This window comes from Collinsella sp. CLA-ER-H6, assembly GCF_040092305.1.
GTDB lineage: Bacteria > Actinomycetota > Coriobacteriia > Coriobacteriales > Coriobacteriaceae > Collinsella.
The window spans coordinates 1-57,671 of the sequence record NZ_JBBNLS010000016.1 but is presented as its reverse complement, the minus strand read 5'-3'; the positions used below and the strand labels follow the sequence as shown (position 1 = coordinate 57,671).

At 60.9% G+C, this 57,671-nt stretch carries 47 protein-coding genes and 1 tRNA gene (1 of these 48 running past the window's edge); 21 read left to right on the top strand and 27 right to left on the bottom strand.

Annotation, left to right across the window (positions count from 1 at the left end):
• Positions 1-118: the end of a CarD family transcriptional regulator gene (locus AAAX77_RS07905; protein WP_006235480.1), read on the top strand. The gene continues 368 nt to the left of window position 1, outside the view; the window shows 118 of its 486 coding nt (coding positions 369-486); its start codon lies off the left edge, out of view; the stop codon is at positions 116-118.
• Positions 119-226: 108 nt separating this feature from the next.
• The gene (locus tag AAAX77_RS07900; protein ID WP_161145052.1) at positions 227-826 is read left to right on the top strand and encodes an HD domain-containing protein; all 600 of its coding nucleotides are present in this window, start codon (positions 227-229) and stop codon (positions 824-826) included.
• A 70-nt stretch (positions 827-896) separates the two neighbouring features.
• On the opposite strand, the gene AAAX77_RS07895 is transcribed toward AAAX77_RS07900, so the two are convergent.
• Positions 897-2,183: a glutamate-5-semialdehyde dehydrogenase gene (locus AAAX77_RS07895; protein WP_349105692.1), complete on the bottom strand. Its 1,287-nt coding sequence runs from the start codon at positions 2,181-2,183 to the stop codon at positions 897-899.
• A 112-nt stretch (positions 2,184-2,295) separates the two neighbouring features.
• Between AAAX77_RS07895 and AAAX77_RS07890 the strand changes: the two genes are divergently transcribed.
• A complete protein-coding gene (locus AAAX77_RS07890; protein ID WP_349105690.1) occupies positions 2,296-3,714 on the top strand; it encodes an alpha/beta fold hydrolase in 1,419 nt (472 codons plus the stop codon).
• A 99-nt stretch (positions 3,715-3,813) separates the two neighbouring features.
• On the opposite strand, the gene proB is transcribed toward AAAX77_RS07890, so the two are convergent.
• The 5 genes from proB to AAAX77_RS07865 form a co-directional block, all read right to left on the bottom strand.
• Complete coding sequence (gene proB / locus AAAX77_RS07885) at positions 3,814-4,941, bottom strand: glutamate 5-kinase (protein WP_349105688.1); 1,128 nt, start codon at positions 4,939-4,941, stop codon at positions 3,814-3,816.
• 80 nt (positions 4,942-5,021) lie between these two features.
• Positions 5,022-6,527 (bottom strand): nicotinate phosphoribosyltransferase, encoded by a 1,506-nt coding sequence (locus AAAX77_RS07880; RefSeq protein ID WP_349105686.1) that lies wholly within the window; start codon positions 6,525-6,527, stop codon positions 5,022-5,024.
• Between the two features lie 84 nt (positions 6,528-6,611).
• Entirely contained in the window at positions 6,612-7,070 is a 459-nt protein-coding gene (locus tag AAAX77_RS07875; RefSeq protein WP_349075171.1) for a hypothetical protein, read from the bottom strand.
• Positions 7,071-7,134: 64 nt separating this feature from the next.
• Positions 7,135-7,207, bottom strand: a tRNA-Ala gene (locus tag AAAX77_RS07870).
• A gap of 150 nt (positions 7,208-7,357) precedes the next feature.
• Entirely contained in the window at positions 7,358-8,296 is a 939-nt protein-coding gene (locus AAAX77_RS07865) for a radical SAM protein (protein WP_349105683.1), read from the bottom strand.
• A gap of 525 nt (positions 8,297-8,821) precedes the next feature.
• Here AAAX77_RS07865 and AAAX77_RS07860 point away from each other — a divergent pair.
• Both AAAX77_RS07860 and trpS read left to right on the top strand, forming a co-directional pair.
• Complete coding sequence (locus tag AAAX77_RS07860; protein ID WP_195363218.1) at positions 8,822-10,021, top strand: MraY family glycosyltransferase; 1,200 nt, start codon at positions 8,822-8,824, stop codon at positions 10,019-10,021.
• A gap of 159 nt (positions 10,022-10,180) precedes the next feature.
• Entirely contained in the window at positions 10,181-11,230 is a 1,050-nt protein-coding gene (gene trpS, locus AAAX77_RS07855) for a tryptophan--tRNA ligase (RefSeq protein ID WP_055286519.1), read from the top strand.
• A gap of 393 nt (positions 11,231-11,623) precedes the next feature.
• Here trpS and AAAX77_RS07850 read toward each other — a convergent pair whose 3' ends face one another.
• The 5 genes from AAAX77_RS07850 to pckA all read right to left on the bottom strand — a co-directional run bounded on the left by AAAX77_RS07850 (position 11,624) and on the right by pckA (position 16,231).
• Entirely contained in the window at positions 11,624-11,944 is a 321-nt protein-coding gene (locus tag AAAX77_RS07850; protein WP_349105680.1) for an MGMT family protein, read from the bottom strand.
• A gap of 80 nt (positions 11,945-12,024) precedes the next feature.
• A complete protein-coding gene (locus AAAX77_RS07845; protein ID WP_349105677.1) occupies positions 12,025-12,879 on the bottom strand; it encodes a DegV family protein in 855 nt (284 codons plus the stop codon).
• 119 nt (positions 12,880-12,998) lie between these two features.
• Positions 12,999-13,448, bottom strand: coding sequence for a MarR family transcriptional regulator (locus AAAX77_RS07840; RefSeq protein WP_349105674.1), 450 nt, complete (start codon positions 13,446-13,448; stop codon positions 12,999-13,001).
• A gap of 169 nt (positions 13,449-13,617) precedes the next feature.
• Positions 13,618-14,337, bottom strand: a complete 720-nt coding sequence (locus AAAX77_RS07835) for a B3/4 domain-containing protein (RefSeq protein WP_195192223.1) — start codon at positions 14,335-14,337, stop codon at positions 13,618-13,620.
• 223 nt (positions 14,338-14,560) lie between these two features.
• Positions 14,561-16,231, bottom strand: a complete 1,671-nt coding sequence (gene pckA, locus AAAX77_RS07830) for a phosphoenolpyruvate carboxykinase (ATP) (RefSeq protein WP_349105673.1) — start codon at positions 16,229-16,231, stop codon at positions 14,561-14,563.
• Positions 16,232-16,610: 379 nt separating this feature from the next.
• Here pckA and AAAX77_RS07825 point away from each other — a divergent pair, with 379 nt between their 5' ends.
• Complete coding sequence (locus tag AAAX77_RS07825; protein ID WP_349105671.1) at positions 16,611-18,191, top strand: lipopolysaccharide biosynthesis protein; 1,581 nt, start codon at positions 16,611-16,613, stop codon at positions 18,189-18,191.
• A 195-nt stretch (positions 18,192-18,386) separates the two neighbouring features.
• Here the strand turns inward: AAAX77_RS07825 and AAAX77_RS07820 are convergent, their stop codons facing one another.
• Positions 18,387-19,226, bottom strand: a complete 840-nt coding sequence (locus tag AAAX77_RS07820) for a metallophosphoesterase family protein (protein ID WP_349105669.1) — start codon at positions 19,224-19,226, stop codon at positions 18,387-18,389.
• A 253-nt stretch (positions 19,227-19,479) separates the two neighbouring features.
• On the opposite strand from AAAX77_RS07820, the gene AAAX77_RS07815 reads away from it, so the two are divergent.
• Positions 19,480-21,081: a potassium/proton antiporter gene (locus AAAX77_RS07815; protein WP_349105667.1), complete on the top strand. Its 1,602-nt coding sequence runs from the start codon at positions 19,480-19,482 to the stop codon at positions 21,079-21,081.
• A gap of 115 nt (positions 21,082-21,196) precedes the next feature.
• Here the strand turns inward: AAAX77_RS07815 and AAAX77_RS07810 are convergent, their stop codons facing one another.
• The 10 genes from AAAX77_RS07810 to AAAX77_RS07765 all read right to left on the bottom strand — a co-directional run bounded on the left by AAAX77_RS07810 (position 21,197) and on the right by AAAX77_RS07765 (position 37,447).
• On the bottom strand, positions 21,197-21,418 hold the full coding sequence (locus tag AAAX77_RS07810; RefSeq protein WP_349105665.1) for a hypothetical protein: 222 nt from the start codon (positions 21,416-21,418) through the stop codon (positions 21,197-21,199).
• A gap of 27 nt (positions 21,419-21,445) precedes the next feature.
• Positions 21,446-22,798 (bottom strand): hypothetical protein, encoded by a 1,353-nt coding sequence (locus AAAX77_RS07805; protein ID WP_349105664.1) that lies wholly within the window; start codon positions 22,796-22,798, stop codon positions 21,446-21,448.
• Between the two features lie 77 nt (positions 22,799-22,875).
• Positions 22,876-25,245 carry a protease Lon-related BREX system protein BrxL gene (brxL, locus tag AAAX77_RS07800; RefSeq protein ID WP_349105662.1) on the bottom strand — a complete coding sequence of 790 codons (2,370 nt, stop codon included), beginning with the start codon at positions 25,243-25,245 and terminating at the stop codon, positions 22,876-22,878.
• Between the two features lie 11 nt (positions 25,246-25,256).
• Complete coding sequence (gene pglZ, locus AAAX77_RS07795) at positions 25,257-27,965, bottom strand: BREX-1 system phosphatase PglZ type A (protein ID WP_349105660.1); 2,709 nt, start codon at positions 27,963-27,965, stop codon at positions 25,257-25,259.
• 23 nt (positions 27,966-27,988) lie between these two features.
• Complete coding sequence (locus tag AAAX77_RS07790; RefSeq protein WP_349105658.1) at positions 27,989-28,957, bottom strand: hypothetical protein; 969 nt, start codon at positions 28,955-28,957, stop codon at positions 27,989-27,991.
• Between the two features lie 142 nt (positions 28,958-29,099).
• The gene (locus AAAX77_RS07785) at positions 29,100-29,792 is read right to left on the bottom strand and encodes a hypothetical protein (protein WP_156327668.1); all 693 of its coding nucleotides are present in this window, start codon (positions 29,790-29,792) and stop codon (positions 29,100-29,102) included.
• Between the two features lie 8 nt (positions 29,793-29,800).
• A complete protein-coding gene (pglX, locus tag AAAX77_RS07780) occupies positions 29,801-32,296 on the bottom strand; it encodes a BREX-1 system adenine-specific DNA-methyltransferase PglX (RefSeq protein ID WP_349105655.1) in 2,496 nt (831 codons plus the stop codon).
• 66 nt (positions 32,297-32,362) lie between these two features.
• Positions 32,363-36,025 carry a BREX system P-loop protein BrxC gene (gene brxC, locus AAAX77_RS07775; RefSeq protein WP_349105653.1) on the bottom strand — a complete coding sequence of 1,221 codons (3,663 nt, stop codon included), beginning with the start codon at positions 36,023-36,025 and terminating at the stop codon, positions 32,363-32,365.
• 77 nt (positions 36,026-36,102) lie between these two features.
• A complete protein-coding gene (locus tag AAAX77_RS07770) occupies positions 36,103-36,795 on the bottom strand; it encodes a DUF1788 domain-containing protein (protein ID WP_349105652.1) in 693 nt (230 codons plus the stop codon).
• Between the two features lies 1 nt (position 36,796).
• Positions 36,797-37,447: a DUF1819 family protein gene (locus tag AAAX77_RS07765; RefSeq protein ID WP_349105651.1), complete on the bottom strand. Its 651-nt coding sequence runs from the start codon at positions 37,445-37,447 to the stop codon at positions 36,797-36,799.
• Positions 37,448-37,788: 341 nt separating this feature from the next.
• Here AAAX77_RS07765 and AAAX77_RS07760 point away from each other — a divergent pair, with 341 nt between their 5' ends.
• From AAAX77_RS07760 to AAAX77_RS07745, 4 genes are all read left to right on the top strand, one after another.
• Positions 37,789-37,962: a hypothetical protein gene (locus AAAX77_RS07760; RefSeq protein ID WP_158554612.1), complete on the top strand. Its 174-nt coding sequence runs from the start codon at positions 37,789-37,791 to the stop codon at positions 37,960-37,962.
• Between the two features lie 131 nt (positions 37,963-38,093).
• Positions 38,094-39,218 carry a 3-phosphoserine/phosphohydroxythreonine transaminase gene (gene serC / locus AAAX77_RS07755; RefSeq protein WP_349105650.1) on the top strand — a complete coding sequence of 375 codons (1,125 nt, stop codon included), beginning with the start codon at positions 38,094-38,096 and terminating at the stop codon, positions 39,216-39,218.
• Between the two features lie 71 nt (positions 39,219-39,289).
• Complete coding sequence (locus AAAX77_RS07750) at positions 39,290-40,453, top strand: phosphoglycerate dehydrogenase (protein WP_055310737.1); 1,164 nt, start codon at positions 39,290-39,292, stop codon at positions 40,451-40,453.
• A gap of 381 nt (positions 40,454-40,834) precedes the next feature.
• Positions 40,835-42,154, top strand: coding sequence for an IS256 family transposase (locus tag AAAX77_RS07745; RefSeq protein ID WP_349105636.1), 1,320 nt, complete (start codon positions 40,835-40,837; stop codon positions 42,152-42,154).
• Between the two features lie 163 nt (positions 42,155-42,317).
• Here AAAX77_RS07745 and AAAX77_RS07740 read toward each other — a convergent pair whose 3' ends face one another.
• Positions 42,318-43,124 (bottom strand): hypothetical protein, encoded by an 807-nt coding sequence (locus tag AAAX77_RS07740; protein WP_349105648.1) that lies wholly within the window; start codon positions 43,122-43,124, stop codon positions 42,318-42,320.
• A 397-nt stretch (positions 43,125-43,521) separates the two neighbouring features.
• On the opposite strand from AAAX77_RS07740, the gene AAAX77_RS07735 reads away from it, so the two are divergent.
• Both AAAX77_RS07735 and AAAX77_RS07730 read left to right on the top strand, forming a co-directional pair.
• A complete protein-coding gene (locus AAAX77_RS07735) occupies positions 43,522-44,742 on the top strand; it encodes a M20 family metallopeptidase (protein ID WP_349105646.1) in 1,221 nt (406 codons plus the stop codon).
• A gap of 39 nt (positions 44,743-44,781) precedes the next feature.
• Positions 44,782-45,462: a DUF1015 family protein gene (locus AAAX77_RS07730; protein WP_349105645.1), complete on the top strand. Its 681-nt coding sequence runs from the start codon at positions 44,782-44,784 to the stop codon at positions 45,460-45,462.
• A 130-nt stretch (positions 45,463-45,592) separates the two neighbouring features.
• On the opposite strand, the gene AAAX77_RS07725 is transcribed toward AAAX77_RS07730, so the two are convergent.
• From AAAX77_RS07725 to AAAX77_RS07715, 3 genes are all read right to left on the bottom strand, one after another.
• Complete coding sequence (locus AAAX77_RS07725; protein ID WP_349105643.1) at positions 45,593-46,228, bottom strand: histidine phosphatase family protein; 636 nt, start codon at positions 46,226-46,228, stop codon at positions 45,593-45,595.
• A gap of 17 nt (positions 46,229-46,245) precedes the next feature.
• Positions 46,246-46,788 carry a histidine phosphatase family protein gene (locus AAAX77_RS07720; RefSeq protein WP_035137274.1) on the bottom strand — a complete coding sequence of 181 codons (543 nt, stop codon included), beginning with the start codon at positions 46,786-46,788 and terminating at the stop codon, positions 46,246-46,248.
• A gap of 82 nt (positions 46,789-46,870) precedes the next feature.
• Positions 46,871-47,542, bottom strand: coding sequence for a nitroreductase family protein (locus AAAX77_RS07715; RefSeq protein WP_349105641.1), 672 nt, complete (start codon positions 47,540-47,542; stop codon positions 46,871-46,873).
• Between the two features lie 235 nt (positions 47,543-47,777).
• Between AAAX77_RS07715 and AAAX77_RS07710 the strand changes: the two genes are divergently transcribed.
• The gene (locus tag AAAX77_RS07710; protein WP_349105639.1) at positions 47,778-48,380 is read left to right on the top strand and encodes a DUF308 domain-containing protein; all 603 of its coding nucleotides are present in this window, start codon (positions 47,778-47,780) and stop codon (positions 48,378-48,380) included.
• Positions 48,381-48,863, top strand: a complete 483-nt coding sequence (locus AAAX77_RS07705; RefSeq protein WP_006235439.1) for a DUF188 domain-containing protein — start codon at positions 48,381-48,383, stop codon at positions 48,861-48,863.
• Between the two features lie 167 nt (positions 48,864-49,030).
• On the opposite strand, the gene AAAX77_RS07700 is transcribed toward AAAX77_RS07705, so the two are convergent.
• Positions 49,031-50,119: a putative manganese transporter gene (locus tag AAAX77_RS07700; protein ID WP_148332812.1), complete on the bottom strand. Its 1,089-nt coding sequence runs from the start codon at positions 50,117-50,119 to the stop codon at positions 49,031-49,033.
• Between the two features lie 172 nt (positions 50,120-50,291).
• On the opposite strand from AAAX77_RS07700, the gene AAAX77_RS07695 reads away from it, so the two are divergent.
• The 6 genes from AAAX77_RS07695 (at position 50,292) to AAAX77_RS07670 (ending at position 57,436) form a co-directional block, all read left to right on the top strand.
• Positions 50,292-51,260 (top strand): 3'-5' exonuclease, encoded by a 969-nt coding sequence (locus AAAX77_RS07695; RefSeq protein ID WP_148332813.1) that lies wholly within the window; start codon positions 50,292-50,294, stop codon positions 51,258-51,260.
• A gap of 351 nt (positions 51,261-51,611) precedes the next feature.
• A complete protein-coding gene (locus tag AAAX77_RS07690) occupies positions 51,612-52,802 on the top strand; it encodes a hypothetical protein (RefSeq protein ID WP_349105638.1) in 1,191 nt (396 codons plus the stop codon).
• Positions 52,803-53,052: 250 nt separating this feature from the next.
• Positions 53,053-54,372 (top strand): IS256 family transposase, encoded by a 1,320-nt coding sequence (locus AAAX77_RS07685; protein ID WP_349105636.1) that lies wholly within the window; start codon positions 53,053-53,055, stop codon positions 54,370-54,372.
• 363 nt (positions 54,373-54,735) lie between these two features.
• The gene (locus tag AAAX77_RS07680) at positions 54,736-55,101 is read left to right on the top strand and encodes a metalloregulator ArsR/SmtB family transcription factor (protein ID WP_035137284.1); all 366 of its coding nucleotides are present in this window, start codon (positions 54,736-54,738) and stop codon (positions 55,099-55,101) included.
• A 63-nt stretch (positions 55,102-55,164) separates the two neighbouring features.
• Positions 55,165-55,383, top strand: a complete 219-nt coding sequence (locus tag AAAX77_RS07675; protein ID WP_035137286.1) for a heavy metal-associated domain-containing protein — start codon at positions 55,165-55,167, stop codon at positions 55,381-55,383.
• Between the two features lie 100 nt (positions 55,384-55,483).
• On the top strand, positions 55,484-57,436 hold the full coding sequence (locus AAAX77_RS07670; protein WP_349105634.1) for a heavy metal translocating P-type ATPase: 1,953 nt from the start codon (positions 55,484-55,486) through the stop codon (positions 57,434-57,436).
• Positions 57,437-57,671: the final 235 nt, after the last annotated feature.

Below are 57,671 nucleotides of genomic sequence, written 5' to 3'. Positions count from 1 at the left end.
CTACTACATGCGCGTACTCAAGGAGGCCAAACGCCGCTCCATCGAGGAGTTCGCCGTGGCCCTTGGCGTCACCGAGGAGGCCGCCGAAGCCCGCCTAGCCCAAGCCGCCCTCAACTAACCCATCCGCGCCAAAAACCACCACAAAGGGAACAGGCACCTTTGTGGTGGTTTTCTTGTTCTAGTAGTATTCATTCTTATCGATACCCACGAGCACAAGGAGTCTCTTATGGCAGAGCCGCTTACCGCCGGAATCACCCGCGACCGCGCGTTCGAACTGCTCAATGAGCACAACAAGGACCCGTTCCATATCACCCATGGCGAGACGGTCGAGGGCACTATGCGCTACTTTGCGCGCGAGTTCGACCCCGAGAACGAGGAGTTTTGGGGCATCGTCGGTCTGCTGCACGACCTGGATTGGGAGGAGCACGAGGACGACCCCATTAACCACACCATCTATGCTGCCGAGATTCTTGAGGGCGAAGGTGCGTCTCCCGAGCTCATTCGCGCCATCCAGACGCACACGTCGGACTTCAACACCTCACTACCCAAGCCCGAGCTGCAGATGGAAAAGATCCTGTTTGCCTGCGATGAGCTCACCGGCCTGATCGGCGCTGCCGTCATCATGCGCCCGAGCAAGAGCGTTATGGACTTTACGACTAAGTCGCTCAAGAAGAAGTTCAAGGACAAACGCTTTGCCGCCGGCTGCTCGCGCGACGTGATTTCGCAGGGCGCCGAGATGTTGGGCTGGGAGCTCCCCGAGCTCTTTGACCGCACCATCGCGGCCATGCAGTCCTTCGCCCCCGACCGAGATACCTTCCAGGCCTAACCGTCAACGCCACCTAAAACCACCACAAAGGGGACAGGCACCTTTGTGGTGGTTTTTGTTTGCGCGGGCGTTAGGGACGGACCTGGCCGGTGCCGCGGAGCTTGTATTTGTAGGTGGTGAGGGCCTCGGCGGCAAAGGGGCCACGGGCGTGGAGTTTTTGGGTCGAGATGCCGATCTCGGCACCCAGGCCAAACTCGCCGCCGTCAGTGAAGCGAGTGCTGGCGTTGGAGTACACGGCCGAGGCATCGACAGCATCGAGGAAGCGCTCGCAAGCATCCGTATCCTCGGCAACGATGGCCTCGGAGTGCATCGTGCCGTAGCGGTTGATGTGTGCGATGGCCTCGTCCTCGTTTGCCACGACCTTCACGCTCATCTCGAGCGCCAGGTACTCGCGACCCCAGTCCTCCTCAGTCGCGGCGACGTAGTCATCGCCCTCCACAAGCCCGGCATCGGCGCATGCGGCGCAGGTTGCCTCGTCGCCGTGAATCAGCACGCCGTGGTCATGCAGCACGGTCACGACCGCGGGCAAAAACGCATCGGCCACAGCACGGTCGACCAGCAGCGACTCGGCGGCATTGCACACGCCTACGCGCTGGGTCTTGGCATTAACGATAATGTTGAGCGCCTTATCAAAGTCGGCGGATTCATGCACGTAGATGTGGCAGTTGCCCGTGCCCGTCTCGATCACCGGCACAAGCGACTCGCGCACGCAGCGCTGGATCAGGCCTGCACCGCCGCGCGGAATGAGTACGTCGACAATACCGCGGAGCTTCATGAGCTCGCCGGTGGCCTCGCGGTCGGTGGACTCGATCATCGACACGGCCTCGCGCGGGAAGCCCTTGGCCTCGAGCGCATCGGCCAGCAGCTCGGCGATCATGGCACACGAGTGATAGGCCAGCGAGCCGCCGCGCAGAATGCAGGCGTTGCCGGTACGGATGCAGATGCCTGCGGCGTCGGCCGTCACGTTGGGGCGCGCCTCGTAGACCATAGCGACCAGGCCCAGCGGCACACTCACGCGGGTCAGGTCCACGCCGCTTGCAAGCACGCGGTGGTCGAGCACGCGGCCCACGGGATCGGGCAGCTCGGCGAGCTTTTCCAGGCCGGCGGCCATGCCCTCGACGCGCTCGGGCGTCAGCAGCAGGCGATCGAGCAGTCCGGCCGAGGTACCCGCATCGCGCGCGGCGGACATATCGAGATCGTTGGCGGCAACGATGGAATCGACGCCATCGCGCAGCGCCGCGGCCATGGCGCGCACGGCCTCCTGACGCTGCTCATCGCTCGCCGTGGCAAGCGAGGCCGACGCTGCCTTGGCGGCAACGGCAAGATCGTGGACGTACGTGGCTATATCGACCGACATGGGCGGCCCTTTCTCCTAGAAGTTTGCAACCATGGTAGCCGATTTGCGCATGGCCTCGCCCGCGGCGGTAGAATTGGTCAACCCGAAACACCGCAACGAACGGAAGACTCACATGGCCCTCATCACTTCGTACCACGTCCCCGGCCTTTACGTCGAGGACCACAGCATCGACGTCCCCCTTGACTGGCGCGGCCTGGAGCCGATGCTCCTGGCCGTCGGCAGCACCATGCGCCGCGGCGCCATGCCGGCACCAATCGCCGGCGCGCCCGAGAGCATCAAGCTCTTCTACCGCGTGGTTTGCGCGCCCGACCGCATCAACGACGATCTGCCGCTGCTCCTGTTTTTGCAGGGCGGCCCCGGCGGCGAGAGCCCGCGTCCGCTGTCGCCCACAAGCGACGGCTGGATCGAGGAGGCCGTCAAGCACTTCCGCGTGGTCCTGCCCGACCAGCGCGGCACCGGGCGCAGCAGCTGTGTAGACGGGCGCACGATTGCCGCACTGGGCGAGCGCGCGACGGCGGCCGGCTCCGATGCCGCACGCTCGCAGGCGGATTTCCTCAAGCGCCACCTCGCCAGCTCCATCGTGCGCGATTTTGAGTACCTGCGCCTGGTGGGCTTTGGCGGCAAGCCCTGGGTCACACTCGGGCAGAGCTACGGCGGCTTTTTGACGTTGAGCTATCTGTCGCTCTTCCCCGAGGGCATAGCGGCAAGCTTTACCTGCGGCGGCATCCCCCACGTGCCGGCGAGCGCAAGCGAGGTCTACGCGCACACCTTCCCGCGCATGGCCGCCAAGACGCAGCAGTATTATGACCGCTACCCCGCTGACGTCGACCGCGTGGCAGCCCTGGCCGATGCGCTCGAGGCTCAGAAGCCCGTGCTGCCCGACGGCTCGCCGATGACGGTCGAGCGCCTACAGCTCATGGGCAGCGACTTTGGCATGAAGCCGAGCTTTGAGCGCATGCATTGGATTATCGATCACGCGTTTGTTACTGGCGACGGTACGCTGAGCTGCGGCTCCTCGGTATCCGACAGCTTTTTGATGCGCGCCTTCGAGCGCACCAACACGCGCACGAATCCGCTGTACTGGACGCTGCAGGAGTTCATATACGCCGACGGCGACACCATGCCCATTCGCTGGGCCGCGGCTGAAGAGAAGGCACACCGCGCCGAGTTCGACACGCTCGCGCGCCCGCTCATGTTTACCGGCGAGGCCATGTTCCCGTGGATGTTTGAGCAGATGCCCGAGCTTAAGCCGTTTAAGCCCGCCATGGACCTGCTGATGGAAGACACCAGCTGGGACAAGATCTACGACCCGCAGCGCCTGGCCTGCAACGAGGTGCCGCTCCAGGCCGCGGTGTATTTCGACGACATGTACGTGGATTCGGGCCTGCAGCTCGATACGCTCAGCCGCGTGGGCAACTCGCATGCCTGGGTGACCAACGAGTTCGAGCACGACGGCCTGCACGGCAGCGTGGTGTTCAAGCACCTCTTCGACGAAGCCCTCAACCGCGCAGACCTGCGCCGGATCTTCTAGCAAAGGAGTGTCCCCACCTGCCGGCACAATAGGAACGTCCCCAAGTGCCGGCACGAAAAAGACAGCGCTGCGGGAAACGATTCGCAGCGCTGTCTTTCTTTATGCAAATACGATCAAGTTATCCCTGTGTATCGCCGGCTTCTCGGCCAAGTTAGCGAGCAGGCGGTTGCTGGCGATCTGGTCCTGGCGGCGACCGGCAGCAAGTTCCAGCACGTCCGAATCGGCCTCGGCGATACCGCGGGCGACAACCATACCGCTCGGGTCGCACACGTCGAGCACATCGCCCTCGGCAAACTGGCCATCGACCTCGCGAATACCCACCGCAAGCAGGGAAGAGCCACGGCTAACCAGCGCCTTCGCGGCACCATCATCGACCGTCACCGAGCCGTGCGCCTTGTCGCCCAGCGCGATCCACAGTTTGCGGGGTGCGATGTCCAGGCGCTCCGCCGGCGGATCGAACAGGGTTCCCACGCTCTCGCCGCGGGCGAGACGCACGAGGGCATCGGGCTCCTCGCCCGAGCAAATCACGCTCTGAATGCCCGCCGTCATCAGGATGCGGCTCGCGCGAATCTTGGTGATCATGCCGCCCGTACCCACCGAGGTCGAAGAATCACCCGCCGAGGCAATGATCTTGGCATCGATCTTATGCACGACCGGGACAAACTCGGCCGTCGGATCCTCGTGCGGATTGGCGGTGTAGAGGCCGTCGATGTCGGACAGCGTCACGCACAGGTCGGCGGAAACCAGGCAGCTCACGAGCGCCGCCAGCGTGTCGTTGTCGCCAAACTTGATCTCGTCGACGGTAACGGTGTCGTTCTCGTTGACGACCGGCACCACGCCCAGCTCCACCAGACGCAGCAGGGCGTCGCGCGCGTGCAGGTAGGACGTGCGACGCGCCGTGTCGTGACGCGTGAGCAGCACGAGCGAGGTGAGCAGGTCGCGCGCATGGAACTCCTCGTCGTAGGCCGACGAGATGATGCACTGACCAGCCGAGGCGCAGGCCTGCAGGCTCGGAAGGTCGCCGACCGGCTTGCGGTCGAAGCCCAACACGGGATAGCCACAGGCGATAGCGCCCGAGCTCACCACGACCAGACGCCAGCCGAGCTTGCGCAGCGCTGCGGCTTGATCGGCAAGTCCGCCGATAAAGGCGCGGTTGACCTTGCCATCGGCGCCCACCACCGTGGACGAACCGATCTTTACCACCATCGTTTTATAACAAGTTGTCATACGTCAAACCAATCGAATGATGAGCGGGCGGGCGAACAGGCGAGCGAGTAAATGGTCCGTTTTCCTCCGTCGCATGCGGATCATTTTGCCCAGGGGAAGGCCGATGCCGCGGCCATGTTCTTGCGCACGAGCTCGTCGCGCACCTGGGCCAGGCCCTGTTCCATACCCACCACGTAGGTCTGCGGATACAGGAAACGCTTGAAAGCCGCGTCCAGATGATCGATTGCCCAAGCACAGCGCTCGCGCGCGTCCTGGATGCTCTCACGCGGAGCCACTGCGCTGCCATCGCGCACGATCGGCACCAGCAGCTCGCGATACTCAAGCTCCGACACGTCGGTCACCAGGGCGGCATCATTCACGGCCACGAGGGTATTGCCGCGCGCGGCGCCCTCCCCCACCAGATGGTCCTCGTCGTAGATCATGTCGCAGACCGGGCCGCCAAAGCCGTCGTAATAACGGCGCACGCGCTGCACGCCCGGGATCGTGCGCTTGTAGGGCTGCTCGGAGAGCTTGACCACCGGCGTCCACGGGTCGGCCTCGCTCGCACGGCGGGCGGAAAGCTTGTACACGCCGCCCAGCGCCGGCTGGTCGTAGCAGGTCGCGAGCTTGGTGCCCACGCCAAAGCTATCGATGGGCGCGCCCTGGTCGAGCAGCGACTGAATCGTGTACTCATCCAGATCGTTAGAAACCGAGATCCCCACATAGGGCAGGCCCTCGGCATCGAAACGACCGCGGACATACTTGGAGAGCTTGGCGAGGTCGCCCGAGTCAATGCGAATAGCCGACAGGCGCTCGCCCGCCGCCTCCATCTCCTTGGCAACCGTAATGGCATGCTCGCAGCCCTCGCGCACATCGTAGGTGTCGATGAGCAGCGTGCAGTTCTTGGGGCTCGACTTGGCAAAGGCGCGGAAGGCCTCGAGCTCGGAATCGAAGCTCATCACCCAGCTGTGCGCATGCGTGCCAAAGACGGGAATACCGTAGCGGCGGCCGGCGAGCACATTGGACGTAGAGGAGCAGCCGGCGACGTAGCTCGCGCGCGCAACGGCCAGGCCGCCATCGGGACCCTGGGCTCGGCGCAGGCCAAACTCGGCCACGGGACGGCCGTCCGCCGCCAGCACCACTCGCGCCGTCTTGGTGGCGACAAGTGTCTGGAACCCGACGATATTGAGCAGCGCCGTCTCAAGCAGCTGGCACTCGAGCGCAGGACCGGTGACGCGCACCATGGGCTCGCGTGGAAAGACGAGCTCGCCCTCGGGCACGGCGTCGATGTTTACATGCGCACGAAAATCGCGCAGGTAGTCGAGGAATGCGGACTTGAACATCGCGCCGCCGGCCGGGGCCTGGAGCAAGGCGAGGTAGTCGATATCCTCGGGCGTAAAGCGCAGATTCTCGACTAGCTCGGGCAGCTCGGCGGTGCCGCACATGACGGCATAGGCGCTGCCAAAGGGATGGTCGCGGTAAAACGCGGTAAAACAACCCTGCTCATTGGCCTTGCCGCTCTCCCACAGGCCCTGGGCCATAGTGAGTTCGTACAGATCGGTGAGCATTGCGATGTCGGTGGGATGAGAGATATCGGTCAAAGCCATGGGGCGACCTTTCGGATGTGTGGTGCAGAATTTGAGGGTTGGACGAGAGCAGAGCATGCGGACATGACGCCCGATGCAAATCGGTTAGAGCAGGCCCATGCTGGTCAGGATCGTGTAGCCCATAAAGATGACAAACGCGATGAGGGCAAGGACAATGATGATTTTTTGAGCCGGCGCCATGCCAGGGATCTCGTTCTCGCCCGTAGGTTCCTTGGAGGTAACCATGCGCTGGGCAAAGGTCATCTCGTCACGGCTCGGCTTGGGCTCGACGGACTTAAGACGAGCGGCCTTTTTAGGCTGAGGTTTGGGCGCGGCAGGTGCAGGCTTCGCAGCAGCGGGCTTGGGTGCGGGCGCGGGCTTGCGCTCGGATGCGGCGTTCAAGGCGACCTCCTCGGCCTTCGCACGCTCGGCGCGCAGGGCAGCCAGCTCCTCACGCTCGCGACGGGCCTCTTCCCGAGCCTCGCGGCGGGCCTTCTCAGCGCGGAGCTCTTCCAACTCAGCGCGCTCCTCGTCGGACAATGGTTGGGACTCAAGCTCGGCCATGGTATAGCCCTTTCTTTTAAAAAAAGCCGCCGACACAATGTCAGCGGCTTATCAAATCCAAGGGTGGAGACGAAGGGAGTCGAACCCTCGGCCTCTGCCATGCGACGGCAGCGCTCTCCCAACTGAGCTACGTCCCCAGGACAAGTCGATATTTTACCTACGGCTCGCCAACTGTCAACGCCCAATAACCAGTCTTTTTGGGGCGCGGCTATTTTGACAACTTTTCGAACAGGCGATCCTCTCGATGATTTTTTATCCCCGTCCCAGAAAAATCATCGACGAACGCACTACTTTGCGCTGGTAAGAACACCGGTGGTGTCGAAGGCCGGGGTGAAGCTCTCGTCTACCGCGCCGCCCTCTTGCCAGAACATCGTCGTAAAACCCAGGTCGTCGGCATGGTCGAGCACCTGCTCGTACTCCTCACGCGTCACGGCGCGTGCCAGGTCGCCGCCCTGCTCGCGCATGAGCGCATTGGGCGTGTACTGGTTCATAACCGAGATCGGCACGTCGCCCACCGTCTGCCACACCAGGTCCAGCACGCGACACGAATCGTCTGCATGCCCCGGAAGCACCAGGTGACGCACGATCATGCCACGCTTCATAAGCCCGTCCTCGTCCACCAACTCTCCCCCGCGGCGCTCGATCTCGCGCGCCATCTGGGCCAGACCCGACACGGCCACACGCGGGTAATCCTTTATATGGGAGAGCGACTGCGCAAGCCCGGCATCGGCATATTTAAAGTCGGTGAGCCACACATCGACCAGGTCGCCCAGCGCCGCCACGGCACTCGCGCGCTCGTAACCACTCGTGTTGTAGACGATTGGGATAACCAGTCCGCGCGCCCGTGCCGCGGCAATCGCGGCAGGCAACAGGTGCGCATAGTGCGTCGCCGTCACCAAATTGATGTTGTTGGCACCCTGGTCCTGCAGTTCCAGCATAATCTCGACCAGGCGCTCAGGCGAAATCTCAAGGCCAAAATTGCCGGTCGAGATCTCGTGGTTCTGGCAGTAGATACATTTGAGCGAGCAGCCGCTAAAGAAGATCGTGCCCGAACCGGCCTCGCCCGAGATAGGCGGCTCCTCCCACATATGAAGCGAGGCGCGGGCCACCTTGAGCGTGTCGTTAGCACCGCAGACGCCGTGCGCGCCCTCATCGCGCGCCGCACCGCAACGGCGCGGACACAAATGGCAGGCGGGCGAAAAAAGTTCGGTCAACGACGTCGGCATAAAACCATGCTCCAAAACAACGATTCAGCAGCTCAAACGTAAAGGGATCAACCCCACAGACGGCTCGAGCCCAAGGCGCCGTAATCGTCCGACACGATTTTTGTAATGTCAAGACTGGAATCGATAAAGTGCCGCTTTATGATGTAGGTATTCCGCCCCCCGCGGAGCAACTGGGTGAACCGTCGCGTTTATTTAGGGAGCCCACACAGTCGTACCTAGTACAGGTATCCTTCGTTGTTAAGGACGCTGGAACAGTCGATGAGGGCACCCACCTGTTTTAGGTGGGTTCATTTTCGTAACGTGGGGGGTGGTTTTCTTTTGCCGAAAATCACCATTACAGTCCATATGGATCCCCGCCGGCATCCCGACAAGCCATCGACAACATCCCAATATCTGGTAAGCGCGTGATTATCGCTGCGTGCAATTCCATGCACCCCCCTTGGTCGAGTATTATGGTTCGGCTATGCCCTTTGCGCATGGCGTTCTTCTGACCTTTTCCTTCGACGCTTGGCGGTTTTTAGATTCATGGCTTCATCCCCGAGCTACATACCGTACCTATGCGTGGCAGCGGCGGCCTTTATCACGACCTTCCTCACGGTACCCCTGGTCAAGCGCCTGGCAATCAAGCTCGACGCCGTCGACTATCCTTCTAAGCGCCGCATCAACACCAAGCCCATCCCGCGTTTGGGCGGAACGGCGGTGTTTTTGGGCCTGGTCGTCGCCTGCACTGTGCAAATCCTAGGCACCTGGTACCTGGGTTGGCCGCCCGTTTTGGTGCCCCACCCCCGTCTGCACATCAGCTACCCCATACTTGCGCTTTCTTTTACCGTTATCTTTGCGACCGGCGCTATCGACGACGTCTTCCAGCTCACGCCCAAGCAAAAGCTGGCCGGACAGGTCCTCGCCGCGCTTATCGCCTGCATGGGCGGCCTGCGGATCGGCGTCATCGTCAACCCGTTTGCTCCCGGCGAGATCATGCTCGGATGGCTCGCCTACCCCATTACCGTGATCTATCTGGTGGCATTCACCAACATCATTAACCTCATCGACGGCCTCGACGGCTTGGCCACGGGCATCTGCGGCATCGCATCGTTCACCATGTTTTCGATGGCTGTTCTCTCGGGCCGCATCGACGCCGCCGCGCTCTCCATTGCGCTCTTTGGCGCCTGTCTGGCCTTTTTGCGCTACAACTTCAACCCCGCAAGCATCTTCTTGGGCGACTCGGGGTCGTTGCTTCTGGGCTTTGCGCTGGGCTCCATCTCGCTGCTCAACGTGAGCCGCACCGCCGCACTCACCTCGCTTATCATCCCGCTCATCGTTGCCGGCGTGCCCATCATCGACACGTTTAGCGCCATTGTGCGCCGCAAGCGCGCCCACATTAGCATTGGGCAGGCCGACAAGGGCCACATCCACCACCGCCTGATCCAAGAAGGCTACAACCAAAAACAGGCCGTGCTGCTCATCTATGCCTGGTGCATCATGCTTTCGGCCGGCGCCGCCGCGATTAACCAGGTCGAGGTGCCCATGCGCGTGCTCATCTTTACCGTGCTCGCCATTGGCTCGGCGGCCTTCGCCAAGCATCTACATCTATTTGAGCCCGTACTGCTCCACCATTACAACAAGCGCACGCACGAAGATGAGCTGGTCACCCCCGACGACCCCGCTTTTAAGCAGGAGGAGCAGGCAGCCGAGGAGCGCAAAGAAGAGCGCCACCACAAGCTCTAGGGCAAGCTGCCGAGGATGTGCCAAGGCACCGTTGGCCAAGCGCGGCCGCGCCGCGCCCATCGCACAAGCCACCCCTCTCCCGCCCCTCGCCTACTTACGCCCCGCCCCTCCAATAAACGCGTTATCATCTTGACCCATGAACATACGTTAGGAGCAATTATGCCAAACGAGAACAGCTACGAAGTCGCGCTGCAAAAGAGCAACGCCATTCGCGAGGGCCTGGCCAAGACGCCCGAGAAGTTCACCATGCTTACCGGCGACCGCCCCACCGGCCGTCTGCACCTGGGTCACTACTTTGGCACCCTCAAGGGCCGCGTGGAGCTGCAGAACATGGGCGCCAGGACCAACGTACTCATCGCCGACTACCAGGTCATCACCGACCGCGACACCACCGAGCACATCCAGGACAACGTGTACAACATGGTCATGGACTACCTTGCCTGCGGCATCGACCCCGACAAGACCATGATCTACGCGCACTCCGCCGTGCCCGCCGCCAACCAGCTCATGCTGCCGTTCCTGTCGCTGGTGTCCGAGGCCGAGCTGGCGCGCAACCCCACGGTCAAGGCCGAGATGGAGGCCTCGGGGCACGAGCTCACCGGCCTTCTGCTCACCTACCCGGTGCACCAGGCCTGCGACATCCTGTTCTGCAAGGGCAATGTGGTGCCCGTCGGCCGCGACCAGCTGCCGCACATCGAGCTCACCCGCACCATCGCCCGCCGCTTTAACAACCGCTACGGCAAGGTGTTCCCCGAGGTCGACGCGCTGCTGTCCGAAACCCCGCTGCTGCCCGGCCTGGACGGTCGCAAGATGAGCAAGAGCTACGGCAACGCCATCAACATCTCGATGACCGCCGAGGAGACGGCCAAGCGCATCAAGAAGAGCCAGACCGACTCCGAGCGCATGATCACGTTCGATCCCGAGAACCGCCCCGGCGTGTCCGGCCTGCTTTCGACGGCCGCCATCTGCACCGGCCGTTCCGAGGTCGAGATTGCCGAGGAGATTGGCATGGGCGGCTCCGGCCAGCTCAAGAAGTACGTGACCGAGGCCGTCAACGAGTACTTCGCACCGATCCGCGAGCGTCGCCAGCGCTACGAGAACGATCTGGACTATGTGAAGGACGTCCTGCACGAGGGCAACCGTCGCGCCAACGAGATCGCCGATCAGACCCTGGCAGAGGTTCAGGACGCCATGGGCATGGTGTACTAGACCGATTTGCTGGCTTGAGCTTTCGATTGCTTTAGGGCGGGCGCTACGACGTCCGCCTTTTTCGGAGCCGGACTGCTTCGGCTCCGCCCATTGCACTCCCCCGATAAACAGGAACGGGCCCGCCGGCAGTCAGTTGCCGGCGGGCCCGTTCCCGAAGTACACCGTTGAATCGCACAGAGGGGAGGAATGCGAATCAAACTCAACAGGGCAGGCTTTTTCATCGCCTATTGCCTGCTCCGTTGCTGAATACAATATAGTTCACCGTGGTTTACTTTGCAGCATCAATATTTGCCGCCATAGCTTCTCCATAAGTTAGCCCCGGTAAACCTGCAACAGAAAACCACCACAAAGGGGACAGGCACCTTTGTGGTGGTTCTGGCCACGGCAGAGCTGTTAGAGTCCGGCAGGCCAACGACAGACGGCCAGGTCGACGTGCATGTCGTCCTTAAACGCCACACCCTCCCCTAGCAAAAGCTCACGTTGAGCATCGGGACCGCCAAAAGCAAAACCCTCGCATATGCGCCCGTCGGCAAACACCACGCGGTGACAGGGAATCTCGCCGGGGTGCGGATTGCTATGCAGGGCATACCCCACATACCGCGCACTTCGTGGTCGACCGGCAAGCAGCGCCACCTGACCATACGTGGCGACCATCCCCTCGGGGATCTGCTCGACCACCTCGTACACCCGTTCAAAAAAGCCCTCAGACGCCATTGCTCGCTCCCTTCCACCCGGAAAAGCATAAACCACCGCAAAGGGGACAGGCACCTTTGTGGTGGTTTATGGCAGGTCAGTTAGTTGGCGGGCTGGAAGAAGGCTACGGCTACGGCGCCAGGGCCTACGTGGGTACCGATGGTGGCGCCGATGGTGTGAACGGGCAACTCGCCCTCGGTGTGGCCAGCCCAAAGTACCGCGCTGTCCTCGATATACTTCTTGAGCACCGCATCCGAAAGGCCCGTATAGCCGAGCGCCAGCGGCATGGAAAAGTCGATGCCGCCCGCCTTTTCGACCTTTTGGTTCAGCAGGTTGCGGCCGTTCTTGGAACCGCGCGCCTTGCCCAGCTGCACGATCAGACCGTCCTCGACAGCCACCACAGGCTTTACGTTGAGCAGCGTGCCCACGGCGCCGGCCGCAGCAGACAGACGACCGCCACGAACCAGGTACTCCAGCGTCTCGAGCAGGCCGATGACGACCACGCGGTCACGGACGGCCTCGACGGCCGCCGCGATCTGGGCCGCACTACGGCCCTCGTCCACCAGGCGCAGGGCATACTCGACCAGGACACGCTCACCCAGAGTGACGTTGTTGCTATCCACCACGTACACGTCGCCGCCCGGCGCCTCGGCAAGTGCGGTACGGGCACTCTGATTGGTGCCCGAAAGCTTAGCGCCCACGGTAATAATCACAGCCTCATCGCCGGCTTCACGAACCTTGGCAATCGCCTGCGAAAACGCGTACGGGTTGACCTGGCCGGTCTTGGGCAGCTCATCGCGCTCCACGAGCATCTCGTAAAAGCGCTGGTGATCGATGTCGATGCCATCCATGTACACATCGGTGCCAAAGGTGACGGACAGCGGCAAAACGGCCAGTGCTGGGTGCTCGACCGGCGACATATCGCTTGCGGAATCGGTAATAATGCGGACGGACATAGCGAATCCTTTCTTGCGCAGGTCTCGCGCAGGGAATTTTGGCAGCAATGTCCCGGCACGGTATACGTGCTCAAACGGGACTATGCAATTGCTGGCTGAAAGCTAGCGCCAGCGCGGCTCTAGATCTCGCGCAGAGTGTTAAGAATCGTACGCAGCGACGTGTACATCTGCTCGCGCTGCTCCACGCCCATGGCCTTGCCGGTGGTGTCGAGCACTTCGCGAATGATGCGATCGGCCTCGCTCATGCTCTCGCCGCCCAGGGCAGTCAGGCGAACCGGAGCGCGGTACTTGACGGCAGCATCGCCCGAGTCGTCGACCTCGACGTAGCCACCCTCCTCCAGATGTGCCAGTGTGCGCGAAACGGCGGCACGGGTAACGCCGGCCATGCGGGCGAGGTCGGCGCCAGTCAGGCCGTCCTTGCTGCGCTCAAGATAGTACAGGCACATGACGTCGGAACCCTTAAGGCCCAGCCTTGCACCTTCGGACGTCTTGATACGCTGAATCTCCTTGTAGAGGCCGCTGATCAGTCCGACAAAGTCCTCAAAACGTGTCTCGTCGTTCCGCTGCATGGTGACGACCGCCTTTCGCTTGCATGATGCTAACGGGTAAACATCTTAGCCGCATGTGCGAACCCCCATACCCAAACATCCCATTTGTTAACCCATCAACATAAAAACCACCACAAAGGGGACAGGCACCTTTGTGGTGGTTTGGGGCATCAATAGGTTCTAGGCGCCGCTACAGCTCCACGCAGGGATTGTCGCGGGTCACTAGGGTCTTAACGACAACCGTCGCTCCCAGATAGCGCTCGAGCAGCTCGGCTAAGCGATCGATCGCGGCCTGGCAATCCCCCATCCGCTCGGGCTCCACGCACTCAATCGCCAGGAACGCATCGGCCGAATCATCGGACAGCGCCGTGCGAACGCCGTCGCGCCAGTTCCAGCAGCGGCACACAGCGCCCGCATCGTCGATGTAGGCGAGCTCGCCGGGCAGCGTCGGATCGTCCGCCTCCTCGCCAAGCGGCAAGAACGCATCGCCACCGTCGGTCACCTTCAAGCGAAGGTCTCCCTCGATCGCATGCAGATCCTCGCCTCCCACGGGCAGCGCGTAGGTCAGCGACACCGTATTGTAAATATCCACCGCGGGCGTAATGTGGCCCACCGGCTTGCCTTTGAGCACGCGTTTGAGCAAGTTCTCGATCGAGCAGCGCGCGCCTTTCTTGGTCTTGAACAGACGATAGGCCTCGCGCCATGCCTTGACCGGTGCGTTCTCGCTGATAGTGTCGCTGGTCAGATGACGCTCCGCATCGATATTGGCGCGGTCGAGCAACGCCGCAATCGCATCCACGTCCTCTTGAGGAATCTGAGCCGTGGGCTTCATGCCCTCCACGACCACAACACCGACCGCTGCCTGCGGAAACAGCTCCCAGAATGAATCCTCGGCAATAAAGCTCTTCATACGCTCTCCCTTCATTATGCGCGCCCGAGTGAGGGCGCCTAAACAAAAAGCGCCCTCACGACGGCCACCTTCAAAGTCCTACGGTGCCGTCACAAGAACGCTTGCGCTGTCCCCATCCGGAGAAGGGGACGATATGTCAGGCGTATTGTAACCCGAGTCATCCACGCGAGCAAAACCACCATAAAGGTGCCCCCTTTATGGTGGTTTTGAGTCTGAGGCGACGCTAGTGGCGGAGCCCCAGCAGGCCGCGGCCGCGATGACGGGCCTCGGCGGACACCTGGGCGTGCGGGCCGGCGGCTTTGACGGACTCGGGCAGGTGCGAGTACTTCTTCTCGAAGTTCTCCTCGAACATCACCGCCAGGTTGTGCGCGGCCTCGTCGTAGCGCGCGGTGCTCTGCCAGTATTGGCGCGGCACCAGGATGCCATCGGGCACGCCGTGGCACGTCGTGGGAATGTCAACGTTAAAGATGTCGTCGTGCACGAACTCGCTGTCCTCGATGGTGCCGTCGAGGGCGCGCGCGACCAGCGAGCGCGTGTAGGCCAGCTCGATGCGATGACCCACGCCGTAGCCGCCGCCAATCCAGCCGGTGTTGACCAGGTACACGCGTGTGCGGCCGTTGGCAATGCGCTCGCCAAGCATCTTGGCGTAAACCATGGGGTCGAGCGGCATAAACGGCTCGCCGAACAGCGAAGAGAACGTGGGCGTGGGCTCGGTGACGCCGACCTCGGTGCCGGGAATCTTAGCCGTAAAGCCCGTCACAAAGTGGTACATAGCGGCATCGGCCGTCAGGCGTGAGATGGGCGGCAGCACGCCAAAAGCGTCGCAAGTCAGGAACAGCACGACACTCGGAGTGGTGCCCATGCCCTTAGTCCACGCGTTAGGAATGTGCTCCACGGGATAGGCCACGCGCGTGTTGTGCGTGATCGAGATGTCGTCGTAGTTGGGTTTGCGGTTCTCATCGAGCACCACGTTTTCGCAGATCGCGCCAAAGCGGACAGCGTTGAAGATCTCGGGCTCGTGGAAGGCGTCCAGGCCCTCGCATTTTGCGTAGCAGCCACCCTCGATGTTGAAGATACCCATGTCGGACCAACCGTGCTCGTCGTCGCCGATCAGCAGGCGCGTGGGATTGGCCGAAAGCGTGGTCTTGCCCGTGCCGGACAGGCCAAAGAACACGGCAGTCTCGTGCGTGACGGGATCCATGCTGGCCGAGCAATGCATGGGCAGCACGTCGTCCTCGACAGGCAGCAGGTAGTTCATGACACTGAAGATGGACTTTTTGATTTCGCCGGAGTAGCCGGTACCCGCGACCAAAATCACGCGCTCCTGGAAGTTGATGACCACGGCGGCGCTGGAGTTGAGGCCCTTGATGGCAGGATCGCACTGGTAACCGGGCGCTGCGAGCACGCAGAAGTCGGGCTCGCCGGTGCGCGCGATTTCGCGGGCGAGCGGACGGGCGAGCATTTGCTTAATGAAGAGTGCCTGGCTGGCACGCTCGCAGGCAACAAGCAGGCGACGCGTGTGGTTGCGGTCAGCGCCCGCCATGCCGCGCGTGACGAACACGTCGCGCTCGTTGAGATAGTCGACGATGCCGGCCTTGATGGCCTCATAGCTCTCGACGGACAGTGGGCGGTTGACCGCACCCCAGGCGATCTTGTCGTGAACATCGGGGGTGTCAACGATAAAGCGGTCATTGGGGGAACGGCCGGTATGCTCCCCCGTCTCGATCACCAGCGCGCCGTTGGATGCCATGCGGCCTTCTTCGCGGCGGATAGCGTGCTCGACGAGCTCCGCGGCGGGCAGATCGACCAGCAGACGGGGTTGATTCTCGGCGGGATCTTCGACCAGCGTAATACCAAAGTTGGACAGAACTTCTGCAGGGGTAACACCAGGCATGGGGCCTCCTTTAAAAACGCAACACGCGGACGCAGCGCGCACTTTACTCACGTAAAGCCCGTTGTACCCTATGTGCAAAAACGTTTTTGCGGCAACGGCAAAGCGCCCGCCCAACGGTCAAAAATCGCAGGCAAGCGGCCTAGTCATTGGGGACGTTCTTAAACGACTAGTCGTTGGGGACACTCTTGAACAGGCAACAACCAAGGAGTGTCCCCGGATGCCGGCACTTAGGGACGTTCCCAAAGTGCCGGCACATAAGGAACGTCCCTAAGTGCCGACTACTGAATGGCGCCGCCGAAATTATTGAACAACCTGTTCAAAAACACGAATGGATACCACCGCGACTATACTAGAGCGCAGCAATAGAAAGGACCCCGCTTTGAGCATCACGCCCCTCGATAGCATTCGCCGCGCCATCGCCCGCCGCAATGGCGTCGCCGACCCCGCCGTAGCGGGCAGCGACACCGCAAGGGCCCAGGGCGGACGCATCGAGAACGGCCTGTTCCCCGCCTCGCACACCGCCGAGGAGCTCGCACGCATCCAGGAGCTGAGTCAGCGCAACGCCGGCGGGCCCGATAGCTACCAAGCCACACGTCGCCGGCGCGAACGCGATCGGAAGCCCGGCCCCGTCCGCCGCATGGTCAACGCTTGGTGGAACCGCCTGCTCGGCGCCGTCTACGGCGGCGGCTTCTCCATGCAGGAAGCGGAATACGAAGAGCACGCCACCCGCCGCGACTATCTCTGGAATACCCTGGGCACCGCCGCGTGGGGCATGGCGTTTCCTCTGCTCACCATCGTGTCGACACAGCTCGCGGGTGCCGAGGAGGCCGGTAAGTTCTCCATCGCCTTCGTCACCGGCACGCTCATCATGATCGCATGCAACTACGGCGTGCGCAATTTCCAGGTCTCAGACATCGACGAAAAGACGTCCTTTGCCTCCTACCAGCTCAACCGCTGGCTTTGTGGAGCGCTCGCCCTAGGCTGCGGCCTCATGTACAGCAGCGCCCGCGGCTATGATGCGCAGATGGCGACGATCGGCCTGGGCGTCTACCTGTATAAGGTCATCGACGGCGTCGCCGACGTGTACGAAGGCCGCCTGCAGCAGGCCGACAAACTCTACTTGGCTGGAATGAGCCAAACGCTACGCTCCGTCGGCGTCATCGCGGTCTTTAGCGTGGCGCTGTTCCTCACGCGCAGCATGCCCATCGCGGCCTTGGCCATGGGTGTCACCGCGATCGCCTCGCTCGTGCTGGTCACCGCGCCGCTCGCCCTGCTCGAGACCGAAAAATCGCGCCGCGTGAGCCTGCGCGAGGTCGGCCACCTGTTTGTCCAGTGCGCCCCGCTCTTTGGTGCACTGTTCCTGTTCAACCTAATTGAGAGCATGCCCAAGTTTGTGATGGAAGGCACGCTGGCATACAAATATCAGCTGTACTTTAATGCCCTGTTCTTTCCGGCGCAGGCTATTTTGCTGAGCATTGGATTTATCTATAAACCGCAGCTCCTGCGCTTGTCGAGCATTTGGGCTAATCCTCGCAAGCGTCGTCGCTTTGACCTGATTATTGTTGCCGTTATGGCGCTGATCGTGGTCATCACCGGCGCGTGCGCCGCATTTATGGCAGGTCCCGGTATTCCCCTCATGAGCTTTATGTACGGCCTCAGCTTTGAGCGCTACCGTACGCTGGCGCTGCTGATGGTCGTCGCCGGCGGCGTCACCGCGGCCATCGACTTTATCTACGCCATCATCACGGTGCTGCGCCACGCTGGAGACGTCACCAAGATCTACCTGATCTGCTTCGCCGTAAGCGTGGTGCTGCCGGTGATCTTGATTAAGCTGCTGGGTCTGATGGGCGCCGTGGTGAGCTACCTAGCCATCATGGCCCTACTGCTGGTGCTGTTGATTGTCGAATACGCCCACATTCGCCAACGCATAGAACGAGCCCGCAACCCGTACGGCGCCTAATTCGAATCAATTTGAAGAAAAGAAACGTCGATGTTTTGGCACCAACAGCGAGCAGTCTCGAAGTGCCCCAGGTTGGCGCGAAAGAGGAGCAACGCGTACTTCTGTACGCGAGCGACGGTTCGAGCGACAAGATGGGGTGCTTCGGGGCTGCGTAGCGTCAACGTGACCGCCGTTCGGTAGAACGGCGGAACAAGGTTATTCGCCCGGATTGATGTTCGCGTAGAACTCCGCCCCATCATCGAGCCGCAGGATGCCCACGCGACCGAACTCGGAGCCGGTGGCGGCGGCGCAGTCGATGTCGATGCGATCGGGAACACCAGCAGTGTCCTCGCCGCCCAAGCGCACGATCTGCCCGCGTCCCGATTCCTCATCGAGCCCCGCCAGACCACCGACCTCGCAATAACGCCCGAGCGACACCGTTGGCGTGTGACCGCTCACCACGACCGGACCCTTGCCCTCGGCAGAAAGCAGCCCGGTCGGCACATCCCAATAGCCGTGACGAATCCACAGCAGGTCATCGGACGACTGCACCGCGAGCATCTGCTGCAGCAGCTCGCGATCGGCACCCACCGCTCCAACGCCATCGGCACAATCGACGCCATGCTCAAGCAAAAACGCCCGCGCCGCCTCGGTCTCAATACCGGCATGTACCAGCAGATACGGGCGCTCCTCGGTCTCGACCACCGCGTAGAGCGGCAGCGCGGCCATCCATCGCACGAGCTCCTCGTATGCCTCAAATTCCATGTCGTTGAGCTGCTCGCGCGTCGTCCAGCCACCGTTGATATCCCAGGTCTCGGCATCGAGCGGATCCTGACCAATGATGGCATCGAGCATGATCTGCTCGTGATTACCCTTGAGCACGCGGGCGTTGGGCAGCGAGCGTACGAGCTTAATAACGCCGACCGGATCGGGCCCACGATCGATCATGTCGCCCAGCACGTACAGCGTGTCGTCGGACGTCAACGAGATCTTAGACAGGGCCTCGTCAAGCGCACGCACGTGCCCGTGAGCATCAGATGTCACATAGATCGCCATGGTACGCCTCTCCTTGCATTGCGGCCGAAGCCCGGTGCCGCAACTAAAACTTCAAGTTGAACTTAAACGTTACCCATTGTACTCCGTTGCAATAAAGCTGGAAAGGGTTTCCGAGCAGAGGCAAAGACGGCAGCCGTCTATGACGATATCGCGCACGCCCGCAATCCAACCCCATAAACCCACCATCTTTGGGTACAAATAACCGCAGACAACTGACCGTGCCACGCCAACCACCCAGGAGCGGACACTATCCATGAACCAGATCCTTCTCTTTATCGGCCTCGTCATCATTTTGTGCCTGACCATCAAACCCGTCGGCAAAAAACTCCCCTTCCCCACCCTGCTCATCTTTATCGCGCTGGGCATGCTGTTGGGCGTCAACGGCCCGACGCATATCGACTTTAGCGACTACGCGCTCACCGAAACCGTCTGCAGCACGGCGCTGCTGTTCATCATGTTCTACGGCGGCTTTAACACCAATATCGACCGCGCCAAGCCCGTCGCCGCGCCGGCGGTGCTGCTGAGCACGCTCGGCGTCGTCATCACCGCAGGCATCACCGGCGTGTTCGCCCACTTTGTGCTGGGCTTCGACTGGATCGGCGGCCTGCTGTTGGGATCGGTCGTGGCGTCCACCGACGCGGCCAGCGTCTTTAGCGTTCTGCGCGAGCACAGCCTGTCGCTGAGGGGCGGCACCGACTCGCTGCTCGAGGTCGAATCGGGCTCCAACGATCCCGTCGCCTATATGCTCACCGCCGTGCTCGCCACACTCGCGGCCGGCGGCGACATCAACATTCCCGCACTGCTGGCCAAGCAGATTATCTTGGGCGTGGGCCTGGGCCTCGCCATCGGCTGGGCGGCGGGCCGCCTGATTGAACGCGCGCACGCAACGGCCGAGGGCGCGCAGACCATCTTTTTGTTCGCCGTGGCCATCGTCGCCTACGCGCTGCCGAGCTACCTGGGCGGCAACGGATTTTTGGCCGTGTACCTGGCCGGCATTGTGCTGGGTGCGAGCGACATCACCGGCAAGGTCGAGATGGCGCACTTCTTCGATACCCTCACCGAGATGGCCGAGATGACGATCTTCTTCTTGCTCGGCCTGCTCGTAACGCCCGCACGCCTGCCGCAGATGCTGCTGCCGGGCCTGGCGCTCATGGCGTTTATGCTCTTTGTGAGCCGCCCCATCGCCGTCGGCGTGCTCCTAGCGCCCTTTAAGACGAACCCTCGCCAGGTTGCGCTCGTAAGCTGGGCGGGTCTGCGCGGCGCGGCTTCGGTCGTGTTTAGCCTCTTTACCGTGGTGGCCGGTGTTCCTGGCGGTCACGACCTGTTTGACCTGGTATTTTTGATTGCCGTGTCAAGCATTGTGGTGCAGGGCTCGCTGCTACCGGCGGTGGCAAAAAAGCTCAATATGATCGACGCGGAAGGCGACGTGCGCCGCACCTTTAACGACTACCGCGACGAGGACGGCATGTCGTTTGTCAAGTTCAAGGTGGGCGCGGGCCATCCGTTTTCCGGACGCTCGCTCGCCGATATTGGCAGCGCCACGGACATGCTCGTCGTCCTGGTGCTGCGCGATGGCGCGCACCCGGTGCTGCCCAACGGCGATACCGTGATCCAGGAAGGCGATCTGCTGGTTATGGCCGCGCCGACGTTTGAAGAGCGTGCCGAGGTTACGCTGCGCGAGGTCACCGTGACGCCCCACGGTCGCCTGGCCGGCCAGCGTCTGCGCGATGTGCCGCAAGGCAAGCATCCGTTTATTGTGGTGATGCTCAAGCGCGAAGGCCAAACGATCATCCCCGACGGCAACACCCTCATATACGCCGGCGACGAAGCCGTCATCGCCACGCTCGCGTCGTAGCCATCCCCACCCATAAGTTGCGGTGAAATAGGGACTGAATAGGCCTTCTAGCAGCCTAAACAGTCCCTATTTCACCGCAAGTTATTGAGGGGATGGGGTTAAAGCTCAATCGCGGCTACCAGTCCTCGTCCGTGTCATAGCCGTCGCCCTCATCGTCGGCGACAAAGCCGCGGAGGTCGAGGCCTTCGCGTTCGGCTCGGGCTAGGAGCTCTTGGGGCGACTCGTCCTCGATATCCACTACGTCGAGCATGGCGGCCGGAAAGCCCACGCCGGCTGCACTCCCCGCGCGGCCGAGCAGGCTCTCGCGCAGCTGGTCTACATCGACTTCGATTTTCATGGTGAAACCTCCCGCCAAACCAAGCCCTTATTCGTCAGTGCCAAGCAATTCCACGGCAGCAACAAAAGCTGCCACCTGCTTATCGTCCATCCGCGTGGCCAGGCGCCCCACGGGCTCATCGTAAGCGAACTGTACCTTATCGATAAAGCAATCCCAGGCACGCTCGTCCACACGCACGGCGGCCTCGCAATACTGGCTGAGCTTTTTGAGTCCATACCAAAACGCATTCACATGGCGCGAGGGGTCCTCATCCAGCACACCATCGTAGCGACGCCCGTTAAACTCACGCATGCGTGTCACGGCAACCTCGAGCGAGTCGCAGCCCTCGGCCGAAGCCTCATCAACAAGCTCGGGAATCGGAACCTCGCGCCGAACATCATGCCTGGTAGCGCCGTCGTACTCGCCCACCAACACATCTTCGTCAAGCCTAGAATCATAGTCGAAATAACTACTGCCCTGGCAAATCCCATGCGGCGAGCCAGAGCCAAACGCGCAGAATAGTCCGCCGTCGGCAACAACACGACGGTAGGTCTCAAACGACTTCTTAACCTGAGCGAGCAACTCGGAAAGCTCCCCGGCATTGCACGCCGTCTCGCACGCAACGCACGCAGACTCGGGCAACGATACCGGCTCCACCGTGCTCCCCGCGACGCGGGCGGCGCGCTCGGCCCGATACGCCTGCGCCGCCAAGCGCGCTCGCTGCGCAGCGCCGTGCACGTTGGTAAGTTCACGCTCCAACGCCACGTCACCAGCAACATCGCTCGCAGACCCGCCGGCACCCTGCGACCCCGTCGCACTCAGCTCGGACTCAAACGTCGCTGTGATCATGCCCGCAAGGCCCGTCGCATCGGCGGCACAACGCAACTGTTCCAGCTGCGTACACAGCAGGTCGGCGTCCAAAGGCACGGCATCCACAACGCGCACGTCACTCAGGCGCGCCACGCCCTGCAGCACCATAGCCCCCGCGGCATCGTACGCTACGCGAACCCTGTCCGCCGTATTAGCACGCAGCTTTACCTCGATAAACGCAAGCGTCTGCTCCAAACGGGCCAACAGCTCGGCCTTGTCCTCCATGCGCAAAAAGGCAGCATAGCGACGCTCCATCCGCAGCGGGCCAACAATGCCCGCCTGCTTGCGAGCGCGCGAAAGCGCAGCGCCCTCAACACGGCGAACATACCCGTCAACAGCCCGCACGGCAGACTTGCGCGCAGCGTGCTCGGCAGCCTCGACGCCCCTAAGCACGCCCAGCAGCTCGCGGGAGCGCGCCTTGCGCACCAACTCCCCGCGATCGTACTGCTCAAGCGCCGTCTGACGCTTGGCCACCGACTCAAAGCCAAACAGCTCGTCGAGCAGCTCACCAACAGAACGCTCGTCTGCCACGGCAGGCCTCCTCACGCACTACGCACCAACATGCTCGCGGGGCGCCCGAACACCGGACGCCCCGCACGCCCGCACCCCTACAGATCCAGAGCCTTCTTCGCGGCGTCGACCGGGTCGCCATCCATGTAGAACACCGGGCTCAGTCCCGAGATAATCTCGGACGAAACACTCTGTAGGCCCGCGATGGCGCTCAGCGGCAAAATCACGCGCTTGGCACCGGCGTTTTTGGCCACACGCATAATGTCCTCGAGCCCGCGTATCTCGTCCATGGAACCCGACATGCGCAAGATTCCCGGAATCGCCAACGCGGGCATCACCGGGCGGTTGCACGCCGCGGAGCACAGGCCCACAAACTCGGCGAGCGAAACTTCCTCGGACAGGCCCTTGCTCTGCAGGTCGTTGTAGAACAGCAGATAATCCTTGGAGCCAATGTGCATGCCCGGCGCCACGCGGTTCGCCAGGTTCACAAAGTTGTCGAACGCGGCCTCCAGCGTATCGCGCACCGGCTTGTTAAAGGCCACGCCCTCGTGCTTAAACTTGCACTCGCCGGCAACGGCCTTGTTCTCCAGCTTATACACGGCAACCTCACCGCCCTGCGACCTGCCCACGCCAAACACGTGGCCGGACAGCAGCGGCCCGTCGGGAATCAGCGTGTCCTCGCTCTGCTCGGGCACGCGCACCACGTGCACGTCCTGCGGGTTGTCGGCATCCATATAGCCCAGGTTGACGTCGATAAACTCAACGCCCGCCATAATCTTGAGCTGTTCCTTTACGCGGCGACGGCCCTCGATGGCGTAGTCCAGCAGCCAGCGCACGTCGTCCTTGTCCATGGCCTCGTCGGGGAACAGCAGCTTGGCAAGGCCGCTAAAGGTCTTGCGCACGGCGATTTCGTCACGCTTGTTAAAGTCGCTGTTAAAGCGGAAGTAACGGTCGATATGGTGCGTAAAGTCCTTGCGGCGCATCTCCTTGCAAAACTCCGACAGGCAGTCGGTGATCAGGCCATAATGCCCGGTCAGCAGGCTCGAGCGCATCTTGGGAATCTCCCAGCCCGGCAGGTAATAGTGGATACGGTCGAAGAAGGCCGAATCGTTGTTAAACTCCGGCGGGAACGGATCAAACAAGTGCGTGGTCTTAAGGACGTTTTGCACGGTGTCGTTGATGTTGCCCTCAAAGACCATAGAGGCATCGGCGTTAATCTGGTCGCGACCGCGCGCGTAGCTGCCACTCGCCATGTAGTCCTTCATAATCTGCACGGCATTGGTGTCCTTAAAGCGCATGCCGGCGACCTCGTCGAACGTCACGCAGTCCCAGTGGCCCACCAAGCCCACGCGGTCGGCGCGCATGGAGTTCATGCGGCCGAACAGGTTGGCCGTGGTGGTCTGGCCGCCCGAAAGCAAGATGGCGTAGGGCGAGACCTCTTTGTAGATATGGCTCTTGCCGGTGCCGCGGGGACCCAGCTCGCACAGGTTGTAGTTGCGCTCGATGAGCGGCACCATGCGCTCGATAAAGTGCAGGCGCTCTTTCTCGGAAAGCTCACTGGGTTCGTAGCCAGCCGAGCGCAGCAGCATATTGAGCCACTCGTCGCGCGTAAAGTACTGGCGCTCGTCGATCATGGCATCCAGGTCCAGATTGGGCATCTGGATGGGCGTGAGCGACGCCACGCTAAACGGAGAGTCCTCGGGTCCGCGCTTTTTGCGCTTGGCCTTGGAGCGGCGCGGCGCATCGTCGCCAAAGACCTCCATGCCAAACTCGTCTTCCTCATCCAAGGGGTGACGATACTCGATGCTCATAATGCACCAAATGCCACCCTGCAGAATCTTGGAATAGTCGCGCACGTACTCGGCAGGCATAACAAACGGCTCGATGGTCAGGTTGGCAAACGACGCCACGTAGATGTCTTTGTACTCGTCAAGCTTGGCCGTCACCTTATCGATGATGGTAAAGCGGCCCAACTCGCGAATCTTGGACTTAATGCGCTCGGACTCGTCGGGACGCACGTAGTTATCGGTGAGGATTCTGCGAATGCGGTCCAAACCCTCTGCCACGGCATCCTCGTCGTCGGTTGAGCAGTACATGCCCAGCAGGTACTCCAGCACAAAGGTGGGCACGTTGGCGCCGCGCTTCATAAGGGCCGTCAGGTCCTTGCGCACAATCTTGCCAGCAAAGTGCTCGAGCAGCTTGCCGTCCAGGCCATCCATGTCGTAGCCGTCGTCCTCGGGGGCCTCGGCCGCAGCCCGGTCATAGCCATCGGTCGAGGATTCGTCCTCGGCGGGCACCGCAGCCCCCACGGGCGCGGCAGCAATCACCGGCTCCGGGGCAGGCGCAGCAGCCTCAGCCGCCGGGGCCTCCACAGGCGCCGCAGCCTCCACAACCGCCGCAGCATCCACTGGCACGCTCACACCAATCGAGGGAACTTCCCACAGATCGTCGTCATGGCTATCAAACATAGGGCACACTCCTAAAAACCAAAGTCAGCAACAGGGGCAAACGAAACGGCAATGGTATACGTCTCGCGCCAAACGATCTTGCCCGTCTCACGCTCGCGGCAGACCAGATAGTACGGACCCTTTGCCGAGAATCCATCCGCCGCGCGCAGCGCAAACTTGGCATGCACTACGCGCTCCTGCGAATTAACAGAAGTCTTGTTAGCATGCGCCTTGACCGTATCGCTCACCTCGTTGCCGCTTGCATCGGTAAACACCAGCTCGTATTCGCACGGCAAGACCTTGCCTTGGGCTGGTTCTTCCTGGATCAAGTTGAGCGAGAAGAGCGAGTTGGTCACCCGGCGCCCCTCACTTAGCACGCGCAACGTCGCCGCGCGCGTGTCGACAAAGTCCTTGGAACCCGAGCGCGCACGCCAAAAACCGATAACGGGCACGCAAAGCTCCTGCAGGCTCATGCCGCCGTGGACGTAGTTGTTAGTACCACCGGGACGCTTGAAGTGCACGTTCTCGCGCGGGGCAAACCCCTCAAAGCCGGCACCCAAACGTCCCATGTCAACATTAACAAACACCCCGCGTGCCTCGTCCGAAAGCTTGGCCACGGCCTCGTTGGGCACCACCAGATGACGCTTGCCGTGCATGACGGGAGCGTCAAGGAAGGGAAGATCTGGCTTGCCGAGCATCTGACACTCGCTGAGCTCCCGGCGCGTGTAGATAAAGCCGTGATCCGCCGTTATAACAACACGCGCGCCCGGGGCGTCGGTGCACACGCGGCGCGCCAACGCGGCAAGCTCCTCTACGGTGTCCGTACAGGCATCGAAGACGTCATCCTGCGTAGCGGCCTTCTCGCCCGTGGCATCAATCTTGTTGTGATAGAGGTAGACAAGTCTTGAGCCCTTGAGCATCGCCTTGCGCTCGGTTCCCGCCATGTTGAGGTATGTACTCGAGCGCAAAGCGCGGGCTGTAGGCTCAACGTGGGCAAGCACGGCCTCGCGCTGCGGAGTCGTCGCAGTGGGCATGTCGTCAGCCAACACAAACGCGCCATCCTCTGCAAGCTCAAGCACCTGGTGCGGCAGCAGCGCAGGCATGCCCACCTCGGTAATGGAGGGAAAGACCGCCTGCATGCTAGATACCTTGACGTTGCCGCCGCGTTCGCGCTCGAGCAGCGCCGCAACGTCGCGGGCAACCTCATAGCGCAGCGCATCGCTCACGATAACGACCGTTGTTTTGGCAGAGCCCACAAAGGCGGGTAGCACATGCCAGTAAAACTCATCCTGCCGTGCGGGACCATCGATGCAGCCGCAATCGGCCCACTCCCCTTGCGCAGCAGCCGCCCAGCAGGCATTGGCATCCGCCAAGAACCAGTTGCTGTAGAGATTCTCCGCCCAGTCCGCCACGGCGCGGGCAGGTTCCTCGAGCGCATCGCACTCGACGGAGCGTGCCCGCAGATACGCGGTGCACATATGGCGATAGGCAGCGTCCATGGCATACCATTCGGACGTATAGGCATCCCACACCTGCTGGGACTGCGCCAGATGGAACCCACCCGCGTGCGTCTGCCTAAACGCGCACATATCGGCCACAGTGACAAGCAGGTCAAAGTAGCTCTCGACACGACGGTACCAGCTTAGGTCGCAACGACGCGCCGCAAAGGCACGCGCATCCTCAACACGGTCTGCACCTTGCGCAAACGAGCAGAACAGCTGCGAGAGCACAACCTCGTTGACGCACGGGAACACATCAAGCGAAGCCAGCGCATCGATCGGCAGGGTCTCGAACCGTGCAAAGAGCCCGCGGGCATCCTCAACTAAACGACAAATCTCAAATAGGTCCTCGCTCGATGCCCGGGCATCGGCGGCCTGGTCCCACGTACGCACCGCCTCAAGGCAATAGGGGCCGTAGGCGGGAGCCATATAGTTTTCGAGCCCCTTGAGCGCTCCCTCGGGAAGCGCGGTAGACGCCGCTGTAAGGAGCGCATGGGATGAAAGCATAAGCAATGAGTCGCGCTCATACAGCGGCCCCTCAAACCCATAGCAGCGAAGCATAAAGGCAGAGAGCACATCGCGCACGCAGTACTTGTCCATCAACTCGGCCAGCGCCTCGGGACCCTCGTGCAGCAGCATGGTCATACAGCCACGCAGCACAAACGCGGGACGCGCGTCACCAAGCTCTTTACCGCCAAAAATCACCGTAAGGATGCCGAGTTCGATATCGGATGCGCCCGAGGCATGCGGAACACACGCGGCAAACTTAGCGCAGCGGGACTTGGCGACAAAGAACGCCTTGTGCGCTCGCAGGCTCTCGCGCACGGCATCGATATTCTCGATACCCAGTTGATCGGCCAAAAGCGAAAGATAATCAGCTTGAAACCGGTCAGCATACAGCTCAACATCGGCAAGCCAATCGCCCTCAAGCCTGCCGCGCGGGCAACGGCGATACAGCAAGATATCGCTCACAAGGTCATCGCGGTTGACGAGTTTCTTGACGGCAAACATGCGGCCCTCGCAGGCCTCAACAAACCGAACCGGGCGCTCAAAGTCACCGTGAGCGGGCATAACGCCGCCATCGGCCCCCGCACCGTCGAAACCCACGGCAGCCAATCGCTCAAACTCAGGGGCAAACTCGCCGTCCGCATCGTGCCAAACCACCACACGACGCGGCACGCATGAGGGCAACGGCTGCAAAAACCGCAGCTTGAGCTGTTCTTCTACATCGATCTTGGGCATGAATATCCTTACCGTATCTGCAGTTACTTAATCTTTGCCAGCACATCCTGAAACTTGGCGTAGTTGACCTTGACGCCGTCATCCAGGTCGATCTTAATCATCTGGTCTGCCAAGTGGTGCAGCTTCTCCTCGAAGGCAATAGTCTCTTTGAGCTGGTCGTTGAGCTTTTTGACGCGCTTGTCCAGACGCACGCGCTCGCCGCGCTCGGCATCGGCAAGGGCATCGTTGGCATAGCCGATCTGGGCGCGGTAGCGTTCTTGCTGCCCATGCACATAGTCGGTGCGGATGCGAGCCAGCAGGTCGGGCTGATAGCGATGCATGTAAACAAGGCACTTAAAGCCGTTCTTTTTGCCACTGTCGAACAGCCAGTAGATGGGACGCTTCTTGTAGGTCTGGCAGTGGTCCTTAAAGAAGTCCTTCAAAAAGTAGGTGCGGATTACCTCGCGCGAGGTACCCTTGCTGCCGAGTGCCTCGGCAATAAAGGCCAGGTTCTGCTCAAGCGTCTCCTCGCCATACACGGTGCGCACAAAGTCGATAAAGTAGCGCACGATGTCGTCGTCAAAGTACTCGTCATCGGTAATGGGCAGCACGTTATCGCTATCGGGCATAAAGGTCACATGATCAGAGTTGGGCATCTTGGCCAGATAGTCATCGACTGTGGCGCCCTGATCGGCCAGGACCAGCCCGTCCACATCCAGCGAATAGCGGCCAAACATGCAGCCCACGGCATAGCTTATGAGCGAGGTGATCTCATCGCGCTTAGTGCGCACGTATTTGTTGCCCTTATAGCTCTCGGGGATCTCATCGGCGGTATCAAAGATGCGCACTACCGAAACGTACTTATCCTCGACCTCGATGGGCACCTCGCCCTCCATGTTGTAGATCTTGGCAAAGATTCGGTTGAGCTCCTCCTCGTTAGCGCGAAGCTGCTCAAAGCGAGCATTTACCTCGGCCTTGCGAGCCTCATATTTATCTTGAAGTAAAGTGGCCATGGTAGGCCATCCTTTCGTTGCTGTTGGAAACCACTGCGAAGAAACGGATTGCAGTATCCAAAAAAACCGCTAAAACGCTCTCCCCGCTGTACAGGAAGCTTGAGGAACTAAGTCGATGCAAATTTCGCACCTATTCTAACTACTAGCTTTTATCTCTATATCTCTTGTCTCTTAGCGAGAGCAGATTCACCCATGCATCAAGCGTATCCTCTTTCAGTAGCATTCTTGCCGTGACGTTTCCTTTACCGTTTGCGTCCTGTAAAGCCCACCACACTGATCCATCGGGCTTAACAACTCGCAAATATTGACCATGAGCGAGAGCATTCCTCAGATGTCTAAAAACGGCGTCAAGTCTTCTAAATGAACTTTTATTCTGTTTTCTCCTGCCTGTTTTGGTCTTCGCACCCGGCTTGAATTCTGAAAGCCCAGCAATCCTTTTGTTAAGACAAGCAGCTGTTGATAAGCAAATGAGGGCAAACTCGTAATCTCGTTTAATAAAATCAGATGAATCGCTACCTGCTTCGTGGGCCGCTTTTGCAAGGTCATTAGGGGTATATGCCCATCTTGTTTTAACGGCACTGTCGAAACACATCTGTTCAAGAAACGCATTTGCCTGAACAGTAGTATAAATATTCAAATCAGTAATAAACCCATTGGTCTGCCTCGTAGCATCAATAGCTTCTGATTCGGATACAAATCTTTGCAAATATATGCGTAGTTTTTTCTTAGAGACATCGTCCTTATACGATTCATGAACCTGTTTTATCCACGACGCATCATTCTTAAGAGGTGGATGTGCGCATTTATTATTGTTAGCCTTTTTCTTCTGCGACATGTGGACTCCTAAACGAGAGGATGACGTTTGAAATCCCAGGAGGTTTCAAACGAGTCCCAGTCGGTTTTTGATAATCCTCTGCTTTCCTTAAATAACCCGTCTACGAGATTGAAGCAACTCAGTAGGACGGGAAATTTATCCACATCACCAGCGTTAACGTTCAGAGTTGGAGCAATTAACGAAAAATACTCTTTAGAAACGCTGGAGTTAAGCAGCGACAACATATAACCGATTTTATCCTCAGGAACAAAAAGGCACATGCCGGCATGCTCTGAAAGACAATTGGACGCATACCTAAACGAAGGGATGGACGAAGTAATCGCCGACCATGAAATGGCGGGCTTGAATTTCAGTTCATCCGAATAATCTTGCGCATGGTTTCCTTCACGCGAGGCCGACTCAAACACACTGTGACCGTTATTTGACCAATCAATTACAGAGTCAAGATTACCGAACCATTTACGATAAGAGCCTCCCTTTGTGCAGGGGTGCCATTTTCTGCCACTAAATAAATCGGATACAGATGATGACGAAAAACCGATAGTCCCAACGGCGCACTCCCACCAAAGCCTAATGAACTTATCATTTTTACCAGTGATAATTCCTTTAGACGTTCTTCCGAACGAAGATAGTTTAACGCCATCAGCCATCGCAGAGAGTAGTCCGTCGCTGGCCCAGTAGGCTATGGGGGTGCCGGGAATCTGCTTGAAGGTGTCGGCGTCGCGGCGGTAGAACCAGCCGCAGTCGAGGTTTTCGATCGCCTCGAGCAGCTTGAGGCGCTTCGCCTCGCTGCCGTTGATGTCGACGAGGCGAACGTAGGCGCCACCGCATGCCGCGCGGCCGTTGTAGATGACGTCGGCGGTCACATTGACGACCTCGCCGCCGATGGCGTCGAATGCGCGGGGGCCGAGGTGCGCCATCGAGACGATCGTCTTGCCGTCGATGAGCGAGGAGCGCATCTTCTCGAAGCTGCCCAGGAACATCCAGCTCTGCATGGTGACCATGGCCGCATAACCGCGGTCCTTGGCAAGGCTGAACCCGCGCTCGATGAAGCACGTGCACAGGTCACTCTTCACGTCGGGGTAGTTCTTCTTGACCCACTTGCTCATGAAGGGGTTAAAGCTGCTGCTGCCCATATACGGAGGATTCGCCACGACGCAGATAAAACGACGGGCCAGTTTCTCGCAAATGGCGACGGCGCTTTCGAGCTTAGTTTTGGTCGCAGAAGCAAAAAGGTCCTCGGAACAACTCGCGGCGGCAGCCTTGAGCTCGTCGATCTCGTCCTCTGAGGGATTGAGCAGCGAACCGATCTCGCCCAAATGACTCAGCTCCTCGGCGAGCTTCTTGTTACCCGGCAGCCCGTCCTCCCCTAGCGGGATGCTCGAGAGCACGGTAACGTCGGCGCGAACGCCACGCCTAAAGAAGCGACGGTCGTGCTCGCGGGCGCACATGGCAAGCGCCAGCTCCGCGATCTGTGCCGCGCGGGAATCGATTTCCATACCTGCAAGGTTTTTAGTAAGAATGAGCTCGGGAATCTCGCGCTCACGATAGCCGCGCTCCTCGTACATATGGAAGAGCAGCTCAAACGCATAGACCAAGATATGGCCCGAGCCGCATGCGGGGTCGCAGAGGGTTATCTCCTCGGGACTCGAAATGCGAATGAAGTCCTCGTGCTCAGCATCGGGCTCGATGTAATACTCCATGCGCTCGCGTAGCGAACTCCCCGGATTGTTGAGCATCCACAGACGGCCGAGCGAGTTCTCGACCATATAGCGCACGATCCACTCGGGGGTGAAGAGCTGCGTGGCGGGCGCGATGTCCGCCGCCGCTGCCTTGCGCTTGGACTTGAAGAACTCGTCTTTAACGTCGGCATTGTAGTACTGATACATCCAGCCCAGAACGGTCACGCCCTCGCGCCAGTCCTCGTCAGTGAGGACGGCATTGAGTTTGCCCACCACACTGTCAGCCATCATGAGGCCCTGGGGCAACAGCAGCTCCATGGCTCCGCCCACGCGTTCAAAGACGCCCGGCAGGCAATCGGCAAGCTCCTCGCACTGAGCAACAAACAGGTAGCGCCACAACGGTTCATCCAAGCCCGCCATCTTGAGCTCGGCTATGCGATCGGTATCGGCCGTCGTTATTTCCACGTCCAGTGCGTTCTCCACGGCCTCGCTGCCATGGCTGCCGTCCGCACGACTTAGCATGCGCATACGGCTGGGAAGCCATCCGTATGCATCCATGAAGCGAATGGCCACGATGCGGTTGAACCAGGTGTAGGCCGCACGGTCGCGCAGTGCCTCGTGACCCACCTCTGCCTGCATGCGCAGCAGTTCGTCGCGTTGCTCAATCTCAGCCGGACTTAGGGGCAGGCCGTTGACGGTCTCGGACCCAACGGGCGCGGGTGCAGGTTCGGTGATGCCGTAGCGCACCATCTGCGCCTCCACGCCTTTGATGAGCTCCGTGCGGGCCCAAGTGCAGAAGCTCTTAAGAGCAGAATCGTTCATGGTTGATGAGCCTTTCTAAACGCCATAAGCCACCGGTGCGCGCTTTGGCACCGGTGGCTCCGCGGGTTAGTTGATACGGATCTCGTCGTTTGCAGCGAGCGCCTGCATAAGGCGGGAGCGCAGGTCGTCCACGTAGCGCTCCACGTCCTCTGCGGACAAGAGACGACTCGGCTTGGCCAGATCGGCGCGGCGCACGGTCTTGATCTTGCGCTGGGGCTTGGGCGCGGGCACGGGAGCAGACGATGCGGCGCCCTTGTTGGAGACCTTCTTGACCACCTCGCCCGTACTCATGACCTCGGTGGTGCGGCGCTCGTTGTCCATACGCACGCGGGCCTCATCCACAGCGTCGTACATCTCGTTGGCCGCCGCACTGAGCCAGTCGCCCCAGTTAGTTGCAACAACGCTCAGTTCGTTGAGACTTTGAGCGCTGTGGGCACGGTTTTTGAACGACTCGTATTTAGTGCCGGCGTCTGCTATGGCATCCTTGGCCTGATTGACAAAGCCCTTTTGACTCTCGGCCTGCGCCCGCAGGTCTTGCAGATCGCTCTCGATGCGACACAAAAACTCATTGCGGCGGATGCCCAACAGCTTTTTCATGTCATCCTCGACGGGATCCATAAGCGGCTGCAGGTCTTTAATACGGCCGTAGGGCTTGGGATCTTTGAGGATCTCACGAACCGTTGCCACGTTCTCCACCGCACCGGGAATGTCATCGGAGGCATACTCGATACCCTCAGTGTGGTTCAAGAAATCCCTGGCGTGGTCAAACGCTGTTCGTTGATTGGACTCGAAGAACTCAACCACCTTGTCAAAGTCTTCCTTGGCATCGAGCAAGCGCTCCTCATGCTTGGTGAACGTGGTCAAGAACGCCTCGGACTCGTTCTGGTCCTTAAGGACGTCGGCCACCTCCGAGCGCATCTTCTCGCACTCGTCCTCACCGGGATACGGGTAGGCCGGCTTGATGCCCGTGTAGTAGTCGCGTGCCATGGCGAGGCACGCCTCGCGCAAGCCCTCAAGGCGCTCTTTGAGCTCGGCCACGAGCTTATCCTCGTTGGAGGGCACGGTCTTGAGATCAAACAGGTCACACATGAGTTCGCCCGTGGCGCGCAGCAACCGGTCGCTCATGCGCATGCGCAAGCGCACCTGGGCCTTATCGGCATCCTTGCGCAGGAGCGCCACCATGCGACTGTCGTTAGCTTGAACCGTCTGACCGCCAAACAGCACCTGCGCGCGCTGCTCCACCACAAGCTGCGCCACCACATTTGCGATGTCGACCTCGCGCCAGCCAAAGGGCCTTTGCTGGTACTGGCGCTGGATATCGCCCATAGCGGTATCCAGGTGGCGCTGGTGCTGCACTTTGAGGTAGTCCTCGACCTCTTTGAGCGCACGCGTGTTACCTGCATCCATGCCAGCGAGCCCCACTTGAACGTTGCCCACCAGAGTAGAGCGAATATCGGAATCGCTCGTGACCGGCGCGCCGATATAGTCGGCCTTTTCAAAGACCACATCGCACAGCTGCGCCAGCACCTGCTCAAAGACCTGAGCGGGTTTGGCAGCACGGATCTCAATCATGCGCCCGTTGACGGCGCATCGTGCATGGAGCACCGCCTCAGCCAAAAGGGCGTCAGCCTCTTTCTCGTTAAAGTCCTTCTCGCGCATTTTGGCCTCGACAATCTGGCGGGTACTCGGCGGTAGCTCCTGCAGATTGCGCGTCTGGGCGTACATGCGAATCTTAGCGGCGTTGACGAGTGGGGCCCAATAATCCACCTCGTCACTCAAGGCCACGATGGCCTTATCCACGGATTTCAATGCCAGCTCGGCATCGTCCGAACGGCCCAGATCGCTGGCCATGGTCACCACGGAAAGTTCCATGCCGCCCATGCTGGTACCGTGGATTGAGCCGTCCACATAGCGGTCAAACGGAAAGTCGTTGGCCCCGCGGTTGAGTTTGCGCGCAGTGTAGATGCTTTCGAACAGGCGCTTCTTGATGTACTCAATCACCTTCGCGTTGTCGATCGGGGTGCGTGCGATCTCCTGCGCTATCTCCTGCTCCTCGTCGGTGAGGAAGCTATAGGTATCGCCCTGGCGTGCCACGTAGCTCTCGCGCTCCAAGCGGGCGAGAGATTCCTTGACGCGGTCCTTAAGGGCGCGCTTGTCCACGTCCAGGCTATCGATCATAAGGATGGAGATGTTCTCGACCGTGGCCTTGACGTAGCCGATGTAGCGGATCAAGTACAGGAGCTTAAGCACCCGGACATCGTAGCTCTCAAGACCCTCTGCGTTTTCAGCCGCGCGCTCCGCACAGACGACGACCTGAATGATGCCGTGCTCCAAATCCTTGGAGATTGTGTCGAAGAAGCGCCAGAACGGCACGAGTGCACCAGTCTGGTCATGCTGGATGGCCTGAGCGCTCTCCTGAAACGCGCTCAGCATGGAGCGCTCGCCCGTGGACATGTGCTTGGCCTTAACACCGTGCTTGCGTACCTCGGTCATCACGTCGGGCAGAAGCTTAAACTGGTAGCCCACAAACGGGTAGCTGGCCACAAAATCCTTGGAGTTGGCAAAGCCGGCAAGGTCGGAGCGCGAGCCACCCTCAAAGGTAAAGTTGTTTTTGAGGACGGCGGCGTCTTGCTCGTAGACCTGTGCAAGCATATCGGCCGCCGGCGCGGTCTTCTCGAGCACACGGCGCTGGATGACCTCGTCCACGCTGGAGCTGGAGAGCGAAAGGCGGGTATTGAAGCGGCCTTGGATCTTTGAAAAGTCGTTGCCCACGGGCAGGCTCAGGTTGTCGATGGCCTCCTGGCTCGTGACCATCACCCACACGCGGCCACCGCAGGCGGCACCCAGCTCCTCGACGATGGTCTGAAGACTCAACATAAGGCTTGGATCCCGGTCGTTTGTAATAAACTGACCCACCTCGTCGACCATAAAGAGTAAACGGTAGTTACCGCCGTGGGCCGCTGCCTGAGCGTCTACGTAGTCCTTGACCTTTTTGGCAAAGACATCGGGGGCCAAAACCTCGTCCTCAGAACCCTCAAGCCAGTTCCATGCGGCCTTTTCGCTCATGCCGAGCACGCTCTGCAGCACCTCGACGACGTCGTCCTCAAAGTAGCTGTAGGTGTCGCGGGCCTGGAGCCAGGACTCGCCGTTGACGCGCTCAAAGGCCTCGCGGAACTCCTGGGTCTTGCCCAGGGAATCGATGTGGTCCTCGAGCTTTGCAAGCTTTAGGTCCTCGCCGTAGAAGCCGCGCGCCTCGTAGAACATGCGCTCAAAGCCGCGAAGCAGCGCCGTGGGAGCCGTATCGCCCTGCTTCCACTGGCCCGCCTTGCTATCGATGTTAAAGAGGATGGCCTGCGTGGGCACCGAGCACGCGCGCTCCATGGCAGCCGCGACCATGGGGTCGACGATTTTGCCGTCAAAGTAGCGAATGGCGCTCATGCCACCGATCTGGCGATTCTCGAGCAGGTAGCTCAGCATCTTGAGGAAGTGCGATTTACCGGAACCGAAGAAGCCACTGATCCACACGCCGATCTTGTCGGTGGGCACATCGATGGCATCGCCGTATGCCTTGAAGAACGTGGCAAGGTGCCCTTGCAGCTCGCGCGTCACCACGTACTCGTCAAGCTCCTGGCGGATGGACCCATCTTTTGAATCCTGGACCTTGACCACGCCGTTGATGGAGCGGTTGATGTCTTTTGCAAAGAGGTCGCGAATGATCGTGTTGTCCATGGGTGCTCCTTTGGGTTTGGGAACGTATGGCAAAGGGTTGTTACCGGCGGCAGGGACTTGTCTGCGGGGTGCCGCGCTTACGAGATATCGATGGCGCGGTAGTAGTTGTCGGCCGGCAGACGGTTAAAGAGCTGGAAAGAAGAGCCGTTGAAACTGCCCGGATAGGCGGCGACCACAGGCACCTCATCAAAATCCGCAAGCATGCAGTGGAGAAGCGTGTGTATGCGAAAGAACGGGAAAACCTCGCCAGCGCCGGTGAGGAGAACGACGTCTCCAGGCGCGTGCGGCTCGGTCTGCTCAAGGATGTACGCGGCGACTTTCTCGGGCGATGCGAACTTGGCCACGTCCTCGAGCACGCGCTGGGTACCGCGGCGCTCCTCTTGGTGCGAGATAGCCTTGAGGACACGGCGCCTTTCGAGAATTGCCAGCACGGCGTCGTAAAGGTTCACGACCTTGAGCGTGCACGGAAGCTTGTCGGCCTCGGCATCGCGTGAAAGGGTGTCAAATAATGCACGCGCCTCAAACTCCAGCGCGGGGTCATAGCAAAAGGTGTGGAAGCCGATCTCATTGCCTATGCCCTTGTTGGCCAAAAAGTCCTCGCTGCGCAGGCACTCGCGCAGAAGCTGCGCACGGCGCTCAAATTCCTGACAGGCGCGCTCGGAGCGGGCATGCGCCGCCACGACGCTCTTGCGGGAATGGATGCCGATATTGGTGGTGAGATCGGTTGCCGGGGCGATAACAGGGTCGACGGCGCTTTTGACGGGAGCCACGCTACATCACCGCCCTGCCGGTAAGGGCCGCGATAAGCGACTGCTCGCCCAGCTGAACCAAGGCTCGCTCGACATCGGAATCGAGGAAGAGTGGTGACAGGCGCTCGGACTCCGGGCCCTGGCCCTCGCCGACAAGGCCGGCATGGCGGAGCGTCTGGCGGAGCGAGCCCTTAATGCGCTTGACCGTGGCCTCAGTCCAGCGGGCCGCGTCCGGATACTCCGTGGTAAAGCGTGTCATAAAGGCGTTGAGGTCAACCGCCGTAAAGGCATAATCAAAGTTTTGTAGGCGCTCCCCTACCTCGACGAGCACGAGCTCGCGCACGATATCGTAGCGGCAGATCATGCTGTAGAAGATGGCCTGGTCCGCCTGCGTGGGAGTGCCGGATGCCATGAGCCTGGTTAGGGATGACGCAGCCTCGACGGCGGTTTTGGGGTCGATGCCGCGCGCGGCGCATACGGCGTCCGTGGGCACCATGGCGTCAAGGCGGCGAAGGCACACGGTTGCGCGGTTGGCGACCATGCGCTCCGTGGGATATTGAAAGAGGTTCTCGCTCTTTACGCGTACAATAACCTGCTCGTCGCTTGCGCCCTGCATACGAAGGGCAGCGACGATGCGCATCTCATGCGGGAGGAATTGCTCGCGGGTGAGCACCCCCCCCCCGAACGCTTTTTGTGGTTACATCCACAGTACACGCTCCAAGGGTGTCAAAAGCTGTCACAAGTACGCCGCAACCCGGCAGGCAGGCGCGGCGCACATGACAATAATCATACCTGTTGGTAAAAAAGTTACCACGCCCAGAGTTTCAAATGTTGAGCAACAAAATTTAATCCGGTTAACGGTCATTTTCGCAGCTTAGAAACTTTAACGAGGTCGCCCCAAATCACACTTGCCAGACAACCGCGCTTACGAATGCAGGCACGCACACGCCCAACGCCACCCTCCGCTACACTCAACATAGAGTTCTACATATGATTCTATGTAAGGAGTTTCATATGCCTGTCGTAAAGCCTATTTCTGATCAGACGCGCGCGCTAACTACCATTCAGGAACGCGAAGATCACATTCAACGTACCATCGCTCATGGTTATGACGACCTCACCAACGGTCGTGTGCGCCCCTGGAAACAAGCGAAGGCCGAGGCGGATCGGATGCGAGCCTCGAGATAAGCCCTCCCCCATGTAACCATCCTGTAAATCATAGCGGCACACTCGAGTTTTACCGTGATGCGGTCGCGCCTGGCGCTCCACTGTGCTAAAGTATCCCGAACGTCCAAACGACTACAAGGGGGAACTAGAAGATGGCACGTGTGCACAACTTCTCAGCTGGCCCGGCCGCACTGCCTACAAGCGTGCTCGCCGAGATCGCCGACGAGATGATGGACTACCGCGGTTGCGGCATGTCCGTGCTCGAGATGAGCCATCGATCTAGCATGTACCAGCAGATCATCGACGACGCCGAGGCAACCCTGCGTCGCCTGCTGAGCATCCCCGACAACTACCGCGTCCTGTTTTTGCAGGGCGGCGCCACGCTGCAGTTTGCGGGCATCCCCATGAACCTCATGCGCCGAGGCCGCGCCGGCTACATCGTGACCGGCAACTTTGCCAACAAGGCATACAAGGAGGCCGCCAAGTACGGCGAGGCCGTGCTGCTCGCGAGCTCCGAGGACACCAATTTCGACCGCATACCCACCATGGCCGACATCAACGCGCGCATTGCCGCCGAGGCCGCGGGCGACGGGCTCGACTACGTCTACATCTGCCAGAACAACACCATCTTTGGCACCATGTACTACGAGCTGCCCGCTTGCGGCGACGTGCCGCTGGTCGCCGATGTCTCGAGCTGTTTTCTGTCGCAGCCGCTCGACGTCGAGCGCTACGGCCTCATCTACGCCGGCGCGCAGAAAAACGCCGGCGCCGCGGGTGTGACCGTGGTCATCGTGCGCGACGACCTCATCGCAGATGGCCCCGCCTTTGCGCAGACGCCGCAGTACATGGACCTCAAGACCCAGGCCGCCAAGGGCTCCATGCTCAACACGCCCAACACCTTTGGTATCTACGTATGCGGCAAGGTGTTCCGTTGGGTTGAAAAAACCGGCGGACTTGCCGCCATGGCCGAGCGCAACTGGGCCAAGGCCAATCTGCTCTATGACCTGCTCGAGCACAGCGAGCTGTTCCATAGCACTACGCAGGCCGACAGCCGCTCCATCGCCAACGTCACCTTCCGCACCGGCGACACTGAACTCGACGCGGCCTTTGTCGCAGGCGCGGCCGGGCACCAGATTCAAAACGTCAAGGGCCATCGCCTGGTGGGCGGTATGCGCGCCAGCGTCTACAACGCCGTAACCATGGAAGACGTGCAGGCACTGGCCTCGTACATGAAGGACTTCGAAGCGCAGCATAGTTTGAGCCCGCGATCTAACTAGCCCGCAGCACGCGGGCCGACCAGCCATCTCAAACCACCCTGTTTAGATTAAAACCTGCTAAGGAGTTTTTCATGCGCAAGATTAAGACCATCGACGACATCACCAAGGACGGCAAAGTCGAGTTTGGCGAGGGCTACGAATTTGTGAGCACCGCCGAAGAGGCCGACGCGATCCTGATGCGCTCGACCGACCTGCACGGCTACGGGCTGCCCGAGGGCATCCGCGCCATCGCCCGCTGCGGCGCCGGCGTCAACAACATCCCCGTCGAGGAGTACGCCAAGAAGGGCGTCGTCGTCTTTAACTCCCCCGGCGCCAACAGCAACGCCGTCAAGGAGCTCGTCCTGGGCATGCTGGTGCTCTCGAGCCGCGGCGTAGTGCAGTCGATGAACTGGGTGCGCGACAACGCCGACGACCCCGAGATCCAGGTCGATGCCGAGAAAGCCAAGAAGGCCTTTGTGGGCCGCGAGCTCAAGGGCAAGCGCATCGGCGTCATCGGTCTGGGCAACGTGGGCTCCAAGGTCGCCAACGCCTGCGTCGACCTGGGCATGGACGTTTACGGCTACGACCCGTTCATTTCCGTCGAGCACGCGTGGGTGCTGAGCCGCGAGGTGCAGCGCGTGGGCACGCTCGAGGATCTCTGCCGCGGCTGCGACTACCTCACCGTGCACGTGCCCAGCAAGGCCGACACCATCGGCATGATCAGCACCGAGCAGATTAACCTGCTGGCACCGGACGCCGTGCTCATCAACTACGCGCGCGAAACCATCATTGACGAGGACGCCGTCGACGCCGCCCTGCGCGAGGGCAAGCTCAGCTGGTTTAGCTGCGACTTTGCCACGCCCAAGACCGTCAAGATGCCCAATACGTTTATCACCACGCACTCGGGCGCAGGCACCGGCGAGGCCGAGGCCAACTGCGCCGACATGGCCATCAGCGAGCTCAAGGATTACCTGGAGAACGGCAACATCGCACACAGCGTCAACTACCCCGCCTGCAGCATGGGCAAGGCACGCGCCGCAAGCCGCATCGCTTGCCTGCACGCCAACGTGCCCAACATGATTGGCCAGATCACGGCAATCCTTGCCAAGGACAACGCCAACGTGCAGCGCATGACCAACGAGTCCGCCGGCGAGAACGCCTACACCATGTTCGACACCGACGAGCACCTGGACAGCAGCACCATCGAGGCGCTCAAGCAGATTCCGTCGATGTATCGCGTGCGCGTGATCAAATAGCGCCGGCGCCAAGCCTGCCAGACAGGCCACGAAACCCATTCGGCCCCCCGTTTTCACGAAACGGGGGGCCGATTTCGTTGCTCCGGAAGACTTTAAAATGATACCCAGAACAAGTTTTTTCGGATAATCAACAGTAAGACCCAAATCGCTTAGCACACCCGCTATGATAAACAGCTTTATCAGGGACTTTAGTAGGTAAAAATCGATCTCTATGTGCCGAATGTAAGTTGACTGTCTTTTTTCCGAAACAACTTAGGTAGCGCACAGAGATGTGGTGTAAGAGGCGGGGCATGCCCCGCCTCCGCCCTTTCTTGAAAGGGAGGGGACACCGCCTAGAATTCGTCGTTGGAGTAATGAAGGTGACGAATGGAAGGAAAGGCGATGCCCCAAGAAGAGAGTGTACTGCGCCTCGGCCGCGACGAGGCCCTCGAGGCGGCGAGGCTTTGGCAGGAGTGCGGCGACGCGCGCGAGTTCGCGTGCAGGGTGCTGGGCGGCGTGATGAACGCACTGATGGACTCCGAGGCCCAGCAGATGTGCGGCGCGAGCCGCAACGAGCGCAGCGACGGCAGGGAGAACAGCCGCAACGGCTACCGCCCCAGGTCGCTCAAGACCGCCGTGGGCGACGTGGAGCTCGAGATACCCAAGCTCAGGCACGGCACCTACTACCCCGAGGGCATGCTCGCGCGATGGTCGCGCGTCGACACCTCGGTGGCCGCCATCGTGCAGGAGATGTACGTGTGCGGCGTGTCCACCCGCAAGGTCGAGCGCGTGGCGTCCAAGCTGGGCATATCCTCGCTGTCGAGCTCGGAGGTCTCGAGCCTCTGCTCCGACCTCGACGCCGAGGTGGCGGAGTTCCGCCGCCGCGACCTCTCGGGCACGCCGTGCTGCTACCTGTGGCTCGACGCCACCTACATGAGCTGCAGGGTCGGCTCGTCGGTCGTCTCGCAGGGCGTCGTGACCGCGATCGGGCTGGGCGCCGACGGGCGCAAGCACTTCCTGGGCTGCGACGTGGTCGACACCGAGAGCGAGGACTCCTGGGCGGCATTCCTCGGCGGGCTGCGCGAGCGCGGGCTGGCCGGCGTTCGCCTCGTGGTCTCCGACAGCCACGCCGGGCTCGTGGCCGCCGTCTCGCGCCTGTTCCAGGGCTGCGCCTGGCAGCGCTGCGTGACGCACCTGCAGCGCAACCTCCAGAGCGCCTGCTCGGGCAGGCCCGAGGACTCCAAGGCGGCCGTCAGGGACCTCGTGCACGCCGCGGTCTACCAGGACGACCCCGACCTCGCGCGCTGCGTGTGGGCCGAGGCGGCGCCCTGGGTGGCGTCGGTGTCCGCCAGGGCCGGCGAGGTCTTCGAGCAGGCCGAGGACTCCGCGCTGGCGTTCACGGCCTTCCCCAGGGCGCACTGGGCCAAGCTCCGCACCAACAACGTCCAGGAGCGCGCCAACCGCGAGATCAAGCGCCGCTACAGGGTCGTGCAGTCCTTCCCCTCGAGGGAGTCGATGCTGCGCCTGACGTGCGCGAGCCTCATGGAGACCGAGGGGCAGTGGTCCCAGCAGCGCGTGTTCTCCGAGGCCTCGGCCGCCGAGGGCTTCGCCGGGCCCGCGGACAGGCCGGCCCCGACAGAGGGGAGGCGCCGCGCGCTCGGGCGGCGCGCCAGGGAGATAGTGGACGAGATAGTCGAGAGGCGCGGCCTCAAGAAGGAGTAACATCGGGACTTGCAGCGACGGACCTCAGGACGCTCTTACACCACGTCTGCGCGCGCCACCACAACTTATTCTAGATAGCATTTTTAAGGCCCCTCCAAAGGCAAAATTGAAGCCTTTTTGCGACCAAAACTATAGTTCGCGCGACCCTTTTCCACCTGCGAGACTATATTCCCGCCCAATCGATAAAAATCTCCTCACGAAGCCGCCGTTCGAGCTCCTGCTGCCGCGGCGTCTTGTCTTTCCGCGGCACATCGAGATAGGACATGATGAGCTCCATCACCACGCGGAAGGCATCGGGGTCGGCCAGCTGACCATAGGTCATCAGAACGACGGGGTATCCCATCGCTTGCAGCGCCGTCGTTCGATCGGAGTCCGAAATCTTGGATTCTATGGATCCGTGAATGGCTTTACCTTGACATTCAACCAGACACTCTCGGCTGCCGTCCTTATTTGCCAGCAGAATGTCGGCATAGCGCCTATCGAGCCCCGAAATCAGACGGGCGCTGCGCGTCAAGCGAATCTCGACGTTATTGGTAAGGCGCAGCCCTTCGCCGCCGCGCAACCTCGTAAGGCCAAACAGCATCGAAGCCTGGACCTCGAGCGGCGATGCCGCCACCCCCGTAATGCATTTCGCGGCACGTGTGAACGATTTAGCGCCGCGGAGCCCCGAAATCTTATCGACGTACTCGGTAAGTTCAGAGAGCTCAATCAAGGGAGGTCGTTTCCACAAGTCCGTTGGATTCCCCGAAGCATCCTTTACGTTTTCCCAGCCCGACCGCGCGTCACCCCACCGGCTCCCATACGCCTGCTCAAGTGCCAACTTTACCTGAGGCGCAATCTTGCACACGGCAAAGGTGCCGCACATCTCATACATGCACATGATCAGACGCTCGTTTGAAACCGAGGAAGCCATGGTCAGCAGGGTAAAGAGCGGGGACGCGACATCGAGGGCAAGCTCTGTCTGCCGCATGGAATCAAACGGCCTCTCCCCGTTCCAAACATGTCTGACAATGCGATCGCCCTTGCGCCCGCAGACGCCCTGCGCCAACACGTGTAACGGGGTGCCCAGGAAATGCTTGACGAGCGGGTGCTCACAAAGATGCTCCCTGCGCGGATCGTCTACAGAATCGGGCAGGTCCGGCATTATCGCCAAGACCTGTGGGGGTATCCGGTGATACCGAAAGGCAGATATGTCGCACAGTATGTCGTCCATGAAGGGTACGTACCCACCGCGTCGTTTGTAAACCCGCTTGGACGGCAAACGTGCTGGCTTGGCCTGCGAACGGTAAATACTGCTGCGCGCGCGTCACGAATCTCTCGGGAGGCTTACAATCGGTTTGGGAAGCAAACTGATTGTGAGGTTGCATATGGTTGATGAGGACTTTGCCTGGCGACTTGCGCAGGACCTTGTGAAGATTGACAGCTCGGACCCCGGCGCATATGAGGGCGAGATCGAGCACTTCATTAAGAGGCTCATTGAGCAGCGGCTGGCACAACTTGATAGTCCCGCGCTCGATGCCGTGCAGATTGCAGAGCTCGAAGTGCTGCCCGGGCGCCGCAATCTCATGGTCACCGTGCCCGGTTTGAGCGACGAGCCGCGACTCGTCTACATCTGCCACATGGATACAGTCACCTTGGGCGACGGCTGGGACGCGGACATTACGCCGCTCGGGGCGGTCGTGCGCGACGGCAAGCTCTACGGCCGCGGTGCCTGCGATATGAAGGGTGGCCTGGCCTGTGCCATTGCCGCACTGGTCCATACGCTCGAGCGCGTGGCGGCGGATGGCGCGCTGCCCCGCCGCGGCTTTTCGCTCATCTGCTCGGTCGACGAGGAAGACTTTATGCGAGGCTCCGAGGCAGCCATCGATGCCGGCTGGGTCGGTTCGCGCGAATGGGTGCTGGACACCAAGCCCACCGACGGACAGATCCAGGTGGCGCACAAGGGGCGTACGTGGTTCGAGATTGAAATGGCTGGCGTGACGGCGCATGCGAGCCAGCCGTGGAAGGGCGCGGATGCCGTCGCCGCCATGGCCGAGGTCGTGTGTTCGCTCCGTCGCGCGTTTGTGGCGCTGCCCGCGCACGATGAGCTGGGGTCTTCGACCATCACGTTTGGCCAAATCGAGGGCGGATATCGCCCCTATGTCGTGCCCGACCGCGCCAAGGTCTGGGTCGATATGCGCCTGACTCCGCCGGCTGATACGGCCGTCGCGAAGCGCATGGTAGAGCAGGCCATCGCCAGCGCCGAAGCCGCCGTTCCCGGTTGCCACGGCAGCTACGTCGTGACGGGCGACCGCCCCGCCATCGAGCGCGACCCAAACTCTCCCCTTCTAGCAGTGCTCAAGCGTGCCGCCGATGACGTGACGGGCGCGGACACGACCGTCGGCTTCTTTACCGGCTACACCGACACCGCCGTCATTGCCGGCAAGACAGGTAACCGCAATTGCATGAGCTACGGTCCCGGGTCGCTCGCGCTCGCGCACAAGCCCAACGAATATGTGCCCCACGCCGATATCGTTCGTTGTCAGCAGGTGCTAATCGCGCTCGCCGATAACGTGCTCTGGGACGAGAGCTGCCAAGTTGGGGCATAATAAGCCGCGAACAAACCGAATCGTGCGTTAGGACCGCCCATGAAAGCACTTCCGTTTCCCTGCATCCGCCCGGCTCAGGACCGCGTGCTCGAGGCGCTGCCTGCAATGGGCAGCATCCTGAGCGGCAACGATGCTCTGCGCGGAGCCATTGCCGATGGCCTGATGCTCAAGGACCCGGGTGCGGCGTATTACGTGTACGAATGCTCGGGGGAGCCGGGGCGCGTGACGGGCGTTGTGGCGATCTGCCCGGTTGGTGCGCTGGCGGGCGGCGACGCGGTTGCCGCCGATACGGCCGCCGCTGCGCGCGCATTCGCCGACCTCAAGGTGCAGCCCCGTCCCGTAACACTTGCCTACGAAGCCTCGCCCGTCATGGACATCATCCTCGGCGCCACAAAAGAGGGCGCTTCACTCTATGCCGTCACCGACCCCGCCGGCATTACGCACCGCGTGTGGGAGGTCAAGCGCGAGGACGCCGTCGGCGCCATCCGTGCCATGCTCGACCAGGCGCCGGAGCCGGCACTGGCCGACGACCCCGCCTACGCTGCCGCGCTGGTCGGGGCATCACAGCTCCTGGCCGACGATGCCCGTGCCGCCGGCACCTACACGGGCAAAGAGCCGTTCAACTTTACCGTAGCTGTGCTCTTCCCCGCCGCGCAGGTCAGCGGCGGCGCGCCGCAGGTCCCGATGGGCCTGCTCACCCACCAGATCGCGCGGTTCTAGCGAGACCAGACCGCCCGGCACAAAAATCGGCAGCCCAACAAACAGGGGGGCGGAGATGCAGCAGGTACATGCATCTCCGCCCCTTTTGCGTCGAGAAGTTATGCCGGCGACCCGTGCCGCCACGCTCGCGTTATCCGCGCTGCGGACCCGCAGTAGCCACGAGCGGTTCAAGCCCCAGCTCGCGCGCGTAGTCCTCCTGCGTAAAGACTTCGACAAGTTCAAACGTATCGGCCGCATCGTCAAACGCAAAATGCAGCACTGAGCAGTTGCCCGGCACGCGTTCGCGCTCGTCTGCCGCCGCGCCCCGCACGTGGTCCAAAAACTCCTTGATAGCCGAGCCATGGCTCACCGCGAGCACGCACTCGTGGTCCGGACGCTGCATAAGCTCGGTCAACGTCGCCACCATGCGCTCGCGCACCTGCATCTGGCCCTCGCCGCCAAACTGGCGATAGAAGTCGCGCCACGGGCGCTCGGGCATGAGCACCACGCGCTCGGCCTCAAAGTCGCCAAAGAACCACTCGCGCAGACCGTCCAGGCGCTCGTACGCCAAGCCCGGCCACAAGTTGGCGATAGTCTGCTCGGTGCGATGAAGCGTGGAGGTGTAGGCATGATCGGGCTCAATGCCGCGCGCACGTAAAAACATGCCGGCGCGCGCCGCCTGGTCGCATCCCAGCTGCGTGAGCGGCGAGTCACTCCAACCCTGAATAATGCGCTTAAGGTTGAATATTGTCTGCCCATGACGAACCAGATACAGGTCTTTATTCATAGGGGTCCTTTCGTTCGTTACCAATCAAGGAGCGAAAACGCACCGTCGCAATAGCCAAAATGAAGCACGGCACCGTTGTCGGGTAGCTCTCCCCTGCCAGTCACATACTCAAGAAACTCCTGGCAGGAAGAGCCGTGGGAGACTGCCAGCACACAGTCGTGCTGCGGCCTGGCCATGATGTGGGACAGCGCCGCGACCATGCGCGACTGGAGCTCGCCTTCAGACTCGCCACCAAAGGCCACCGGATAATCACCCCAGGGCTGCGGCGGCATCTCGCGATTTGATGTACCCTCCAGCGAGCCCAAATGCCACTCGCGCAGGTCATCGACCAGCTCTATCGAGCGGCCCTCACCAGCAATTAGCTCAGCCGTACGCCGCGCCCGGCCCAACGGGGAGGAATACACACGGTCAAAGGTCACGCCACGCGCCTCAAACGCCGCGCGCGTCGCCAGCGCCTGCTCGCGCCCGCGCGCCGTAAGCGGCGAATCGTGCCCACCCTGCAAAATGTTCTGCACATTGAGCTCAGTCTGCCCATGCCGCACCAAATACAAATCTGCCACACGTCCTCCCCTCGCACCACCGCAAAGGGGACAGGTACCTTTGTGGTGGTTTACCGCCGGATCACACCGCGGTGACGCTCAACTACACCAGTACGTCGACAAGCGAGCGCTTGGGTACGTGGTGCACTTGCGCCTCGTCGCGCCAATAATTGATGGAGCCGTCGGGGTTGGAATCGATCGCATCGATCACCTGTGTCTCGGCCGGAACGCCAAACGCCATGATCAGCTTGAGCTCATACTTGTCGTTATCGAGCCCCATGGCATCGATCGCGCGGGGCGTAAAGGCCTTGAACATGCAGGCTGCCACCTCGGGCGTGGCGCTGCGGGCGGCGAGCATCATCGTCTGCGCGGCAATGCCCGTGTCGACCTCGGTAATGGGAGCGGCTGGCTTGCCCGGAACGGCGCGCTCAGCAAGAATCGCGATGTAGCCGGTCGGGCGCTCGCCCTCATCGGGACCCGGCCAATCCTTGAGCGCACCGGCCCATGCAAGCTCGTCAAATACACGCGCGCAGTCCTCTGCACCGCTTACCACATGAAAACGCAGACGCTGAGCATTGGCACCACAGGGAGTCAGGTGCGCCAGTTCCGCCAGCTCGAGCAAAAACTCGCGCGGCACGCGCATGGACTCGTCAAAGCGACGGCACGTACGGGCGCGGCGGACCAGCGCGTCAAACGTGTCCAGGCCGAGCTTTTCGCAACCTTGCTTTGCCATCGACTCCGCGCTAGACGGCGCCGCGGGAACTGTTTCGTTCATAGGGACCCCCAATTTCGGGCAATTGTTCTTAGGAAAATCTAACCTAAAACGTAGGCAATAACGAACAGGGCCGCAATGTTCTACACCTGTTGAATAGAAAATCGCGACGTGGGGAACAACGGAAACAATTCGGGGCCTTTGGGTTACGTTTCACCCTCCCCGACCCATACGTCAGCGCCTTTAGGCGATACTGGTCGTAACGATCAAGGCTTACGCCGCACGGAAAGGAGACATTATGGGCATCTTTAAGAATGATGACCAAAAATCGAGCCAGTTTGGATTTGACGAGAAAAGCATGGCGGGCAAAGCCGTCAAGGCCGTACGCTGGATCTACGCCATCACGGGCGTCTTAGCGCTCATTGCTGGTATCGCACTGCTTTTTGCACCCGCCAAGTCCCTCGTCTTTTTGACGACTGTCCTGGGTTTTTACTTTGTAATCACTGCTGCCATTAGGCTGTTCACTGCCATTTTTGAGCCGCTGCTGCCCACCGGCTGGCGCGTGACGAGCATCATCTCCAACCTACTCATTATCTTGGGCGGCGTCATAATCCTGCGCAACCAGGCCTTCTCGCCCGCGACGCTCACCACGATGGTGGTTATCGTGGCCGGCTTTGGCTGGATTGTCGAAGGTGTCATGTCCATTCTGGAGTCCGAGCTTTCGTCCAACCGTGCCCTCGCCATCCTGAGCGGCGCACTTTCCATCATCGCCGGCATGTTCGTGTTTATCTATCCGCTGTGGTCGGCCAAGATGCTCGTTATCTTTAGCGGCGCCGCGCTGCTGGTGTTTGGCGTTACGCTGATTGTTCGCGCTATTCAATTTGGCAAACTGGTGCACTAGATGCCGCGAACGCTCTTTATTGATGCCGACGCCTGCCCGGTCACGCGCGAGTCGATTGACTGCGCGCGGCGGGCAGGCGTCGCCGTTGTTATCGCCGGCAACAGCACGCAAAACCTGGAACGGCACATTCGCCGCGACGACCCGCGCGATGCCGAGCACGCGCGACGCGGCTTTTGGGTCACGACGCTCGACGTGAGTGTGGGCGCCGACAGCGCCGACTTTGCCATTGTCGAACGCCTGCAGGCGGGCGACGTGGTCGTGACGCAGGACATTGGCTTGGCGAGCATGGTGCTCGGGCGCGATGCCGCCGCCATCGGTGTGCGCGGGCGCGTCTACGACAAAGCGACCATCGACATGCAGTTGTTTATTCGCCACGAGGAAAAGAAGGTGCGCCGCGCCGGCGGACGCACTCGCGGACCGGCGGCATTTACCAGCGAAGATCGCGCCCGCTTTAAACGCAACCTCACCGAGCTGCTCCGCTAACTAAGGTAGATTTTTGGGACATGCCCGAAAATCTACCTTTTTGTTTTGGGCGGTGCGAGCGCTCAAAATCCATGGCTCAACAAAAAACGGGCTTCAAAATGCCATGCGTCGCCGCATTGTGCAGGCGCCGAGCATGGCTATTTTGAAGCCCGTTTTGTTAGGCCCACTTAGAGGCCGAAGGCAGAAAGGATAAGACCCCAGCCCGCACCGATGACGTACATCATGATCAGGAACAGGACGTTTTCGCGGGCGCTGCGGTTGGTGCGGAACAGCACCAGGTAGCCCACACCTGCAGAGATGAGCGTGCCGGCGAGCATCGGGGCCAGCTGCAGCGCGCCTTCCAGGTACAGTTGCGTGATGACGACGCTGGCCGAGCAGTTGGGAATCAGGCCGACGAGTGCCGAGCCCAGGACCGCAAGCGTCTCGTTGCCGCGCAGGAACTGCTCGATTGCGGACTCGCCGAACGACTCGAGCACGGCGACCAGAATCAGCGTCACCAGAAAAATGAATACCGAGACCTGCACGGTGTGCGAAATCGCGCTGCGTATGATCGACAGGACAGGCGTCCCTTCGTGGGAGTGGGAGTGACCGTGGCCATCATGGTGTTCATGCTCGCCCTCATGACCGTGATCGTGGCCATGTCCGTGGTCGTGCTCGTCCTCGTCTTCATCACAACCGCAATGGTCACGCTCGCACAGCTCGTGGATGTGGTCGGCGCTCACGCCCGCCTCGGCCACCTCGTCGATGATGTCACCGCCAGTGTGGTCGTCGTGCGCGCAGTTCACGTGGGCCGGGTTGGCCGCGGTTCCCAGCACGGTGCGGCGAATCGCCGCATGCGCGCGAGCGTTACGACGCAGGCCGCGAATGGCGGCGTCCACGATAAAGCCCGTGACCAGCGCGATCAGTGCCTTCGAAGCCAAAAGCATCGCCATGGTCTGCACGGGCACCTGCTCGGCGAGCAACAGCGGCAGCATCTCATCGGAGGTCGAAAGGAACACCGCCACCAACGTACCCAAGGTCACGACACGACCGGCATACAGCGTGGCCGCCATTGCCGAAAAGCCGCACTGCGGCACCATGCCCAGCAACGAGCCAACCACGGGGCCCGCGGCTCCGGCACGCTTGATGGCGCCGTTAACGCGGTTGCCCGCAACATGTTCGAGCGTCTCGAGGGCCAGATACGTCACCAACAAAAACGGCACCAGCGAGAGCGTGTCCTTGCCGGCGTCGAGCAGAATATCAATCAACAAACCCATGACGGATGGAACCTTTCGTGTCTTTCGGCAGCATTGTAAAAGTCCTAGCGGTCAACTAGGGTATTGTAGTTATCCTAGGCGCGATGCCAATAGTTGCCCATGGTAAACTATCATCTCGCCACATCTTAATGACTCAAAGCCGCACGACGCGGCCCATCCAAGGAGCAGTTATATGAACGTTTCACAAGCACTCGAATACGAGCGCCAGCCGTTTATTCCCATGTTTATCTATGGCGATCATGGCGCCATGGAGTCCGAGCGCCAGAAGGGCGAAGAGGCCCTTAAGGTGCTCGAAACCGAGTACTTTACCGCCGAGGGCGACCCCAGCTTCGACTTTGCCACCGTGCGCGACCTGGCTGACCGCAACCGCGACCTGTGCGACCAGATTGGCGAGGCGCGCCTGCGCAACGTGACGCCCGCGACGCTTTCGCGCGGTCTGTCCGACGCCGACACCTGCGCCGCCATCGGCAAGATGCAAAAGCGCACCGCCGCGTCCGTCATGCGCGAGATCCGCGGCGACCGCGACGCGCTCGGCGTGGCGTACGCCCGCAAGCCTATCCAAGGCACAGTGCTCGGCATCGACATCGAGACCACCGGCCGTGCACCCGAGCGCGGCTACATCATCAACGTGGGCTGGGAGATCATGGAGCTCACCAGCGACGCCGTCCCGCACGACGCCGAGGCACACTACTGCGGCCTGCCCGATATCTACCGCGGCGAGGATGTGCCGCTGTCGAATATCCACCACATCACCTGGGACGACATCGACGGCAAAACGCCCTTCCGCGAGAACAAAGAGCTGCAAAAGCAGCTGCTCAAGCTTATGAAGAAGTACCCGTACATGGCACACAACGCCGCCTTTGAGGACAGCTGGTTCAAGATCCACCTGGACGGCTACGCCGAGGCACGCCGCGCCGGCAAGATCATCGTCATCGATTCGCGCCAGATCTGCCGCAGCTTGGACGCCGACGTGCGCTCGCTCCCCCGCGAGTCCGCGCCCGCCGCGCTCGAGAACTGGGCGCGCCGCCGTGGCACCCTCGCCGCCGACGCCAACGAGCAGCACCTGGGCCTCGACGACACCGACCTCATGCTCCGCACCGTCCAAGCCGAGTTCAACCTCAAGAACCTGTTTGACAAGTAGAAACGTCTACGACAAACTCCGGCGTAGATCACGGGCGGCCTCGCAGCGGGAAACCCCGCAGCGGGGCCGCCCTACGTTCCACAAATAAACCTGCCATCACAAATTCTGAACACTCATTGCGAACGATTTCGGCCAATTCCCGACACGTAATTCGTTGTCGGATGGTGATGCATCACTATCAAATGTGCAGCAATTGAGTATTTCTATGCTATAGCCGAGCTGCGAAAACGTTTATTTAGGGCATACCAACTCATAATTGCGTCAAGCTTTTGGACAGCATTTGGTTAGACCTCTAAAACGGCTTTTCCACTCAGCGCCGTCAACACGGCATTAGCTGACACGATATATACCATGAGTATCGTATTGTCACATACCACTGCAAAAGCGGTCTACCAGGCCGCGCATTCGGTGTCTGCGAAAGGCATCGAGTCCTGTAACCCTACCGCGATTTACGAATCATGTCCCACCGTAACGCTCCTTGACGCAGCCGCAGAATGGCTCACCAAACATGATGTTTCCCTCGATGCAAATGATTGCCTCGAGGTGATGGTGTTTCATCGCAGGAATGCGCGCTATGCAATGAACTGTCAATGCCACGTGTCTTCAAAACGATTCTCGAACTCACGCTTTATAGAGCTCAAAGATGGCATCTTCATTGTTGGCGTTGAGCTTTGCGCACTTCAGGCCGCCACCTATCTTTCTTTTCGCGAACTAGTGGAGTACTACTTTGAACTGTGCGGCGCTTATTCCCTTGGAACCGACTCTTCCACCTCCTATACCGAGCGTTTCGCGCTCACCTCGACCGAGAGGTTAAAGCAGTTCTTTAATTCCATTACCAGATGCGACGGTCTGGCCCTTGCCCGAAAGGCGATCCAATGTGTACGCGACGGATGCCGGTCTCCCATGGAAACGGCATTTGTCATGATGCTAACGCTGCCCAAAAGCGAAGGAGGGCTTGGTATTAAGGGAATTGAGACCGATTACGAGGTGCAGGTCACCACTGCCGCAAAGAATCTCACGAGACGCAAAAAGTTCTTTATGGATGCGTATCTAAAGAAATCTCGCACAGACATTGAATACAACGGTTTTTATCATGACGCGGAAGAAGACCGCGCCATCGATGAGGAGCGCAAGAATGCACTTGCGTCCATGGGGTACGGAATCATCACCGTCAGCCGTTATTCCTTTATGCATGCCAGCGCTTTCGTTAGGGTCATGGAAGCGATCCAACGGAAAGAGGGCATACGCCCCTCGCGTCTGCCAAAAGACTTTCAAATCATGCAAGAGGACCTGAGACAGTTTGTGCTCAGAAGGTTTATAGAAGAGAAAAAGCGAATTCAGAAGCAGCTTCGCCAGGATTCCGAAGAGCGCCAACGAATCGACCTCGAAAAAGCAACACTCGAAGGCATCACGCTGGATGACCCGACAATTAATGAAGTTCCGGCAATCGATGACATGCAGACTGTCGAATCCGACAGCCCATCATTTGCCCAAACAAGCAGCCTCGCGCCCGAGGGCAGGGTCTTCGGGGCCGGAGACTAGGCCGGCTAACAAGGTAGGTACCCTAGCGACGTGCAAAATTGCGAATATTCAGCAGGGTCGGGTGTCTATCACCCTCGAGTGGATCCAAATGTGAAGCGAAACGCTCTTGCGTGAGAGCGTTAGGGGTAGCGCACAGAGATGTGGTGTAAGAGGCGGGGCATGCCCCGCCTCCGCCCTTTCTTGAAAGGGAGGGGACACCGCCTAGAATTCGTCGTTGGAGTAATGAAGGTGACGAATGGAAGGAAAGGCGATGCCCCAAGAAGAGAGTGTACTGCGCCTCGGCCGCGACGAGGCCCTCGAGGCGGCGAGGCTTTGGCAGGAGTGCGGCGACGCGCGCGAGTTCGCGTGCAGGGTGCTGGGCGGCGTGATGAACGCACTGATGGACTCCGAGGCCCAGCAGATGTGCGGCGCGAGCCGCAACGAGCGCAGCGACGGCAGGGAGAACAGCCGCAACGGCTACCGCCCCAGGTCGCTCAAGACCGCCGTGGGCGACGTGGAGCTCGAGATACCCAAGCTCAGGCACGGCACCTACTACCCCGAGGGCATGCTCGCGCGATGGTCGCGCGTCGACACCTCGGTGGCCGCCATCGTGCAGGAGATGTACGTGTGCGGCGTGTCCACCCGCAAGGTCGAGCGCGTGGCGTCCAAGCTGGGCATATCCTCGCTGTCGAGCTCGGAGGTCTCGAGCCTCTGCTCCGACCTCGACGCCGAGGTGGCGGAGTTCCGCCGCCGCGACCTCTCGGGCACGCCGTGCTGCTACCTGTGGCTCGACGCCACCTACATGAGCTGCAGGGTCGGCTCGTCGGTCGTCTCGCAGGGCGTCGTGACCGCGATCGGGCTGGGCGCCGACGGGCGCAAGCACTTCCTGGGCTGCGACGTGGTCGACACCGAGAGCGAGGACTCCTGGGCGGCATTCCTCGGCGGGCTGCGCGAGCGCGGGCTGGCCGGCGTTCGCCTCGTGGTCTCCGACAGCCACGCCGGGCTCGTGGCCGCCGTCTCGCGCCTGTTCCAGGGCTGCGCCTGGCAGCGCTGCGTGACGCACCTGCAGCGCAACCTCCAGAGCGCCTGCTCGGGCAGGCCCGAGGACTCCAAGGCGGCCGTCAGGGACCTCGTGCACGCCGCGGTCTACCAGGACGACCCCGACCTCGCGCGCTGCGTGTGGGCCGAGGCGGCGCCCTGGGTGGCGTCGGTGTCCGCCAGGGCCGGCGAGGTCTTCGAGCAGGCCGAGGACTCCGCGCTGGCGTTCACGGCCTTCCCCAGGGCGCACTGGGCCAAGCTCCGCACCAACAACGTCCAGGAGCGCGCCAACCGCGAGATCAAGCGCCGCTACAGGGTCGTGCAGTCCTTCCCCTCGAGGGAGTCGATGCTGCGCCTGACGTGCGCGAGCCTCATGGAGACCGAGGGGCAGTGGTCCCAGCAGCGCGTGTTCTCCGAGGCCTCGGCCGCCGAGGGCTTCGCCGGGCCCGCGGACAGGCCGGCCCCGACAGAGGGGAGGCGCCGCGCGCTCGGGCGGCGCGCCAGGGAGATAGTGGACGAGATAGTCGAGAGGCGCGGCCTCAAGAAGGAGTAACATCGGGACTTGCAGCGACGGACCTCAGGACGCTCTTACACCACGTCTGCGCGCGCCACCGCGTTAGGCAACATTTGAGGAAATACTCATCGGATTAACACCCTAAGATAACTCTTGAACTGCATTATATGACCTGCAATAAATTAGCGGACCCCCTATAGTTGCAGAATACTCCATTTTTTGCACGGCACGAGGGTGCCCACCTTGGCATCGACTATCAAAAAACGCTCAGTCCGGGATCTCGTCCACTATTCCCCATCATTTTGTACAACGAATTACCTGAACGTCATTGACATATGAACATGCACTCATATAATCGAAAGTAAATTATATGAGCGCATGTTCATATGAAAGGATATTGCAATGAGCATCCGCGTTGATGAAACGAAACTCGACATCGAGGCCACCGAACCCGCGATCCCGACCACCTGCTCGCCCGAGGACCTTCCCGACGAGGAGCTTCTCTACGACCTCGCCGACCTGTTCAAGGTCTTCAGCGACACCACGCGCATCAAGATCCTCTATGCCCTCATGGGCCGCGAGCTCTGCGTGGCAGACATCGCCGAAGCGACCGAAACCTCGCAGTCCGCGGTGTCGCACCAGCTGCGCACACTCAAGCAGTCGCACCTGGTTAAATTCCGGCGCGACGGGCGCAATATCCTCTACTCGCTCGCCGACGACCACGTCTACACCATGCTCAACCAGGGCATGAGCCACATCTGCGAATAGCGACCAACCACGGTACCAGCGCGGCCTGCACCCAAGCCGCAAATACAGAGAAAGGAACCCACCATGAAAAAGCAGTTTAAACTCGACGAGATCGACTGCGCCAACTGCGCGCGTGAGCTTCAGGACGAGCTGGCCAAGCTCGAGGGCGTCAAATCCGTGTCCGTCAACTTTATGACCCAGAAGTTGACGCTCGAAGCCGATGACGCCGAGTTCGACGAGGTACTCAACCGCGTTGTAGAGTTTACGGCCGACGCCGAACCGGACTGCGAGATCATTCTCTAGCCCGGGTTTACGCCAACCTGCAAGGCCGCGCTTGCCGCGGCCTTTGCTCGCGAAATTATATGAGCGAGTGTTCATTCATTCAAATGGGAGGATACGAGTCATGACCACCGCCGATCCCAAAAAGAAAAAGAAGAAGCGTAAGAAGAAAGAGTCCCTTGAGCATAAGCGCAATCGTATCCTGGTAGCGCTAGGCATTTTTGCGGTGGTGTACGCCCTCGATGAGCTCGGCACCCTCACTGCCGCATTCGGCACCCCGGGCGACATCTACGCCAGCTTCACACTGTTCCTCGTGCCTTTTTTGATTGCCGGCTACGACGTGCTCCAAAAGGCATACAACAACATCCGCCGCGGCAAGGCGTTCGACGAGAGCTTCCTCATGGCCGTCGCGACCATCGGCGCGTTTGCCATGGTGCTCTTCCCCGACACCGACCCGCACATGGCCGAAGGCGCCGCCGTCATGCTGTTCTACCAGGTCGGCGAGCTGTTCCAGGCATACGCCGTGGGCAAGAGCCGTAAATCGATCAGCGCCATGATGGACATCGCGCCCGACTACGCCAACGTCGAGCAACCCGACGGCTCACTCGAACAGGTCTTCCCCGATGACATCGCGGTCGGCACCGTGATCGTGGTCAAGCCCGGCGAGCGCGTGCCTATCGACGGCGTCATCGTCGAGGGCGAAACCCAGCTCGACACCGCCGCCCTTACCGGTGAGTCGGTCCCCCGCCCGGCCAAAACCAGAGACGATATCATCAGCGGCTGCATCAACATGACGGGGCTCATCCACGTGCGCACCACCAAGCCCTTTGGCGAGTCCACCGTCGCACGCGTCCTGGAGCTCGTGGAGAATGCCAGCGAAAAGAAGGCACGCACCGAGAACTTCATCACGCGCTTTGCCCGCATCTACACGCCCGCCGTCACCGGCGCTGCCGCGGTGCTCGCGCTCGGCGGTGGCCTGGTCACCGGTGCCTGGTCCGACTGGATTCTGCGCGGCCTGACCTTCTTGGTCGTCAGCTGCCCGTGCGCGTTGGTGATCAGCGTGCCGCTCAGTTTCTTTGGCGGCATCGGCGGCGCATCCAAGCTGGGCGTTCTCATCAAGGGTTCTAACTACCTCGAGACGCTCGCCGACGTGGACACCGTCGTCTTTGACAAGACGGGCACCCTCACCAACGGCACGTTCTCGGTGGTCGCGGTACACCCCGAGGCCGGCTATACCGAGCAGTCGTTGCTTGAAGTCGCAGCCCTCGCCGAGTCATTCTCCGACCATCCCATCGCGCAGTCGGTGCGCGCCGCCTTCCAGGGCGAACTCGACCCCAAGCGCGTAAGCGACTCCACCAACGACGCGGGCCATGGCGTGACGGCGAACATCGACGGCAGGCACGTCGTCGTCGGCAACGCCAAGATGCTCGCAGCGACCGGCGTCGAAGCGCCCAATTGCGAGGTCGTCGGTACGATCCTCCACGTGCTGGTCGATGGCATCTATGCCGGCCACATTGTAATTGCCGACACCGTCAAGGCCGATGCCGAGCAAACGATTCGCGACCTGCACGCCGCCGGCGTCAAGCGCACCGTCATGCTCACGGGCGACCGCGAGGAGGTTGCGGCGTCTGTGGCCAAGCAACTCAGTCTCGACGAGTTCCACGCGCAGCTGCTGCCGGGCGATAAGGTCGAGCGTGTTGAGGCGTTGCTCGCAGCCGAAAGCGGCAAGGGCAAGCTCGCCTTTGTCGGCGACGGTATCAACGACGCACCCGTGCTCACGCGCGCCGATGTGGGCATCGCCATGGGCGCTATGGGCTCGGACGCCGCAATTGAGGCGGCGGACGTCGTGCTCATGGATGACAAGCCGTCCAACATCTCCCGCGCGATCCGCGTGGCGCGCAAGACCATGTCGATTGTTTGGCAGAACATCATCTTTGCGCTGGGCATTAAGTTGCTGATTCTGGTGCTTGCGGCACTGGGCATCGCCAACATGTGGCTTGCCGTGTTCGGCGACGTAGGCGTGGCGATCATCGCCATCCTGAACGCCATGCGCGCGATGGGTGTCAAGAACCTGTAGCGTTCGTGGGCTGTCCGGCCGGGACCGGGCTTGGTTTTGAAAACGTCCTCGACCAATGAAGTGCCCCCGTTCTGCTCCTTCGGAGCTACGAACGGGGGCACTTCTGGTCTGACGCTCCTATTTGGCAAGGTGTTTTTTAGAATCCATTTTGCGCTCGGCCTCGAAGGCCTGCCTGTCCCAATCGAGCGGAAGTCCGGCCTCGACCCATGCCTCGTAGGCCCTCCTTATGGGCTTG

Excerpts from the sequence above, each read along its gene's own strand:
- AAAX77_RS07760 (WP_158554612.1), top strand. The coding sequence starts at position 37,789 with ATGCCTGTCGTAAAGCCTATTTCTGATCAGACGCGCGCGCTAACTACC.
- AAAX77_RS07670 (WP_349105634.1), top strand. The coding sequence starts at position 55,484 with ATGACCACCGCCGATCCCAAAAAGAAAAAGAAGAAGCGTAAGAAGAAA.
- proB (WP_349105688.1), bottom strand. The coding sequence starts at position 4,941 with ATGACAACTTGTTATAAAACGATGGTGGTAAAGATCGGTTCGTCCACG.
- AAAX77_RS07725 (WP_349105643.1), bottom strand. The coding sequence starts at position 46,228 with ATGAATAAAGACCTGTATCTGGTTCGTCATGGGCAGACAATATTCAAC.
- AAAX77_RS07750 (WP_055310737.1), top strand. The coding sequence starts at position 39,290 with ATGCGCAAGATTAAGACCATCGACGACATCACCAAGGACGGCAAAGTC.
- trpS (WP_055286519.1), top strand. The coding sequence starts at position 10,181 with ATGCCAAACGAGAACAGCTACGAAGTCGCGCTGCAAAAGAGCAACGCC.
- AAAX77_RS07715 (WP_349105641.1), bottom strand. The coding sequence starts at position 47,542 with ATGAACGAAACAGTTCCCGCGGCGCCGTCTAGCGCGGAGTCGATGGCA.
- AAAX77_RS07675 (WP_035137286.1), top strand. The coding sequence starts at position 55,165 with ATGAAAAAGCAGTTTAAACTCGACGAGATCGACTGCGCCAACTGCGCG.
- AAAX77_RS07735 (WP_349105646.1), top strand. The coding sequence starts at position 43,522 with ATGGTTGATGAGGACTTTGCCTGGCGACTTGCGCAGGACCTTGTGAAG.
- AAAX77_RS07880 (WP_349105686.1), bottom strand. The coding sequence starts at position 6,527 with ATGGCTTTGACCGATATCTCTCATCCCACCGACATCGCAATGCTCACC.
- pglZ (WP_349105660.1), bottom strand. The coding sequence starts at position 27,965 with ATGCCCAAGATCGATGTAGAAGAACAGCTCAAGCTGCGGTTTTTGCAG.
- AAAX77_RS07695 (WP_148332813.1), top strand. The coding sequence starts at position 50,292 with ATGAACGTTTCACAAGCACTCGAATACGAGCGCCAGCCGTTTATTCCC.
- AAAX77_RS07690 (WP_349105638.1), top strand. The coding sequence starts at position 51,612 with ATGAGTATCGTATTGTCACATACCACTGCAAAAGCGGTCTACCAGGCC.
- AAAX77_RS07790 (WP_349105658.1), bottom strand. The coding sequence starts at position 28,957 with ATGGCCACTTTACTTCAAGATAAATATGAGGCTCGCAAGGCCGAGGTA.
- AAAX77_RS07680 (WP_035137284.1), top strand. The coding sequence starts at position 54,736 with ATGAGCATCCGCGTTGATGAAACGAAACTCGACATCGAGGCCACCGAA.
- AAAX77_RS07835 (WP_195192223.1), bottom strand. The coding sequence starts at position 14,337 with ATGAAGAGCTTTATTGCCGAGGATTCATTCTGGGAGCTGTTTCCGCAG.
- AAAX77_RS07875 (WP_349075171.1), bottom strand. The coding sequence starts at position 7,070 with ATGGCCGAGCTTGAGTCCCAACCATTGTCCGACGAGGAGCGCGCTGAG.
- AAAX77_RS07845 (WP_349105677.1), bottom strand. The coding sequence starts at position 12,879 with ATGTCCGTCCGCATTATTACCGATTCCGCAAGCGATATGTCGCCGGTC.
- AAAX77_RS07895 (WP_349105692.1), bottom strand. The coding sequence starts at position 2,183 with ATGTCGGTCGATATAGCCACGTACGTCCACGATCTTGCCGTTGCCGCC.
- AAAX77_RS07705 (WP_006235439.1), top strand. The coding sequence starts at position 48,381 with ATGCCGCGAACGCTCTTTATTGATGCCGACGCCTGCCCGGTCACGCGC.
- brxC (WP_349105653.1), bottom strand. The coding sequence starts at position 36,025 with ATGGACAACACGATCATTCGCGACCTCTTTGCAAAAGACATCAACCGC.
- AAAX77_RS07745 (WP_349105636.1), top strand. The coding sequence starts at position 40,835 with ATGCCCCAAGAAGAGAGTGTACTGCGCCTCGGCCGCGACGAGGCCCTC.
- AAAX77_RS07840 (WP_349105674.1), bottom strand. The coding sequence starts at position 13,448 with ATGCAGCGGAACGACGAGACACGTTTTGAGGACTTTGTCGGACTGATC.
- AAAX77_RS07900 (WP_161145052.1), top strand. The coding sequence starts at position 227 with ATGGCAGAGCCGCTTACCGCCGGAATCACCCGCGACCGCGCGTTCGAA.
- pckA (WP_349105673.1), bottom strand. The coding sequence starts at position 16,231 with ATGCCTGGTGTTACCCCTGCAGAAGTTCTGTCCAACTTTGGTATTACG.
- AAAX77_RS07730 (WP_349105645.1), top strand. The coding sequence starts at position 44,782 with ATGAAAGCACTTCCGTTTCCCTGCATCCGCCCGGCTCAGGACCGCGTG.
- AAAX77_RS07860 (WP_195363218.1), top strand. The coding sequence starts at position 8,822 with ATGGCTTCATCCCCGAGCTACATACCGTACCTATGCGTGGCAGCGGCG.
- brxL (WP_349105662.1), bottom strand. The coding sequence starts at position 25,245 with ATGTTTGATAGCCATGACGACGATCTGTGGGAAGTTCCCTCGATTGGT.
- AAAX77_RS07810 (WP_349105665.1), bottom strand. The coding sequence starts at position 21,418 with ATGAAAATCGAAGTCGATGTAGACCAGCTGCGCGAGAGCCTGCTCGGC.
- AAAX77_RS07700 (WP_148332812.1), bottom strand. The coding sequence starts at position 50,119 with ATGGGTTTGTTGATTGATATTCTGCTCGACGCCGGCAAGGACACGCTC.
- AAAX77_RS07815 (WP_349105667.1), top strand. The coding sequence starts at position 19,480 with ATGAACCAGATCCTTCTCTTTATCGGCCTCGTCATCATTTTGTGCCTG.
- AAAX77_RS07850 (WP_349105680.1), bottom strand. The coding sequence starts at position 11,944 with ATGGCGTCTGAGGGCTTTTTTGAACGGGTGTACGAGGTGGTCGAGCAG.
- AAAX77_RS07785 (WP_156327668.1), bottom strand. The coding sequence starts at position 29,792 with ATGTCGCAGAAGAAAAAGGCTAACAATAATAAATGCGCACATCCACCT.
- AAAX77_RS07820 (WP_349105669.1), bottom strand. The coding sequence starts at position 19,226 with ATGGCGATCTATGTGACATCTGATGCTCACGGGCACGTGCGTGCGCTT.
- AAAX77_RS07685 (WP_349105636.1), top strand. The coding sequence starts at position 53,053 with ATGCCCCAAGAAGAGAGTGTACTGCGCCTCGGCCGCGACGAGGCCCTC.
- AAAX77_RS07865 (WP_349105683.1), bottom strand. The coding sequence starts at position 8,296 with ATGCCGACGTCGTTGACCGAACTTTTTTCGCCCGCCTGCCATTTGTGT.
- pglX (WP_349105655.1), bottom strand. The coding sequence starts at position 32,296 with ATGAACGATTCTGCTCTTAAGAGCTTCTGCACTTGGGCCCGCACGGAG.
- AAAX77_RS07740 (WP_349105648.1), bottom strand. The coding sequence starts at position 43,124 with ATGCGGCAGACAGAGCTTGCCCTCGATGTCGCGTCCCCGCTCTTTACC.
- serC (WP_349105650.1), top strand. The coding sequence starts at position 38,094 with ATGGCACGTGTGCACAACTTCTCAGCTGGCCCGGCCGCACTGCCTACA.
- AAAX77_RS07890 (WP_349105690.1), top strand. The coding sequence starts at position 2,296 with ATGGCCCTCATCACTTCGTACCACGTCCCCGGCCTTTACGTCGAGGAC.
- AAAX77_RS07710 (WP_349105639.1), top strand. The coding sequence starts at position 47,778 with ATGGGCATCTTTAAGAATGATGACCAAAAATCGAGCCAGTTTGGATTT.